This is a genomic window from Curtobacterium sp. 260 (assembly GCF_030803485.1).
Taxonomy (GTDB): Bacteria; Actinomycetota; Actinomycetes; order Actinomycetales; family Microbacteriaceae; genus Curtobacterium.
In genome coordinates this window covers 1-57,671 of sequence record NZ_JAURUY010000015.1, presented here as the reverse complement: position 1 = coordinate 57,671, position 57,671 = coordinate 1, and the positions used below count along the sequence as shown (strand labels likewise).

The 57,671-nt window shown below is 71.5% G+C and carries 54 protein-coding genes and 1 tRNA gene (1 of these 55 running past the window's edge); 47 read left to right on the top strand and 8 right to left on the bottom strand.

Translation table 11 applies throughout. The features are described from left to right. From J2X59_RS14155 to dapF, 13 genes are all read left to right on the top strand, one after another. On the top strand, window positions 1–539 hold the 3' portion of the coding sequence (locus J2X59_RS14155; protein ID WP_326497099.1) for an efflux RND transporter periplasmic adaptor subunit. Its footprint begins 481 nt before the window's first position; the window shows 539 of its 1,020 coding nt (coding positions 482–1,020); its start codon lies off the left edge, out of view; its stop codon occupies window positions 537–539. Beyond that, window positions 536–1,279 carry an ABC transporter ATP-binding protein gene (locus J2X59_RS14150; RefSeq protein ID WP_326497098.1) on the top strand — a complete coding sequence of 248 codons (744 nt, stop codon included), beginning with the start codon at window positions 536–538 and terminating at the stop codon, window positions 1,277–1,279. Before J2X59_RS14155 ends, J2X59_RS14150 begins: the two co-directional genes overlap by 4 nt. Then, the gene (locus tag J2X59_RS14145; RefSeq protein ID WP_066653280.1) at window positions 1,276–2,523 is read left to right on the top strand and encodes an ABC transporter permease; all 1,248 of its coding nucleotides are present in this window, start codon (window positions 1,276–1,278) and stop codon (window positions 2,521–2,523) included. The genes J2X59_RS14150 and J2X59_RS14145 overlap by 4 nt, the downstream gene beginning before the upstream one ends. A gap of 68 nt (window positions 2,524–2,591) precedes the next feature. After that, window positions 2,592–5,666, top strand: a complete 3,075-nt coding sequence (locus J2X59_RS14140) for an FtsK/SpoIIIE family DNA translocase (RefSeq protein ID WP_326497097.1) — start codon at window positions 2,592–2,594, stop codon at window positions 5,664–5,666. Between the two features lie 4 nt (window positions 5,667–5,670). After that, window positions 5,671–6,306 carry a CDP-diacylglycerol--glycerol-3-phosphate 3-phosphatidyltransferase gene (pgsA, locus tag J2X59_RS14135; RefSeq protein WP_326497096.1) on the top strand — a complete coding sequence of 212 codons (636 nt, stop codon included), beginning with the start codon at window positions 5,671–5,673 and terminating at the stop codon, window positions 6,304–6,306. An 80-nt stretch (window positions 6,307–6,386) separates the two neighbouring features. Beyond that, window positions 6,387–6,890, top strand: coding sequence for a CinA family protein (locus tag J2X59_RS14130; RefSeq protein WP_326497095.1), 504 nt, complete (start codon window positions 6,387–6,389; stop codon window positions 6,888–6,890). A gap of 155 nt (window positions 6,891–7,045) precedes the next feature. Continuing rightward, window positions 7,046–7,354, top strand: a complete 309-nt coding sequence (locus J2X59_RS14125) for a helix-turn-helix domain-containing protein (protein WP_058742950.1) — start codon at window positions 7,046–7,048, stop codon at window positions 7,352–7,354. Window positions 7,355–7,419: 65 nt separating this feature from the next. Next, complete coding sequence (locus J2X59_RS14120; RefSeq protein WP_209686053.1) at window positions 7,420–7,644, top strand: DUF3046 domain-containing protein; 225 nt, start codon at window positions 7,420–7,422, stop codon at window positions 7,642–7,644. 257 nt (window positions 7,645–7,901) lie between these two features. Further along, window positions 7,902–8,960, top strand: a complete 1,059-nt coding sequence (gene recA / locus J2X59_RS14115; protein WP_066653287.1) for a recombinase RecA — start codon at window positions 7,902–7,904, stop codon at window positions 8,958–8,960. Continuing rightward, window positions 8,957–10,075: a regulatory protein RecX gene (locus tag J2X59_RS14110; protein ID WP_326497094.1), complete on the top strand. Its 1,119-nt coding sequence runs from the start codon at window positions 8,957–8,959 to the stop codon at window positions 10,073–10,075. Before recA ends, J2X59_RS14110 begins: the two co-directional genes overlap by 4 nt. Window positions 10,076–10,136: 61 nt before the next feature. After that, complete coding sequence (gene miaB / locus J2X59_RS14105) at window positions 10,137–11,630, top strand: tRNA (N6-isopentenyl adenosine(37)-C2)-methylthiotransferase MiaB (RefSeq protein ID WP_326497093.1); 1,494 nt, start codon at window positions 10,137–10,139, stop codon at window positions 11,628–11,630. Next, a complete protein-coding gene (gene miaA / locus J2X59_RS14100; RefSeq protein WP_326497092.1) occupies window positions 11,617–12,585 on the top strand; it encodes a tRNA (adenosine(37)-N6)-dimethylallyltransferase MiaA in 969 nt (322 codons plus the stop codon). Before miaB ends, miaA begins: the two co-directional genes overlap by 14 nt. Further along, on the top strand, window positions 12,582–13,472 hold the full coding sequence (gene dapF, locus J2X59_RS14095) for a diaminopimelate epimerase (protein ID WP_066653297.1): 891 nt from the start codon (window positions 12,582–12,584) through the stop codon (window positions 13,470–13,472). Before miaA ends, dapF begins: the two co-directional genes overlap by 4 nt. A gap of 375 nt (window positions 13,473–13,847) precedes the next feature. On the opposite strand, the gene J2X59_RS14090 is transcribed toward dapF, so the two are convergent. Then, window positions 13,848–14,462 (bottom strand): class I SAM-dependent methyltransferase, encoded by a 615-nt coding sequence (locus J2X59_RS14090; protein WP_326497091.1) that lies wholly within the window; start codon window positions 14,460–14,462, stop codon window positions 13,848–13,850. Between the two features lie 61 nt (window positions 14,463–14,523). Here J2X59_RS14090 and hflX point away from each other — a divergent pair, with 61 nt between their 5' ends. Further along, window positions 14,524–16,062 (top strand): GTPase HflX, encoded by a 1,539-nt coding sequence (gene hflX, locus J2X59_RS14085; protein ID WP_066657961.1) that lies wholly within the window; start codon window positions 14,524–14,526, stop codon window positions 16,060–16,062. A gap of 195 nt (window positions 16,063–16,257) precedes the next feature. Here hflX and lexA read toward each other — a convergent pair whose 3' ends face one another. Then, window positions 16,258–16,902 carry a transcriptional repressor LexA gene (lexA, locus tag J2X59_RS14080; protein ID WP_066653301.1) on the bottom strand — a complete coding sequence of 215 codons (645 nt, stop codon included), beginning with the start codon at window positions 16,900–16,902 and terminating at the stop codon, window positions 16,258–16,260. 235 nt (window positions 16,903–17,137) lie between these two features. Between lexA and J2X59_RS14075 the strand changes: the two genes are divergently transcribed. From J2X59_RS14075 to J2X59_RS13955, 25 genes are all read left to right on the top strand, one after another. Next, window positions 17,138–17,512: a LysM peptidoglycan-binding domain-containing protein gene (locus J2X59_RS14075; protein ID WP_066653310.1), complete on the top strand. Its 375-nt coding sequence runs from the start codon at window positions 17,138–17,140 to the stop codon at window positions 17,510–17,512. Window positions 17,513–17,584: 72 nt separating this feature from the next. After that, window positions 17,585–18,709 (top strand): histidinol-phosphate transaminase, encoded by a 1,125-nt coding sequence (locus tag J2X59_RS14070; RefSeq protein WP_066653311.1) that lies wholly within the window; start codon window positions 17,585–17,587, stop codon window positions 18,707–18,709. Next, window positions 18,706–19,308, top strand: coding sequence for an imidazoleglycerol-phosphate dehydratase HisB (hisB, locus tag J2X59_RS14065; RefSeq protein ID WP_066653318.1), 603 nt, complete (start codon window positions 18,706–18,708; stop codon window positions 19,306–19,308). Before J2X59_RS14070 ends, hisB begins: the two co-directional genes overlap by 4 nt. Continuing rightward, window positions 19,305–19,940 carry an imidazole glycerol phosphate synthase subunit HisH gene (hisH, locus tag J2X59_RS14060; RefSeq protein WP_066653320.1) on the top strand — a complete coding sequence of 212 codons (636 nt, stop codon included), beginning with the start codon at window positions 19,305–19,307 and terminating at the stop codon, window positions 19,938–19,940. Before hisB ends, hisH begins: the two co-directional genes overlap by 4 nt. 109 nt (window positions 19,941–20,049) lie before the next feature. Continuing rightward, window positions 20,050–20,796, top strand: coding sequence for a bifunctional 1-(5-phosphoribosyl)-5-((5-phosphoribosylamino)methylideneamino)imidazole-4-carboxamide isomerase/phosphoribosylanthranilate isomerase PriA (gene priA / locus J2X59_RS14055; protein WP_066653322.1), 747 nt, complete (start codon window positions 20,050–20,052; stop codon window positions 20,794–20,796). Window positions 20,797–20,801: 5 nt separating this feature from the next. Continuing rightward, window positions 20,802–21,635 (top strand): SseB family protein, encoded by an 834-nt coding sequence (locus tag J2X59_RS14050; protein WP_081984754.1) that lies wholly within the window; start codon window positions 20,802–20,804, stop codon window positions 21,633–21,635. Window positions 21,636–21,745: 110 nt separating this feature from the next. Then, window positions 21,746–22,624: a ParA family protein gene (locus J2X59_RS14045; RefSeq protein WP_066653324.1), complete on the top strand. Its 879-nt coding sequence runs from the start codon at window positions 21,746–21,748 to the stop codon at window positions 22,622–22,624. A 28-nt stretch (window positions 22,625–22,652) separates the two neighbouring features. After that, entirely contained in the window at window positions 22,653–23,504 is an 852-nt protein-coding gene (locus J2X59_RS14040) for a segregation and condensation protein A (RefSeq protein WP_326497090.1), read from the top strand. After that, window positions 23,494–24,180 (top strand): SMC-Scp complex subunit ScpB, encoded by a 687-nt coding sequence (scpB, locus tag J2X59_RS14035; protein ID WP_326497089.1) that lies wholly within the window; start codon window positions 23,494–23,496, stop codon window positions 24,178–24,180. Before J2X59_RS14040 ends, scpB begins: the two co-directional genes overlap by 11 nt. 1,126 nt (window positions 24,181–25,306) lie before the next feature. Further along, a complete protein-coding gene (locus J2X59_RS14030; protein WP_326497100.1) occupies window positions 25,307–26,062 on the top strand; it encodes a pseudouridine synthase in 756 nt (251 codons plus the stop codon). A gap of 11 nt (window positions 26,063–26,073) precedes the next feature. Further along, a complete protein-coding gene (locus J2X59_RS14025) occupies window positions 26,074–27,207 on the top strand; it encodes a prephenate dehydrogenase (RefSeq protein WP_374109571.1) in 1,134 nt (377 codons plus the stop codon). A gap of 200 nt (window positions 27,208–27,407) precedes the next feature. Further along, window positions 27,408–28,091, top strand: a complete 684-nt coding sequence (cmk, locus tag J2X59_RS14020; RefSeq protein WP_285841182.1) for a (d)CMP kinase — start codon at window positions 27,408–27,410, stop codon at window positions 28,089–28,091. Between the two features lie 122 nt (window positions 28,092–28,213). Continuing rightward, window positions 28,214–29,737, top strand: a complete 1,524-nt coding sequence (der, locus tag J2X59_RS14015) for a ribosome biogenesis GTPase Der (RefSeq protein WP_326497088.1) — start codon at window positions 28,214–28,216, stop codon at window positions 29,735–29,737. A gap of 15 nt (window positions 29,738–29,752) precedes the next feature. Beyond that, a complete protein-coding gene (locus J2X59_RS14010) occupies window positions 29,753–30,352 on the top strand; it encodes a hypothetical protein (RefSeq protein WP_326497087.1) in 600 nt (199 codons plus the stop codon). A 70-nt stretch (window positions 30,353–30,422) separates the two neighbouring features. Continuing rightward, the gene (locus J2X59_RS14005; protein WP_066653332.1) at window positions 30,423–30,953 is read left to right on the top strand and encodes a hypothetical protein; all 531 of its coding nucleotides are present in this window, start codon (window positions 30,423–30,425) and stop codon (window positions 30,951–30,953) included. Between the two features lie 58 nt (window positions 30,954–31,011). Then, window positions 31,012–35,475: an FtsK/SpoIIIE domain-containing protein gene (locus J2X59_RS14000; RefSeq protein ID WP_326497086.1), complete on the top strand. Its 4,464-nt coding sequence runs from the start codon at window positions 31,012–31,014 to the stop codon at window positions 35,473–35,475. Between the two features lie 129 nt (window positions 35,476–35,604). Beyond that, window positions 35,605–35,901: a WXG100 family type VII secretion target gene (locus J2X59_RS13995; protein ID WP_058728075.1), complete on the top strand. Its 297-nt coding sequence runs from the start codon at window positions 35,605–35,607 to the stop codon at window positions 35,899–35,901. Between the two features lie 72 nt (window positions 35,902–35,973). Continuing rightward, window positions 35,974–36,261: a hypothetical protein gene (locus tag J2X59_RS13990; protein WP_326497085.1), complete on the top strand. Its 288-nt coding sequence runs from the start codon at window positions 35,974–35,976 to the stop codon at window positions 36,259–36,261. Next, the gene (locus J2X59_RS13985) at window positions 36,258–38,030 is read left to right on the top strand and encodes a WXG100 family type VII secretion target (RefSeq protein WP_326497084.1); all 1,773 of its coding nucleotides are present in this window, start codon (window positions 36,258–36,260) and stop codon (window positions 38,028–38,030) included. The genes J2X59_RS13990 and J2X59_RS13985 overlap by 4 nt, the downstream gene beginning before the upstream one ends. A gap of 56 nt (window positions 38,031–38,086) precedes the next feature. After that, window positions 38,087–38,515 carry a hypothetical protein gene (locus J2X59_RS13980; protein ID WP_326497083.1) on the top strand — a complete coding sequence of 143 codons (429 nt, stop codon included), beginning with the start codon at window positions 38,087–38,089 and terminating at the stop codon, window positions 38,513–38,515. Between the two features lie 225 nt (window positions 38,516–38,740). Beyond that, a complete protein-coding gene (locus tag J2X59_RS13975; RefSeq protein WP_326497082.1) occupies window positions 38,741–39,241 on the top strand; it encodes a hypothetical protein in 501 nt (166 codons plus the stop codon). Between the two features lie 279 nt (window positions 39,242–39,520). Beyond that, on the top strand, window positions 39,521–40,009 hold the full coding sequence (locus J2X59_RS13970; protein ID WP_326497081.1) for a hypothetical protein: 489 nt from the start codon (window positions 39,521–39,523) through the stop codon (window positions 40,007–40,009). A gap of 381 nt (window positions 40,010–40,390) precedes the next feature. After that, window positions 40,391–40,819, top strand: a complete 429-nt coding sequence (locus J2X59_RS13965) for a hypothetical protein (protein WP_326497080.1) — start codon at window positions 40,391–40,393, stop codon at window positions 40,817–40,819. 112 nt (window positions 40,820–40,931) lie between these two features. Then, on the top strand, window positions 40,932–41,498 hold the full coding sequence (locus J2X59_RS13960) for a hypothetical protein (RefSeq protein ID WP_326497079.1): 567 nt from the start codon (window positions 40,932–40,934) through the stop codon (window positions 41,496–41,498). Window positions 41,499–41,517: 19 nt separating this feature from the next. Next, on the top strand, window positions 41,518–42,387 hold the full coding sequence (locus tag J2X59_RS13955) for an oxidoreductase (protein WP_326497078.1): 870 nt from the start codon (window positions 41,518–41,520) through the stop codon (window positions 42,385–42,387). Window positions 42,388–42,411: 24 nt separating this feature from the next. Here the strand turns inward: J2X59_RS13955 and J2X59_RS13950 are convergent, their stop codons facing one another. The 3 genes from J2X59_RS13950 to J2X59_RS13940 all read right to left on the bottom strand — a co-directional run bounded on the left by J2X59_RS13950 (window position 42,412) and on the right by J2X59_RS13940 (window position 46,759). Beyond that, a complete protein-coding gene (locus tag J2X59_RS13950; RefSeq protein ID WP_326497077.1) occupies window positions 42,412–42,939 on the bottom strand; it encodes a hypothetical protein in 528 nt (175 codons plus the stop codon). 46 nt (window positions 42,940–42,985) lie between these two features. Beyond that, window positions 42,986–45,154 carry a RecQ family ATP-dependent DNA helicase gene (locus J2X59_RS13945; RefSeq protein ID WP_326497076.1) on the bottom strand — a complete coding sequence of 723 codons (2,169 nt, stop codon included), beginning with the start codon at window positions 45,152–45,154 and terminating at the stop codon, window positions 42,986–42,988. Between the two features lie 90 nt (window positions 45,155–45,244). Next, window positions 45,245–46,759, bottom strand: a complete 1,515-nt coding sequence (locus J2X59_RS13940; protein ID WP_326497075.1) for a hypothetical protein — start codon at window positions 46,757–46,759, stop codon at window positions 45,245–45,247. Between the two features lie 71 nt (window positions 46,760–46,830). Between J2X59_RS13940 and J2X59_RS13935 the strand changes: the two genes are divergently transcribed. The 7 genes from J2X59_RS13935 (at window position 46,831) to J2X59_RS13905 (ending at window position 52,558) form a co-directional block, all read left to right on the top strand. Then, window positions 46,831–47,661, top strand: a complete 831-nt coding sequence (locus tag J2X59_RS13935) for an endonuclease/exonuclease/phosphatase family protein (protein ID WP_066653384.1) — start codon at window positions 46,831–46,833, stop codon at window positions 47,659–47,661. Beyond that, window positions 47,649–48,257: a hypothetical protein gene (locus J2X59_RS13930; RefSeq protein ID WP_326497074.1), complete on the top strand. Its 609-nt coding sequence runs from the start codon at window positions 47,649–47,651 to the stop codon at window positions 48,255–48,257. The genes J2X59_RS13935 and J2X59_RS13930 overlap by 13 nt, the downstream gene beginning before the upstream one ends. A gap of 170 nt (window positions 48,258–48,427) precedes the next feature. Then, window positions 48,428–48,501: transfer RNA gene (locus J2X59_RS13925), tRNA-Pro, on the top strand. Window positions 48,502–48,623: 122 nt separating this feature from the next. Beyond that, complete coding sequence (locus tag J2X59_RS13920) at window positions 48,624–49,604, top strand: GNAT family N-acetyltransferase (protein ID WP_326497073.1); 981 nt, start codon at window positions 48,624–48,626, stop codon at window positions 49,602–49,604. Window positions 49,605–49,692: 88 nt separating this feature from the next. Then, window positions 49,693–51,180: a hypothetical protein gene (locus tag J2X59_RS13915; protein WP_326497072.1), complete on the top strand. Its 1,488-nt coding sequence runs from the start codon at window positions 49,693–49,695 to the stop codon at window positions 51,178–51,180. 80 nt (window positions 51,181–51,260) lie between these two features. Beyond that, the gene (locus tag J2X59_RS13910) at window positions 51,261–51,890 is read left to right on the top strand and encodes an SRPBCC family protein (RefSeq protein WP_326497071.1); all 630 of its coding nucleotides are present in this window, start codon (window positions 51,261–51,263) and stop codon (window positions 51,888–51,890) included. Then, on the top strand, window positions 51,887–52,558 hold the full coding sequence (locus J2X59_RS13905) for a DUF4166 domain-containing protein (RefSeq protein ID WP_251160833.1): 672 nt from the start codon (window positions 51,887–51,889) through the stop codon (window positions 52,556–52,558). Before J2X59_RS13910 ends, J2X59_RS13905 begins: the two co-directional genes overlap by 4 nt. Window positions 52,559–52,570: 12 nt before the next feature. Here J2X59_RS13905 and J2X59_RS13900 read toward each other — a convergent pair whose 3' ends face one another. From J2X59_RS13900 to J2X59_RS13890, 3 genes are all read right to left on the bottom strand, one after another. Next, complete coding sequence (locus J2X59_RS13900; RefSeq protein ID WP_326497070.1) at window positions 52,571–52,819, bottom strand: hypothetical protein; 249 nt, start codon at window positions 52,817–52,819, stop codon at window positions 52,571–52,573. 144 nt (window positions 52,820–52,963) lie between these two features. Further along, window positions 52,964–55,099 carry an Ig-like domain repeat protein gene (locus tag J2X59_RS13895; RefSeq protein ID WP_326497069.1) on the bottom strand — a complete coding sequence of 712 codons (2,136 nt, stop codon included), beginning with the start codon at window positions 55,097–55,099 and terminating at the stop codon, window positions 52,964–52,966. A gap of 115 nt (window positions 55,100–55,214) precedes the next feature. Continuing rightward, a complete protein-coding gene (locus tag J2X59_RS13890; protein ID WP_326497068.1) occupies window positions 55,215–56,537 on the bottom strand; it encodes a HupE/UreJ family protein in 1,323 nt (440 codons plus the stop codon). A 168-nt stretch (window positions 56,538–56,705) separates the two neighbouring features. On the opposite strand from J2X59_RS13890, the gene J2X59_RS13885 reads away from it, so the two are divergent. After that, window positions 56,706–57,422 carry a hypothetical protein gene (locus tag J2X59_RS13885; RefSeq protein WP_326497067.1) on the top strand — a complete coding sequence of 239 codons (717 nt, stop codon included), beginning with the start codon at window positions 56,706–56,708 and terminating at the stop codon, window positions 57,420–57,422. Window positions 57,423–57,671: the final 249 nt, after the last annotated feature.

Below are 57,671 nucleotides of genomic sequence, written 5' to 3'. Positions count from 1 at the left end.
TCCGTGTGACCGCGACGCTCGAGGCCGCGCAGCTCTACCGACTCACCTCGCGCCCCTCCGAGGCGACCGTGACGATCACGGACGGGCCGGCGCCCTTCACCTGCACGAACCTCGCGCTCAGCTCCGCGTCCGCCTCGGCGGCGGGCGACCCGTCGGACGCGGGTGCCGACGGTGCGGACGGTGGCGGGGGCTCCTCGGGTGCCGACGGTGCGACGCAGCTGCGGTGCGACGTCCCCGGGGACGTCACCGTGTTCCCGGGGCTCGAGGTCACGGTCGCCGTGTCCGCGGGATCGGCCGAGGGCGTGCTGACGCTCCCGACGACCGCCGTGCAGGGGACCGCGCAGCGCGGCGTCGTCACCGTCGTCGACGACGACGGGAAGCGCTCCGAGCGCGAGGTCGCCCTCGGCCTCAACGACGGCGAGACGGTCGAGGTGCGTGACGGGCTGACCGAGGGCGAGACCGTCCTGCAGTTCGTCCCCGGCAAGGAGGCGCAGCCCGAGGACGAGTTCGCCGAGGACGGCGCGGTGGTGACCGGATGAGCCTCGTGCACGTCCGCGACCTCCGGAAGTCCGTCCCGCTCCCCGACGGCACCACGCTGGAGATCCTGCGCGGTGTCGACCTCGACGTCGAGGCGGACAGCCGCGTCGCCATCGTCGGCCGCTCGGGTTCGGGCAAGTCGACGCTGCTCAACGTCCTCGGCCTGCTCGACACCCCGACCGAGGGGCTGCACGAGTTCGACGGGCGGGACGTCGGCCGTGCCGGCTCGGTCCGACGCGACCGGGTGCGCGGCGCGGACGTCGGCTTCGTCTTCCAGCAGTTCAACCTGCTGCAGGGTCGCACCGCGGTCGAGAACGTCGAGGTCCCGTTGCTCTACGCGACCGGCCGGGCGTTCTGGTCCCGTCGTCGCCTGGCACTGGAGATGCTCGACCGGGTGGGCCTCGCCGACCGTGCCGACACGCAGCCGCACCGGCTCTCCGGCGGGGAGCAGCAGCGCGTCGCCATCGCCCGGGCACTCGTCCGGTCGCCGCGGCTCATCCTGGCCGACGAGCCGACCGGTGCACTCGACGTCGACACCGGCCGCGTGGTCATGGAGCTGCTCGAGACCGTCGCGGCCGAGACCGGCGCGGCGCTCGTCACCATCACCCACGACACCGCGGTCGCAGCACGGGCGGACGTCGTCCACCGGATCGACCACGGGCTCGTCGTCGACACGGCAGCGTCCGCTACCGGGTCCGCGTCCGCGTCCGCTTCCGTCGAGGGGCCGGGGGTGGCGGCGTGAACCGGCTCCTCACCACCGTCGTCGGGACGTTCGTCGAGTCCTGGCAGGAGCTCCGCGTGCACCGCGGCCGGGTCGTGCTCAGCCTGATCGGGGTCACGATCGCGGTGGCGTCGCTCGCGGTCGTCGTCGGGTTCGGGTCGCTCGCCGAGCGGGTGACCGCCGCCTTCAACGAGCAGTACGGCGGACGGCCGGCGACCTACCAGGTCACCGGCTCGTCCTCGGCCACGGGGGACGGCACGGGTGCCGCTGCCGCGGCCGACGCCGCGGCGCTCGACCGGGAGCTCCGCGCCGGCGCCGAGCGCTACCACGTCCGGTTCTCGACCGAGGCGTCGTGGACGCAGCGCCCCGTGCAGTTCCCCGACGGGGTCACCCTGGCCCAGGGCGTCACCGTCGACCCCGCGTACGCCGAGATGCACCGCGTCCGCGTCGACGACGGCGCGTGGTTCACCGAGGACGACCGGGACCGACTCGCGCCGGCGCTCGTCGTCAACCAGGCGTTCCTCGACCGTCTCGGCAGCCCGGACGTCGTCACGCACCCGGTCGTGCGCCTGCCAGGGACGCCCGACGTCACCGCGGTCGTGATCGGCCGGTACGTGTCCTCGGAGTACGACACCGAGCCGATGTTCTACCAGCTGGCGCGGTCGGTCGCGACGTCGAGCGCGGAGGCCGCACCCGACGACGGTTCGCAGCGGCTGTTCGAGGTGTGGGTACCGGAGAGCGACGGGAAGGCGGTCGCCGGACGGATCGCATCGGACGCCGAGCGGGCGCTCGGCCCCGGGTGGACCGTCGACGCGAACCGCTCCGACGCGGCTGGCTCGGTCGACGGCGACCCGCTCGGTGCGCTGCGCTGGGTGATCGCCGGGGTCGCCGTCCTCGTCCTGGTGCTCGGCGGGCTCGGGCTGCTCAACGTGTCGCTGGTGAGCGTCCGGCAGCGGATCCGCGAGATCGGCATCCGACGCGGGGTCGGTGCGACCGCCGGACGCATCTTCGTTGCCGTGCTGCTCGAGAACGTGCTGGGGACGCTGGTCGCCGGCGGGATCGGCGTCATGGTCGGCGCGGCGGTGCTCGGGAACGAGACCGTCCGGGGGCTCATCACGAGCGGGGTCGACGTCGGGGGAGCGCCGTTCCCGGTCGAGGCGGCGCTGATCGGTGTCGGCTCGGCGCTGCTCGTCGGGGCGCTCGCCGGGTTCCTGCCCGCGATCGTGGCGGTCCGGGTCAAGGTCATCGACGCGATCCGGTACTGAGCGCGGAGGGCGTCCGGTCGCGGCGGGGCATCCACGGAATGTCCCGAGCGGGGATTAGGCTCCGTCGCATGGCCGGAGGCACCAAGTCGACCACGCGCTCGCGCGCGTCCACGTCGTCCCGCGGGAGCGGGTCGCGCGGTACGTCGCGCACGCAGGCCACGACGAAGAAGCTGCCGCAGGCGGCACCCACCCCGGTGTTCCGCGAGCAGAACCCCGTCGTGACCGCATGGCTCGCGATGGCGCACGGCGTCGGAGCACTGTTCCGGCTGCTCGGCAAGGAGACCCTCGCCAAGGACGAACGACGTGACGGTTTCCCGTTCCTCCTGTTCGTGCTCGCGCTCGCGGGCGGTGTCGTCGAGTGGCTCAACCCCACGAACCCGGTGTCCGTCACGCTCGACGCCTACACGTTCGGCGGGCTCTTCGGGCGACTGGCGGTCGCACTGCCCGTCATCATGATCGTCTTCGCCGGATGGCTCTTCCGCCACCCGGCGTCGGTGCACGACAACACCCGGATCGGCATCGGTCTCGGGCTGATGCTCGTCTCCATCGCGTCGCTCTGCCACGTGTTCGGCGGGCAGCCGAGCGCGTCCGACGGCATGGTCGCCCTGGCCGCCGCCGGTGGTGTCCTCGGCTGGGTGGTGATCAGCTGGCTCGTCGCGGTCGCCACCGTGTGGGTCGCGGTGCCGGTCGCGGTGGTGCTGCTCGTGCTGTCGCTGTTCATCATCACGAAGACCCCGCCGAACAAGACCGGTCGCCGGCTCCACGAGCTGTACGCGTACCTGTTCGGTGCGCCGGCCCCCGTGGCCGAGGACGAACCCGCCACCGAGGCGGACGCCGCTCCGGCCGCGCCCCGAGCACGGACGTCGAAGCGCCGCACGAAGGACCAGACCGACTTCCCGCTGTTCGAGGACCTCGGATTCGAGGACGAGCAGGCTGCCGGCAGCGAGGACGCCGAGAGCACCGTCCCGTGGTGGCGCCGGAACAAGTCCGGGCGCGAGGAGGACCCGGCGTACGACAGTCCCGTGCTGCCCGCGTCGGCGACGCAGGCCGTGCCCGACCGCGGAACCGGTGCCGGTGGTGCCGGTACGGCTGCCGGTACGGCTGCCGGTGCCGCTGCCGGTGCCGCTGCTCCGGCAGCGGCAGCGGGCGCGGCCGCCGGACTCGTGGACCACACGCCCGCGGTGCCCGCCTCGGTGAACCTCAACGACTCGGTCGAGCACGACGACGTGCACGGCGCACAGGAGGTCGAGCAGGACCTCGCCGTCGCCGAGCAGGCCCTCCGCGACTTCGGCACCCCGGTGCCCGAGCAGCCCGCGGTGGTCGCCCGGCCCGACGCCGGAGTCTCCCCGGTGGTCTCGCCGACGGCGCCCGAGCCCGAGGCCGCCGACGACGGCCTGCCCGCCGCGACCGCCGCCGACGAGGACCCGGCAGCCCCGTACCGCCTGCCCGCAGCCACCACCCTCAGCGCCGGCACCCCCTCGGTCGCCCGCAGCCAGGCGAACGACGACATCGTGGCGGCGATCACCGGCGTGCTCACCGAGTTCAAGGTGGACGCGAAGGTCACGGGGTTCTCGCGCGGACCGACGGTCACGCGCTACGAGATCGAGCTCGGTCCCGGTGTGAAGGTCGAGCGCGTCACGGCGCTGTCGAAGAACCTGTCGTACGCCGTCGCGTCGAACGAGGTCCGCATCCTGTCGCCGATCCCGGGCAAGAGCGCGATCGGCGTCGAGATCCCGAACACGGACCGCGAGATCGTCTCGCTCGGTGACGTCCTGCGCTCCGGCGCGGCCACGAAGTCGAAGCACCCGATGACGATCGGCGTCGGTAAGGACGTCGAGGGCGGCTTCGTCGTCGCGAACCTGGCGAAGATGCCGCACCTGCTCGTCGCCGGCTCCACGGGCTCCGGCAAGTCGGTGTTCATCAACTCGATGATCACCTCGCTGCTGATGCGCGCGAAGCCGTCCGAGGTCCGCATGGTCCTCGTCGACCCGAAGCGCGTCGAGCTCTCGATCTACGCCGGGGTCCCACACCTCATCACCCCCATCATCACGAACCCCAAGAAGGCCGCCGAGGCGCTCCAGTGGGTCGTGAAGGAGATGGACATGCGGTACGACGACCTGGCGTCGTTCGGGTTCCGGCACGTCGACGACTTCAACAAGGCCGTGCAGAACGACGAGATCGTCCTGCCCGCCGGCAGCGAGCGGAAGCTCAAGCCGTACCCGTACCTGCTCGTCGTGGTCGACGAGCTCGCGGACCTCATGCTCGTCGCCCCTCGGGACGTCGAGGAGTCGATCGTCCGGATCACCCAGCTCGCCCGTGCCGCCGGCATCCACCTGGTGCTCGCGACGCAGCGGCCCTCGGTCGACGTCATCACCGGTCTCATCAAGGCGAACGTCCCGTCGCGCGTGGCCTTCGCGGTCACGAGCGTCACCGACTCGCGGGTCATCCTCGACCAACCGGGCGCCGACAAGCTCATCGGGCAGGGTGACGGGCTCTTCCTGCCGATGGGCTCGTCGAAGGCCGTCCGTGTGCAGGGTGCCTGGGTGCAGGAGAGCGAGGTCGCCGAGGTCGTCGCGCACGTCACGCGCCAGGCACGGCCCGAGTACCGGCAGGACGTCCAGGCCGTGGTGGAGCGCAAGGAGATCGACGCCGACATCGGCGACGACCTCGAGCTCCTGCTCGCCGCGGTCGAACAGGTCGTCTCGACCCAGTTCGGCTCGACCTCGATGCTGCAGCGCAAGCTCCGCGTCGGCTTCGCGAAGGCGGGCCGACTGATGGACCTCATGGAGTCGCGCGACATCGTGGGGCCGTCCGAGGGGTCGAAGGCCCGCGACGTGCTCGTCACGCCCGACCAGCTCCCGGGCGTGCTCGCGAAGCTCCGGGGCGAGGAGCCGCCGGCTGCTCCGGCTGCCGACGGACCGCCGTCGGTCCGGCCGGGAGGCACGACCTCCGTCGACGGAACCGGCTCGGCTCCGGCCGCGGCCGGCTCCGGGGCTCCTGCCGGACCCGCAGGGGCGGGTGCCGGTGGTCAGGACGACGACCGGTACGGCTCGGACCCGGTGGCGGACATGACCCGCGGGTACCCTGAGGTCGAGGACGACGGACCGGACGAGGACGCATGGGGACTGACGGGCAGGGAGTGAGCACGTGACCAGCTCGGAGACCACACACGGGGCTCGGTTCCCCTGGCGCGGACGGTTGCTCCGCAAGGGGGACGGCCCGGCGTCGACCGCGAACGTCGCCAACATCATCACCGTGGTGCGCATCCTCATGGCGCCGCTCTTCTTCGTGATGCTGCTCTCCGACGGCGGCCAGGACACGTCGTTGCGCGTGTGGGCGGCTGTCGTGTTCGTCGTCGCGATCGTCACGGACAGTGCGGACGGCATCATCGCCCGACGCCAGAACCTGGTCACGGACTTCGGCAAGCTCGTCGACCCGATCGCCGACAAGGTCCTGATCGGCGGTGCCCTCGTCGCGCTGTCGGTCCTGGGTGAGCTGCCGTGGATCGTCACGGTGCTGATCATGCTCCGCGAGATCGGCATCACCGTGTTCCGCTTCGCCGTGCTGTCCGACCGGGTCATCCCGGCGAGCCGCGGCGGCAAGATCAAGACCGTGCTGCAGGCCGTCGCGATCACGCTCGCACTGTTCCCGTGGTGGAACGTCGTCGGTGACCTGGCGCACTGGGTGAACGGCATCCTCATGACGGCGGCGCTCCTCGCGACGGTGCTCAGCGGGGCGGACTACCTGTGGCAGGCCTGGAAGCACAACCGCCGGGCAGCATGACGCCGACCGGTACCGGGGCCGCCGGTCCGACGGGCCGGTCGTCGGTGCCGGTGCCGGGGTCGGGGTCTGGGTCGGGGTCGGTGTCGGCGTCGGTCGAGGAACTGGCGCGGAGGCTCGTCGGTGTCCTGACCGCCCGGGGCGAGACCGTCGCGGTCGCCGAGTCCCTCACGGGCGGACTGGTCGTCGCGACGCTCGTGGGCGTCCCCGGGGCCAGCGCCGTCGTCCGCGGCGGGGTGGTCGCCTACGCCACGCCGGTGAAGGCGACGGTGCTCGGGGTCGACGCCGACCTGCTCGCGTCGAACGGCGCGGTCGACCCGGAGGTTGCACGGCAGATGGCCTCGGGCGTCCGGACGGCCCTGGCGGTGGACGGCGTCCCCGCCACGTGGGGGATCAGCACGACCGGCGTCGCCGGACCGGACCCGCAGGACGGCAAGCCGGTGGGCACCGTCTTCGTCGGCATCGCATCCGCGGAACGCAGTGTCGCGACGGAGATGCACCTCGAGGGGGACCGGGCAGCAATCCGCTCCGCCACCGTCTCCGAACTCCTGGCACGGATGACGACCGAGGTCGACAGCGGGGAATAGGTCCTGTTGCCACTGGGTTACATCCCACGCAATCTCCAGCAGGACGGCAGCCGGCGTGGTTAGCATGCTGCGAACGGCAACGCTACTGTTGCTGAACCCGACCCCAGGTCACCCGGACCGGGCGGGCGCGGAGACGACAGGAAGGAGGAGTCCACATGGTTCTCGTTCGTCAGGAGATCGGCGACGTGCTTCGGGACTTCCGCTTGCAGAAGGGCCGGACCCTCCGTCAGGTCGCATCCAAGGCCAGTGTCGCGCTCGGGTACCTCAGTGAGGTCGAGCGTGGTCAGAAGGAGGCCAGCTCCGAGATCCTCGCCTCGGTCGCGGATGCCCTCGACACCCCGATCTCGACCATCATGCGCGAGGTGGGCGACCGTCTCGCAGTCGTCGAGGGGCTCACCCCGGTCCCCGACACGCTGCCCGACGACCTCGTCGCCGAGTTCGACAACGACCTCGCGGTGCGCTGACGCACCACCCCATCGAACGCCCTCGCCGGTCCGCCGGCGGGGGCGTTCGTCGTTACGCTGGACCGATGCGCGTGAGTGAGTTCTGGCGAGCCGTCGACCAGGTGTTCGGGGAGGCCTACGGCGCCGTGGTGTCCCGCGACGTCGTGCTCGAGGAGCTCGGTGGACGTTCGGCGGCGGACGCGCTCGACGCGGGCATCGACGCCAGGCGGGTGTGGGAAGCACTCTGTGACTCGCAGGACGTCCCGCTGGACAAGCGGCACGGCAAGGGCCTGGCGGAGCCGCGCGACTGACGCCGGCGTCCGAAACTGTGTTCGGCGTGTTGCTCGAACGCGTGTTCGATCGGTGCTAGGTTCCTGCACATCGGCGCTGTCCCGGACCATCGTCCACAGGTCGCGCGGCCGCAGGCAGTGATGTCGGTGGCCCGCCCTAGGTTCGAGGTCATCGGGAACAGCCCGAAGCCTTGTCGCCGAACACCAGCCCTGCACCACCGGCTGGGGTGGACGCGACAGCCTACAGGCGGCCGACACCGAGCACGAAGGAGCACCCCATGCCATCACCCGCAGACCGCGAGAAGGCCCTCGAGACCGCACTCGCCCAGATCGACCGGCAGTTCGGCAAGGGGACGGTCATGCGTCTCGGCTCGGACGAGCGCGCGCCGGTCGCCACCATCCCGACCGGCTCCGTCGCGCTCGACGTCGCACTCGGCATCGGCGGCCTCCCGCGCGGCCGCATCATCGAGATCTACGGCCCGGAGTCGTCGGGTAAGACGACCCTGACACTGCACGCCATCGCGAACGCGCAGCGCGCGGGTGGCATCGCAGCCTTCATCGACGCGGAGCACGCGCTCGACCCCGAGTACGCGAAGAAGCTCGGTGTCGACATCGACGCCCTCCTCGTGTCGCAGCCCGACACCGGTGAGCAGGCGCTCGAGATCGCCGACATGCTCGTCCGCTCGGGGTCGATCGACCTGATCGTCGTCGACTCGGTCGCCGCCCTGGTGCCGCGTGCCGAGATCGAGGGCGAGATGGGCGACTCGCACGTGGGTCTCCAGGCGCGCCTCATGTCCCAGGCACTGCGCAAGCTCGCCGGTGGCCTGAACCAGACGCAGACCACGATGATCTTCATCAACCAGCTGCGCGAGAAGATCGGCGTGTTCTTCGGCAGCCCCGAGACCACCGCCGGCGGCAAGGCGCTCAAGTTCTACGCGTCGGTCCGACTCGACATCCGTCGCATCGAGACGCTGAAGAGCGGGACCGACGCCGTCGGCAACCGCACCCGTGTCAAGGTCGTGAAGAACAAGATGGCTCCGCCCTTCAAGCAGGCCGAGTTCGACATCCTGTACGGCACGGGCATCTCGCGCGAGGGCTCGCTGCTCGACTTCGGTGTCGACCACGGCATCGTGAAGAAGTCGGGTGCCTGGTACACCTACGACGGCGACCAGCTCGGGCAGGGCAAGGAGAACTCGCGCTCGTTCCTGATCCAGAACGCGGACATCGCGGCGGAGATCGAGGGCAAGATCCTCGCGAAGCTCGGCGTCGGTGGCGCCAAGGCCGATGCTCCGGTCGAGTCGATCGCGCCGAAGCTGGCGGAGCGCAAGGGCGCGTGACCGGCGCAGACGACCACGACGAGGGCCTCGCACCGGTCACCGACCTGTTCGGTGCGCGGGCCCGTCGTGGTCGACGCACCCCGCCGGCGGAGCCGGAACCTGTCCGATCGAGTCCGTTCGAGCCGGGCACGGCCGAGCCGGGCACGGTCAAGCCGGGGACGGTCGGGCCGGGCACGGTCGAGCCGAACCCCATCGAGCCGAGCCTGAGCCCGGTCGATCTGGCTCCGCGCGCGGAGCGTGGCGTTCCCGGCGGCACCGGGTCGTCCGACGACGGCTGGGCGCCTGAGTCGATGGTGCTCGGTGACGACGAACGGCGGTTCGGCCGGGCACCGACCACCGCGGTGAACGACGAGTCCGCCAGCTCGGGGTCGGCGACGGGGACGCCCGTCGAGGACGACCCGCCGGTGCCGGCCGCGATCCCGTTCCGCGGACAGCAGTCCGAGGCGGAGTGGGTGTCGCCGGTCGTCGGCGACGGCTCCGGTCGGAGTGCACGCGCCGAGCAGCACGGGTACGACGACGACACCGCGGACGCCGCGAGCGCATCGGTGTTCGCCATCGCCAGCGGTGACGAGATCGACCCGGCGGACGCCCCACGACCGCTCGACGAGCAGCGCGCCGATGCCGAGCGCGTGAGCATGCGGGCGCTCGGGCGCAAGGGGGTCAGCGAGTCGGAGATGCGGCAGCTGCTGACGAAGCAGGACCTCGACGACGACGTCGTCGAGCACGAGGTCGCCCGACTGGTGCGCGTGGGTCTGCTCGACGACGTGGCCCTCGCCACCGACCTGGTGGACCGGCTGCACGAGCGCAAGGGCCTCGGCCGCCAGGGCGTGGTCGCCGAGCTGCGACGCCGTGGCATCGACCAGGCGGCGATCGACGCGGCGCTCGAGGCCGCGGAGGACGACGCCGACGACGAGTTCGTCCGCGCGATCGAGCTCGCTGAGAAGCGTGCACGCCAACTCCGTGGGCTCGACCGAGCGACTGCCGAGCGGCGCCTGAGCGGCTTCCTGATGCGCAAGGGGTACGGCTCGGGAGTCGTCCGGATCGCGGTGGAGCGGGCGCTCGACGGTCCGCCGCGACGCTCGCCCTCGGTTGGGGGCACCGTCCGCTTCGAGTAGCGCGGCGGCGGGCTCGACGGCCGTTCTGCGGACGCCGCGGTCGACCTACACTGGGACGATCATGGCCACCGTCGAAGCCCGCCCCAGAACCTACGAGGTCCGCACCCACGGGTGCCAGATGAACGTCCACGACTCGGAGCGCCTGAGCGGGTCGCTGCAGGCGGCCGGGTACGTGGCGTCGGACGGCGAGCAGGCTGACGTGGTCGTCATCAACACCTGCGCCGTGCGCGAGAACGCGGACAACCGTCTCTACGGCAACCTCGGGCAGCTCGCGGGCATCAAGCGCACGCACCCCGGCATGCAGATCGCCGTCGGCGGGTGCCTGGCGCAGAAGGACAAGAACGTCATCCTCGAGAAGGCGCCCTGGGTCGACGTCGTCTTCGGCACGCACAACATGGGGTCGCTGCCGACCCTGCTCGAGCGGGCTCGGCACAACGACGAGGCGCAGATCGAGATCCTCGAAGCGCTCGACGTGTTCCCGTCGACGCTGCCGACCAAGCGCGACTCCACGCACAGCGGCTGGGTGTCGATCTCCGTCGGCTGCAACAACACCTGCACCTTCTGCATCGTCCCGTCGCTCCGTGGCAAGGAGAAGGACCGTCGTCCGGGCGACGTGCTCGCCGAGATCCAGGCGCTCGTCGACGACGGAGCCATCGAGGTGACGCTGCTCGGGCAGAACGTCAACTCCTACGGCGTGGAGTTCGGCGACCGTCAAGCGTTCGGCAAGCTGCTCCGGGCCGCCGGTCAGATCGACGGCCTCGAGCGCGTGCGGTTCACGAGCCCGCACCCGGCCGCGTTCACCGACGACGTGATCGACGCGATGGCCGAGACCCCGAACGTCATGCCCCAGCTGCACATGCCGCTGCAGTCCGGATCGGACCGGGTGCTCAAGGCCATGCGTCGGAGCTACCGGAGTGAACGGTTCCTCGGCATCCTCGACCGCGTGCGGGCGAAGATCCCGGACGCAGCGATCTCCACCGACATCATCGTGGGGTTCCCCGGTGAGACCGACGAGGACTTCGAGGACACCCTGCGCGTCGTGGAGCAGTCGAGGTTCGCCTCGGCCTTCACGTTCCAGTACTCGATCCGTCCGGGCACGCCGGCGGCGACGATGCCGGACCAGCTGCCGAAGGAGGTCGTGCAGGAACGCTACGACCGGCTCATCGCGCTGCAGGACCGCATCACCGCCGAGGAGCACGCGAAGCAGGTCGGTCGGAGCGTCGAGGTGCTCGTCGCCACCGGCGAGGGCAAGAAGGACGAGACCACGCACCGCCTGTCCGGCCGTGCCGAGGACTCCCGCCTCGTGCACTTCGCCGTGCCGCAGGGCTCCGCCGTCCCGCGTCCCGGCGACGTCGTCACCGTCGAGATCACGCGCGCAGCCCCGCACTTCCTGATCGCCGACAACGAGGGCCCCCTGCGGATCCGTCGGACCCGTGCCGGTGACGCCTGGGACCGTGCGCAGGCCGAGAGCTGCGGTGTGCCGACCCCGTCCGCCCCGGGCGCCGGGCCCCGTCCGGTCTCGCTCGGGCTGCCGAGCCTCCGTGTCGGACGCTGACCGGCCGCTCGCGGCGGTCGGACCGCGCCACGACGGTACCCCCGACCTGATCGCGGTCGTCGGTGCGACCGGCACCGGCAAGTCCGAGGTCGCCCTCGCCGTCGCGGAACGGCTGCGGGCGAGCGGCCGTCCCGCGGAGGTCGTGAACGCCGACGCCATGCAGCTCTACCGCGGCATGGACGTCGGCACCGCCAAGCTGTCGGTCGCGGAGCGGCGGGGCATCCCGCACCACCAGCTCGACGTGCTCGCGGTGACCGACGAGGCGAGCGTCGCGGCCTACCAACGCGGCGCCCGTGCGGACGTCGAACGGATCACGGCGGACGGCGGCACCGCGGTGCTCGTCGGCGGCAGCGGGCTCTACGTGTCGGCGGTGCTGTTCGACCTCGCCTTCCCCGGCACCGACCCGGAGCTCCGCGCCGAGCTCGAGCGCGAGCACGCCGAGCACGGGCCGAACGCCCTCCTCGCGCGCCTGCGCGCCCTGGACCCGGCCGCGGCAGCCGACGTCGACTCCCGCAACCCTCGGCGGCTCATCCGGGCTGTGGAGATCGCGAGCCGGTCCGAGGTCGTGACCCCGCGCCTCCCGGCCGCGCCCCGCGCATGGCGACCGGCTCGGGTGCTGCACCTGCACCGCGAGCGCAGCGGGCTCGTCGCGTCCCTGCACGCGAGGGCCGAGCGGATGTTCGACGACGGCCTCGTCGACGAGGTGGAGACGCTCCGCGCGGAGGGGTTGGAGCAGGGACGCACGGCGCGCGCGGCGATCGGGTACTCCCAGGCGCTCGACGTCCTGCACGGCCGAGCGACGACGGCCGAGGCGGTGGAGGCGACGGCCGTCGCGACCCGCAAGTACGCCAGGCGACAGGTGTCCTGGTTCAAGCGGTACGACGCCGAGGTGGTCGACGTCAGCGGCGCCGACGTCGCGGGGCTGCAGGCGGTGGCCCGTAGGATCGTGCCGTGACCGAGCTGCACTTCACGAAGGGCCAGGGGACGGGCAACGACTTCGTCCTGTTCGCCGACCCCGACGCAACGGTCGACCTGACCCCCGAGCGCATCCGGGCCATCGCCGACCGCCGCTTCGGCGTGGGCGCCGACGGTGTCATCCGGGCGGTCCGGTCGGAGGCGATCCCCGAGGGGCGCACGCTCGTCGCCGTCGAACCCGCCGCCACCTGGTTCATGGACTACCACAACGCCGACGGCTCGGTCGCCGAGATGTGCGGGAACGGCATCCGCGTCTTCGCGCGGTACCTGACCGAGTCCGGGCTCGTCGACCTCGCGCCGGGGGAGACGCTCACGGTCGGCAGCCGCAAGGGGCTCGTCGACGTCCAGCGCACCACGAACGGCTTCTCGGCCGACCTCGGGCGCTGGGGCCTCGGCATCGAGGGCGGCGGGGCGAACGACGTCACCGTGCGAGCGAAGGAGCTCGACGGTGCACGACCCGGACTCGGCATCGACGTCGGCAACCCGCACGTCGTCGTGGCCGTGGCGACCGAGGACGAGCTCGCCGAGGTCGACCTGACGTACGTCCCCGTCCTCGACCCGGCGCCCGCAGCGGGCGCGAACGTCGAGTTCGTGCTGCCCGGTGACCCCCTCGTCAAGGACGGCGTGGGGGAGATCACCATGCGCGTGCACGAACGGGGGAGCGGCGAGACGCTGTCCTGCGGCACCGGTGCGGTCGCGGCCGCCCTCGCGACGCGGTACTGGGCGGGGCCCTCCGCGCCGGACACCTGGCGGGTGCGGGTGCCGGGCGGGGTCGTCACCGTGCGGATGTTCGCGGCGGAGGACGGCGAGCACGTCGCGCTGGCCGGTCCGGCAGAGCTCGTGTTCTCCGGGGACCTGACCGTCTGACGCTGCCGCGGTGCCGCGGTGCCGCGGTGCCGCGGTGCCGCGCTGCCCGCGCGAGCGGGATGCCGACGTGCCAGTGGGACGGCGAGGTGGAGACGACGCGCAGGTGTGCTCGTGAGACGCCGGCGTGTTCTCGAGACGCCGGCATGCGTACGAGACGCCGTCGATCTTGGCGGCGTCTCGGCTGTCCGGGGGCGTCTCGCGTCGACGCCGGCGTCTCGCGCGGGTACCGGCGCCGAGCCGTGCAGCCCGTCGTAGCCCGCAGCCTAGCCCGCCGCCCGCGCCCTGCCCAGCCCATCCCAGCCCAGCCCGGTGCAGGCCGGCCCGGCCCAGCGCAGCCCAGCCCAGCCCAGCCCGCCGCCCGCGCCCTGCCCCGGGCTACTCGGCGGTGCGGTGAACCCGGATCACGCGGAAGCCCTTGTCCGTCGTGGCCCGCGACACCGCGAACCCGTCCCCGAGTGCGTCCCCGAGCCACCGCTGCAGGGAGTCCCCGCCGAGGTCCTTCGACACCACCAGCCAGGCGTCCCCGCCGACCTCGAGCCGGGGCAGCCACGTCAGCAGGATGGCGTGCAGTTCGTCCTTGCCCACCCGGATCGGCGGGTTGGACCAGATCGTGCGGAAGCGCAGGTCCGCCGGGAGCTCGTCCGGCAGCCCGACGGTGACGTTCGATACCCCGGCTGCGACGGCGTTGCGCTGCGCGAGACCGAGGACCCGCTCGTTGACGTCCACGCCCCAGACCCGGGCGTCCGGCGACTCGAGCGCCATCGTGATCGCGATCGGCCCCCACCCGCAGCCGATGTCGAGCAGGTCGCCCTCGGGCGCGGGCGGCGGCACGGAGCCGAGCAGCACCCTGGTGCCGCGGTCGACACCGTCCGGGCTGAACACGCCCGCGGCGGTGGACAGCGTGAGCGACCGTCCGGCGAGCGTGACGTGCACCTGTCGCTCACGGGCCTCCGACGAGGGGTTCGCGGAGAAGTAGTGCTCGTTCGCCATGGAAGAACCGTACCGGCGAGCCCGTGTGTCCCGGGCGTGGCGGCGGTACCCTGTGCAGAAGATGACGGAAACCACCATGAACGACGGACGATCCGACGACAGCGCCGAGGGTGTCGTGGAACGCGTTCTCCGCAATGCCGAGACCCGGGCCACGTCGGCGATCTTCGCTCCGGCCCAGGCCATCCAGACACGATCGGTCGACGAGCACGGCTGGTCCGGCGACGGCGACCAGTACGAGCGCGAGGACCGCGCCGCCCTGCGCCGCGTCACCGGGCTCTCCACCGAGCTCGAGGACGTCACCGAGGTCGAGTACCGGCAGCTCCGGCTCGAGCGGGTCGTCCTCATCGGCGTGTACCCCCAGGGTGACGCCCAGGACGCCGAGAACTCCCTCCGCGAGCTCGCCGCCCTGGCCGAGACCGCCGGTGCGGTGGTCCTCGACGGGCTCCTGCAGCGCCGGCCCAACCCCGACCCCGCGACCTACCTCGGCAAGGGCAAGGCCGAGGAGCTCGCCATGGTCGTCAAGGCGACCGGCGCCGACACGGTCGTCGCGGACACGGAGCTCGCCCCCTCCCAGCGCCGAGCGCTCGAGGACGTCGTGAAGGTGAAGGTGATCGACCGGACCGCCGTGATCCTCGACATCTTCAGCCAGCACGCCACCACGCGCGAAGGCAAGGCCCAGGTCGAGCTGGCCCAGCTGCAGTACCTGCTGCCGCGTCTGCGCGGCTGGGGTGAGTCGATGTCCCGCCAGGCCGGTGGCCAGGTCTCCGGCGGTGCCGGCATGGGCTCACGTGGTCCGGGTGAGACGAAGATCGAGCTCGACCGCCGGCGCATCAACACGCGCATGTCGAAGCTCCGCCGTCAGATCGCAGGATTCCGACCGGCCCGGGAGGCCAAGCGCGCCGACCGGCACCGCAACGAGGTGCCGAGCGTCGCGATCGCCGGGTACACCAACGCCGGCAAGTCCTCGCTCCTGAACCGCCTGACGAGCGCGGGCGTCCTGGTGCAGAACCAGCTGTTCGCGACCCTCGACGCCACGGTGCGCCGGACCGAGAGCAGCGCCGGCCGCGAGTTCACGTTCGTCGACACGGTGGGCTTCGTGCGGAACCTGCCGCACCAGCTGGTCGAGGCCTTCCGCTCCACGCTCGAGGAGGTCGGCGAGGCCGACGTCATCGTGCACGTGGTCGACGGGTCGCACCCCGACCCCGCCGCGCAGCTCGCGACGGTCCGCGACGTGATGGGTGACGTCGGAGCGCGGGACATCCCCGAGGTGGTCGCGTTCAACAAGGCGGACCTCATCGACGAGGCGCAGCGACTCGTGCTGGTCGGACTCGTGCCGGACGCGGTGTTCGTCTCCGCCCGCACGGGCGAGGGCGTGCCCGAGCTCCTCGCCGCGATCGAGGCACGGCTGCCCGAACCGGACGTCGAGTTGACGGTGGTGATCCCGTACGACCGTGGCGACCTGGTGTCGTCGCTGCACGACGCGGGAGCAGTCGAGACGACCGACTACGTCGAGGACGGCACCCGCCTGCGGGTGCGCGTCTTCCAGCGCCAGGTCGCGGAGCTCGACCCGTACGTGGTCACGCCGGTCGCGACGGCGTAGTCCCGCAGACGGTCGCGCCACACCCCCGGCCGGGAGGCACGGGTCGGGTCCGGCGCGCCGGTCCGGCCCCTGGGCGGTACGGTGCGGTCGCCTGCTCACGTCGCGCCGTCGGACGGTGCGGCGTGACTTCGCACAACGCGGAGCAGCCCGCGCCACGGAATTCCGTGGCGCGGGCTGCTCCGCGTTGTTCCGGCGTCAGATCGAGCGCAAGACCGCCACGACCTTGCCGAGGACGGTGGCCGCGTCGCCGAGGATCGGTTCGAACGCGGAGTTGCGCGGGAGCAGCCACGTGTGGCCGTCGCGCTGGCGGAAGACCTTGACGGTCGCTTCCTCGTCGAGCATCGCGGCGACGATGTCCCCGTTGTCCGCGGTCTGCTGCGACCGGACGACCACCCAGTCGCCGTCGCAGATCGCTGCGTCGATCATCGACTCGCCGACGACCTTGAGCATGAAGAGGTCACCCGTGCCGACCAGCTGCCGGGGGAGCGGGACGATCTCGTCGACGTGCTGCTCGGCCGTGATCGGCACACCGGCGGCGATCCGGCCGACGAGCGGGACCAGGGTCGTGGCGTCGACGTCGGGCGTCTCGACGTCGGGGGTCGGCTCGTCGACCAGGACCTCGAGCGCGCGCGGACGGTTCGGGTCACGACGGATCCAGCCGCCGAGCTCGAGCTGGCCGAGCTGGTGGGAGACGCTCGAGAGCGAGGAGAGGCCGGCGGCGTCGCCGATCTCCCGCATGCTCGGCGGGTAGCCCCGGCTGGCGATCGACGCGCGGATCGCGTCGAGGATCGCCTGCTGCTTCGCCGTCAACGGCTTCTGGACCCGCAGTTCGTCCGCCACGTCGTCTCGCCCTTCGTCGGTGCCGGGCGGTCGGGCAGGAATGTCAGTGGTCCCCGCTTGACTCGTCCCAGTCGATCGAAACAGTATCCGACCGCTCCGGGCCGGACAAACACCTGTTCGAGCGTGTCGGCAGAAAATCCCGCACAAACCTCTTCCTGGGACTTGTGCGAGGTTGCATTCGAAACTATGTTCGGTACACGACTTCGGTTCCTCCGAACGGGAAGGCAAGAACGACATGAGCACCATCGCCATCGCTGACCAGCGCACCGCGACGCCCGCCGTCCGTACCCGCCTGCGCATCACGCGCCGCGGCCGCATCGTCCTGACGACCGTCGCGGCCCTCCCGGTCTTCCTCGTCGTCGCCCTCTCCGTGCTGAACGGTGGACAGGCCTCTGCCGGCGACTCCTCGCGTGCCGGTGCTCCCGTGCACTTCGAGACGGTCACCGTGCAGCCGGGTGAGACCCTGTGGCAGCTGGCAGAGGAGACCGCCCCGCAGGCCGACCCCCGCGACTTCGTGCAGGACGTCGTGAGCCTCAACGCCCTCGACGGTTCGACGCTGCAGGCCGGCGAGCAGATCGCGATCCCGGTCAAGTACACCGCGGGCAACTGATCCGGTCGGCGCTCGCCTGACCACCGTCCGGACGGCCGGTCGCCGTCGGGGGTCCCGGCCTACGATGGGTCGGTGGACACCACGCTCGAAGACCTCCCGATCCGTGACGACCTCCGTGGGCAGAGCCCGTACGGAGCTCCGCAGAAGCACGTGCGCGTCCAGCTCAACGTCAACGAGAACACGCATCCCGTACCAGAGGCCGTCGCTGAGGACATCGTCGCCTCGATCCGGCAGGCCCTGACGACCGTGAACCGCTACCCCGACCGCGAGTTCACCGAGCTCCGCGAGTCCCTCGCGGGCTACCTGAACGGTGGACTCTCCGCCGGGCAGCAGCTCACCCCTGCGCACCTGTGGGCGGCGAACGGGTCGAACGAGGTCCTGCAGCAGCTCCTGCAGGCGTTCGGTGGCCCGGGCCGTTCGGTGCTCGGGTTCCCGCCCACGTACTCGATGCACTCGATCCTCGCGTCCGGCACCGGCACGCGCTGGATCCCCGCGCAGCGCGACGACGAGTTCCGCATCGCGCCGGAGACGGTCGTCGCGGCCATCCGGGAGCACCGACCCGACATCGTGTTCCTGTGCGGCCCGAACAACCCGACGGGCACCCCGCTCGACATCGAGACGATCCGCGCGGCCTACGACGCGACGGACGGCATCGTGATGGTGGACGAGGCCTACGCCGAGTTCATGCCCTCGGACGCCCCGAGCGCCGTCACGCTGCTGCCCGGCCGTCCGCGGCTCGTGGTCTCCCGCACGATGAGCAAGGCCTTCGCCTTCGCCGGAGCCCGCGTGGGGTACCTGGCGGCCGATCCCGCCGTGGTCGACGCGCTCCGCCTGGTGCGGCTGCCGTACCACCTGTCCGCGCTGACGCAGGCGGCGGCGGTGGCGGCGCTCCGGCACGCCCCGGCGATGCTGGCGATGGTCGACGACATCAAGCAGCAGCGTGACCGGATGGTCACGGAGCTGCGGGCGATGGGGTACCGCACGTACGAGACCTGGTCGAACTTCGTCCTGTTCGGCGGGGTCGCCGACCCGAACGCGGCGTTCGAGGCCCTGCTCGACCAGGACGTCATCGTGCGCGACCTCGGCATCCCGAACCACCTGCGCGTGAGTGCGGGGACGGAGGAGGAGACCACCGCGTTCCTCGAAGCCATGCGCCGCGTGGCCGCCGTCCAGCCGCCGGTTAGGGTTGACGCATGACCGCCCGCACCGCCTCGATCAGCCGGAGCACGAGCGAGTCGAGCATCGAGCTCTCGCTCGACCTGGACGGCACCGGTTCGTCCGACGTCTCGACGAGCGTGCCCTTCTTCGACCACATGCTGACGGCGTTCAGCAAGCACTCGCTCATCGACCTCCGCGTGCGCTCGACGGGCGACACCGACATCGACGTGCACCACACGGTCGAGGACACGGGCATCGTGCTCGGGCAGGCCCTGAAGCAGGCCCTCGGCGACCGTGCCGGCATCGGCCGCTACGGCGACGCGCTCGTCCCGCTCGACGAAGCCCTGGCCCAGGCCGTGGTGGACGTCTCCGGTCGTCCCTTCCTCGTGCACTCCGGTGAGCCCGAGGGGTTCGAGTTCCACCGGATCGGTGGGCACTTCACCGGTTCGATGGTGCGCCACGTGTTCGAGGCGATCACGTTCAACGCCGGCATCACGGTGCACGTCCGTGTGCTCGGTGGCCGCGACCCGCACCACATCGCCGAGGCCGAGTTCAAGGCCTTCGCGCGCGCGCTGCGCCGCGCCGTCGAGCTCGATCCGCGGGTCGACGGCATCCCGTCCACGAAGGGGAAGCTGTGACCGCGAAGCCGAACGTCGTCGTCCTCGACTACGGATCGGGCAACGTCCACTCGGCTGCCAAGGCGCTCGAGCGCGCCGGCGCCGACGTCACCCTGACCGCCGACAAGCAGGCCGCGCTCCGCGCCGACGGTCTGCTCGTGCCGGGTGTCGGCGCGTTCGCCGCCGTCGTCGACCAGCTCGAGGGCGTCCGCGGCGGCGAGATCGTCGACCACCGTCTGGCCGGCGGGCGACCTGTGCTCGGCATCTGCGTCGGCATGCAGGTCATGTTCGCCCGCGGGGTCGAGCGCGGTGCGGACGTCGAGGGGCTCGGCCAGTGGCCGGGCACGGTCGAGGAGATCCGTGCCGAGGTCCTGCCGCACATGGGCTGGAACACGGTCGAGGCCCCCGAGGACTCCGTGCTCTTCGACGGCCTGCACGACGAACGGTTCTACTTCGTCCACTCGTACGGCGTGACGGACTTCCCGCTCGACGCCTACGGCCCGTTCCGTGCGCCGCGTCTGACCTGGGCCGAGCACGGGCAGCGGTTCGTCGCCGCGGTGGAGAACGGCCCACTGACGGCCACGCAGTTCCACCCGGAGAAGTCGGGGGAGCCGGGCATCCGGCTGCTCCGCAACTGGGTCGACTCGCTCTGACCCGGCCGTCCACCGGGCGCACGACCGCTCGACGGACGCACGCCGCGCCTCCCGGCCGTGGCATCCACCGGGGCGGCCGCGCCACACCCCACCGAGAATCGACAGGACCATGACCGACCTCACCTCGACCCCGCCCCTCGTCCTGCTGCCCGCCGTCGACGTCGTCGACGGCCAGGCCGTCCGCCTCACGCAGGGCGAGGCCGGCAGCGAGACCTCGTACGGCGACCCCGTCGCCGCGGCCCGCACCTGGCGCGACCAGGGTGCGGAGTGGATCCACCTCGTCGACCTCGACGCGGCGTTCGGGCGCGGTGACAACCGGGCGGTCATCGCGAAGGCGATCCGCGAGGTCGAGGGCGTCTCGGTCGAGCTCTCCGGCGGGATCCGCGACGACGCCTCGCTCGAGGCGGCGCTCGCGACCGGTGCTGCGCGCGTCAACCTCGGCACCGCGGCGCTCGAGAAGCCCGAGTGGGCTGCGCGCGTCATCGGCGAGTACGGCGAGCAGATCGCCGTCGGCCTCGACGTCCGTGGCACCACGCTGGCGAGCCGCGGCTGGACCGAGGACGCCGGGGACCTGTGGGAGGTGCTCGACCGGCTCGAGGCCGCCGGGTGCGCCCGCTACGTGGTGACCGACGTCACGAAGGACGGCACGCTGCAGGGGCCGAACGTCGAGCTCCTGCGCGAGGTCTGCGACCGCACCGACCAGCCCGTGGTGGCCTCGGGCGGCATCTCGACGCTCGAGGACCTCCGAGCGCTGCGCGAGCTGGTGCCGCACGGCCTCGAGGGCGCCATCATCGGCAAGGCGCTGTACTCCGGCGCCTTCACGCTGCCGGCCGCCCTCGACATCGCCTCGGAGTAGGCACCGTGGCGGGCATCTCGAACGGTCGCGGCACCGGGCCCGAGGCACCGGCGTCGGGGGCGCACGACGACGCCCACACCCCGGGCGGTGCCGCGGACTCGGCGGGGAACCCGTGGGCGGGACGGACCTTCGACGCCCACGACGACGTCTACGCCGACGACGACGGCCTGGCGGACCCGGCGCTCGTCGCCGCGATCACCGCCCTGCAGCAGGGCGGGTCGCAGCGAGAGGTCGTCGAGGCCCTGCGTGGCGCACGACTGCTCATCCCGCTCGTGGCCGAGGCCGGTGACGTCGGGCACACTCCCGACGGGAAGCTCGTCGACAAGACCCAGGAGCTGTCGATCGTCACCGTCGCCGGCCCGGACGGGCGCAGCGTCATGCCGGCGTTCACGTCCGCCGAGGCGATGCGGTCCTGGGACGCCACCGCCCGACCGGTCCCCGCGGACGCACGCCGGGTGGCGATGGCTGCGGCGAGCGAGGAGACGCAGCTCGTGGTGCTGGACCCGACCGCGCCGACCGAGTTCGTGCTCCGTCGACCCGCCGTGTGGGCGATCGGGCAGGACCTGCCGTGGACGCCGTGCTTCGAGGACGCCGAGGTCGGGCAGGCCTTCGCCGCCTCCGTCGTCGACGAGTCCGCCGTCGCACGCGTCGAGCTGTCGCCGGGCGACCCCCTCGGACGCTTCGCCGGTGCCGAGCTGACGGTCGGGCTGGCGCTGCACCCGGGGCTCGACCAGGCTGCCGTCCAGGCGCTCGTCGGCCGGCTGCAGCAGCGGTGGACGGCGGACGCCGTGATCGCGGACCGGGTGGACAGCATGCGCGTGGCGCTGCGACCCGCCTGACGCAGGACCGACCGTGCGGACGGGAGGCACGGCCCGGCGCCGTCCCGCCCGCTGCGGCCCGTGCGGCGGTGCGACCGGGGCCGCTGGCGCCACGCCGGTACGATGACCGGGTGAGCACGAACCCGACGACCACCCCCGGCTCCGAGCAGACCCCGGTCGGCCCCACCGGTCGGCCCGTCCGGCAGTTCCCGGTGCCCGCGCCGCTCGACGGCCACGGCCCGGCTCGCATCATCGCGCTCTGCAACCAGAAGGGCGGCGTCGGCAAGACCACGACGTCGATCAACCTCGGCGCCGCGCTCGCCGAGTACGGCCGCCGGGTCCTCGCCGTCGACTTCGACCCGCAGGGCGCCCTGTCCGCCGGCCTCGGGGTCCGCACCCACGACGTGCCCACGGTCTACGACCTGCTGATGGGTTCCGTGAAGGACCCGCGCGAGGTCATCCGCCAGACGAACGTGCCGATGCTCGACGTCATCCCCGCGAACATCGACCTGTCCGCCGCCGAGGTCCACCTCGTCAACGAGGTCGCCCGCGAGCAGATCCTGGCGAGCGTCCTCCGCAAGGTGTCGAACGACTACGACCTGATCCTGGTCGACTGCCAGCCGTCCCTCGGCCTGCTGACGGTCAACGCCCTGACGGCAGCACACGGTGTGCTCATCCCGCTCGAGTGCGAGTTCTTCGCGCTGCGTGGCGTGGCGCTGCTCATCGAGACGATCGACAAGGTGCGTGACCGGCTCAACCCGGCGCTGCGGCTCGACGGCATCCTCGCGACCATGTACGACTCGCGGACGCTGCACTCGCGCGAGGTCATGGAGCGCGTGGTCGAGACCTTCGACGACCACGTGCTCGACACGGTCATCAGCCGGACGGTGAAGTTCCCGGACGCGACGGTCTCGGCGCGCCCGATCACGCAGACGGCGCCGGAGCACGCCGCGGCGCACGCGTACCGGGCGCTCGCCAGGGAGCTCGTCGAGCGTGGCGCCGTCGCCTGACCCACCGAGGTCGTCGGCCGACCCGACGATGCCGGCCGACCGCAGCGCCGACGGCGGCGCCGTCGACGGCGCACCCGTGGGCACCACGACCGCCCCGGGGTTCCGGGTCCGACTGCGCAACTTCGACGGCCCCTTCGACCTGCTGCTCTCGCTGATCACGAAGCACGAGCTCGACATCACCGAGGTCTCCCTCGGCGCCGTCACCGGCGAGTTCATCCAGTACGTCCGCCAGGCCGAGTCCGCCGACGAGCTCGACGAGGCCAGTGAGTTCCTCGTGGTCGCGGCCACCCTGCTCGACCTGAAGATCGCCGGGCTGCTCCCGCAGGGTGAGCTCGTCGACGCCGAGGACGTGGCGTTGCTGGAGGCCCGCGACCTGCTCTTCGCACGTCTCCTGCAGTACCGGGCGTTCAAGCAGGCCGCGGAGTGGTTCGGGGCACGGTGGCAGCAGGAGTCCCGCCGGCACGTCCGCAAGGTCCGCCTCGAGGAACGGTTCCGCGCCCGCACGCCGGAGCTCGTCTGGACGCTGTCGGTGCAGGACTTCGCCGCGATCGCGACGCTGGCCTTCGCACCGCGGGAGATCCCGACCGTGGGGTTGGACCACCTGCACGCCCCGCTCGTGAGCATCCGGGAGCAGGCCGCGATCGTCGTGTCGATCCTCCGGACCCGCGGCGACGAGGACGTGTCGTTCCGTGAGCTGGTGGCCGGCGTCTCGGAGACGGGTATCGTTGTGGCTCGCTTCCTGGCGATCCTGGAGCTGTACCGGAACGCGTCGATCTCGTTCGAGCAGTTCGAACCGCTGGGGGAGCTGACACTCCGCTGGACCGCCGAGGACTGGTCCGACGAGAGCCTCGCGAACCTGGGAGCCGACTATGACGGATGACACACGTGCCGCCGCGTCGAGTGCCGAGCCCGGGGGAGCGGACGAGGTCGCCGAGGCCCGCGCGGTCGCGCAGGAACTGCACGCCCAGCACACCCCGCACCCGGACCTGCCGGTCGACCGGCAGCTCGAGGCCATCCTGATGATCGCCGACGAGCCCCAGTCGCTCGTGTCGCTCGGTGCCGCGGTGGGCGCGCCGGTGCCCGCCGTCCGACAGGCGATCGAGCGGCTCGTCGCCGACTTCGACGGTGTCGACGGCACCGTCCGTCGCGGCTTCGAGCTCCGCGAGGTCGGCGGCGGCTGGCGCTTCTACGTGCGGCGCGAGCTCGACGACGTCGTCGAGCAGTTCGTCGAGGCCGAGCGGCCGGCACGACTGTCGCAGGCCGCGCTCGAGACCCTCGCGGTCGTCGCCTACAAGCAGCCGATCACCCGGTCGCAGATCGCCTCGATCCGAGCGGTGAACGTCGACGGTGTCGTCCGCACGCTCGTCGCCCGGGGGCTCATCGAGGAGTCGTTCACCGACGCCGAGACCGGGGCCGTCAACTACGTCACGTCCGACCTGCTGCTCCAGCAGCTCGGCATCAACTCGCTCGACGAACTGCCGCTGATCTCGCCTCTGCTGGAGGACGGCGCGGACGGTTTCGGGCACAACGAAGGGATCCCCGATGGCCGCGTTTGAGGACGAACGACGAGGTGGGTCCCGAGGGGGATCCGACGGACGCTCCGGCGGGTACGGTCGCGGTTCCGACCGCTCCGGCTCGGGTCGGTCTGGAGGCGCGGGGCGCGACCGCGCCGCTGGTCCCGGCCGTGCGGACGGCCGGTCCGGTGAGGACCGTGGCGGGTACCGCGGACGCGAGGAGCGTCCGACGGGTGGCGACCGCAGCGGCCACCGCGGGCGCGACGACCGGGCCGGTGGTGACCGTGGCGGGTACCGCGGGCGTGACGACCGTTCGGGTGGCGAGCGTGGTGGGTACCGCGGCGGCTCGGACCAGGGTGGGTACCGCGGGCGTGACGACCGGCAGGGTGGTGAGCGTGGTGGGTACCGCGGCGGCTCGGACCAGGGCGGGTACCGCGGGCGCGATGACCGTTCGGGTGGCGAGCGTGGCGGGTACCGCGGGCGCGACGACCGTTCCGGTGCGGACCGTGGCGGGTACCGCGGCAGGGACGAGCGATCCGGTGGTGACCGCGGGCGGTTCGTGAGCCGCGACACCGACCAGCGCAGCAACGACCGCGGCGGGTTCGTCCGTCGCGAAGACGACCGCTCCGGCGGGTACCGCGGGCGTGACGACCGGTCCGGTGGCGAGCGCGGTGGGTACCGCGGCCGTGACGACCGGTCCGGTGGCGAGCGCGGTGGGTACCGTGGGCGTGACGACCGGTCCGGTGGCGAGCGTGGTGGGTACCGCGGGCGCGAGGACGACCGCCGCGGCGCAGACCGTCGCGACGCCGGTCACCGACCGGACCGCAGCGCCGACCGCCGGGACGACCGCCGTGACGACCGCCGTGACCCAGCGCGCGAGGACCGCCGAACCCCCGACGGCCGACCGAGCACCGTCTGGCACAACGGCCGTCGCTACGTCGGCGGCACGACCACCGCACGCAACGGTGACCGGCCGGGCGCGGGCGCGCGGGGACGCGTGCCGAGCAGCGCGGAGCGCGGGACGACGCCGCGCCCGGAGGGCGCTCGTGACGAGCGCGGCGTCCCGGTGGAGGGCACGCCCGAACGTCCGATCATCCCCGACTGGGACGCGACCGAGGCGGGGTCGTCCGCCGGGGGTGCCCCGAGCCTCCAGGCCGACGGCGAGCGTCTGCAGAAGGTGATCGCCGCTGCGGGCATCGCGTCCCGGCGGGTCGCGGAGAACCTGATCGTCGAGGGTCGCGTCACCGTCAACGGTGAGGTCGTCGACGCCCTCGGACGCCGCGTCGACCCCGAGACGGACGCGATCGCGGTGGACGGCGTGCCGGTGCAGGTCGACAGCTCCCGGCGGTACGTGCTGCTCAACAAGCCGGTCGGGATCGTGTCGAGCCTGCAGGACGAGCGCGGTCGACGCGACCTGTCGGAGTTCGTCGACCGCTACGAGGAGCGCCTGTTCAACGTCGGTCGGCTCGACACCGAGACGTCCGGGCTGCTCCTGCTGACGAACGACGGCGACCTGGCACACGTGCTGGCCCACCCGTCGTTCGGCGTGACGAAGACCTACATCGCGAAGGTCGCGGGCAACGTGAACCCGGCGACCGTGCAGCGACTGCTCGACGGGGTCGAGCTCGAGGACGGACCGATCGCCGCGGACAAGGTCCGGCTGCTGGAGTCCGCTCGCGGTGAGTCCCTGGTCGAGATCACCCTGCACTCGGGGCGCAACCGGATCGTGCGACGCATGCTCGACGCGGTCGACCACCCGGTGCTCGAGCTCGTGCGCCGGTCGTTCGGCCCGCTGCAGCTCGGATCGCTGCCGATCGGCAGGGTGCGCGAGCTGTCCACGGTCGAGCTCGGGGCGCTCCTCCGCATCGCCCGCGACGCGAAGGGTGCTGCACCGGGCGACGCCGACGAGGAGGCTGCCGACTGACGCTCGGTAGGCTGAGGCCCGTGACCGACGCCCCCGCCCCGCTCGCCGAACCGGACATCGACCGGCGGCTGCGCGGACCCGTGCGGGTCGTCGGCGCCGGGCTGCTCGGCGCCTCGATCGGGCTCGCCCTGCGCGAGAAGGGCGTCGACGTCGTGCTCGACGACGTCTCACCGGCCGCGCTGGCGCTCGCCGTCGACTACGGCGCGGGTCGTCGACCGGCCGACGGCGACGAGCCGGAGCTCATCGTGGTCGCGGTCCCGCCGGACGTGGTGGCAGCGGTGGTCGAGCGTGAGCTCGTCGCGTTCCCGCGCGCGGTCGTGACCGACGTCGCGAGCGTGAAGACCGGGCCGCTCGAACGCCTGCGGGCATCGGGCGCCGACGTCAGCCGGTACATCGGGTCGCACCCGATGGCGGGCCGGGAGCGCAGCGGACCGACGGCGGCGCGGGCCGACCTGTTCGTCGGACGCCCGTGGGTGATCGCCGGCCACGACGCCATCTCCTACCAGCGTGCCGCGGTGGTCGAGGACCTCGCCCTCGACGTGGGAGCAACGGTCGTCCCGATGGAGCCGGACTCCCACGACCTCGCCGTCGCGTACGTCTCGCACGCGCCGCAGCTCGTCTCGACCCTGATGGCCGCGCGGCTGCAGGAAGCCCCCGACGGGTCGCTCGACCTGGCGGGCGGCGGTGTCCGCGACGTCACGCGGATCGCCGCCAGCGACCCCGGCCTGTGGGTGCAGATCATCGGGGCGAACGCCGCGAACATCCGGCCGGTGCTGACGGACCTGCGTGACGACCTCGACCGGGTCCTCCGCGCGCTCGACGACCCGGACGGCCAGGGATCCCCCCGGACGATCGCCGAGACCATCGCCGCCGGCAACCGCGGGGTCGAGCGGCTCCCCGGCAAGCACGGTACGACCAAGCGCTTCGCCCAGGTGGTCGTCCTCGTCGACGACACCCCGGGGCAGATCGCCGCACTCCTGCAGTTCATCGGGGAGATCGGCATCAACCTCGAGGACATGCGCCTCGAGCACTCACCGGGCGCACCGATCGGCATCGTCGAGGTGTCGGTCGTGCCCGAGCAGGAACAGCGACTCGTCGAGGAACTCGAGGGGCGCGGATGGAGGATCGCAGCAGCATGGGCATGAACGACGACACGCAGGTCACCGTGAACGAGTCCGGTGTCACCGGGGGACCCGAGGGCCCCGACGCCGGCCTGCCCACCCCGACGCCGCCGGGCGGCGGAGCGGCCGGCGGAGCCGACGGCGGCGCGCTCGGCGGGCCGGCCGGCGGCCTGGGCACCCCCGGCGGCGAGCCGGGTTCGACCAGCGCCCCGGTCCCGTCCGGTCTGCCGCAGGGCGCCTTCGTGGCGAAGACCGTCATCGCGGTCGACGGCCCCGCGGGCAGCGGCAAGTCGAGCGTCTCGCGCGCCGCGGCCCGTGCGCTGGGCTTCGGGTACCAGGACACCGGTGCCGCCTACCGCGCCCTGGCGTGGCACGCACTGCAGCAGGGCATCGACCTCGACGACCCCGCGGCCGTCGTGGCGAGCTGGGACACCTTCGACTACGCGATCGGCACCGACCCCGACGAGTACTTCGTGCGCGTCGGCGACACCGACGTGACCGACGCGATCCGCACGCCGGAGGTCACCGCAGCGGTCGCGCACATCGCGAAGCTGCCCGAGGTCCGCGAGAAGCTCGTGCAGCTCTTCCGGCAGGTCATGCGGAAGGCCGACGCGCAGGGCATCATCACCGAGGGGCGCGACATCACCACGGTCGTCGCACCCGATGCCGAGGTCCGCATCCTGCTGACCGCCGACGAGTCGGTTAGGATGGCTCGGCGCTCGGCAGAGGTCACCACGCAGTCAGCAGCCGAGACCTCCGCCGCACTCGCCCGTCGAGACGCGGCGGACGCGAAGGTCGTCGACTTCATGAACGCCGCCGACGGCGTCACGACGCTCGACTCCACCGACCTCGACTTCGACCAGACCGTCCAGGCGGTCGTCGACCTGGCCCGAGCGGCCACGCACTGACGCACGACCGGGCGCCGCCCGGTCACCACGACCGGGCTGCCCGGTCACCACGGCCGGGGAACCGGCCCGGCCGGCACCGGCCACCGACACCGCGGCTCCGGTCGCACACGAGGAAACCCACCATGGCCCAGCAGGACAGCCACGACAACGACGACTTCCCGGAGTACGACGACGCGCTCGGTGAACGGCTCGCCGGACTCGACGACGCCGAGGCGGACCAGCGTGCGAACGCGCTCCGCGTCGGGCTCGACGAGTACGAGCTCGACGACGAGGACGTCGCGCTCCTCGACGCCGGCGAACTCGGCGAGGACGGCGTCCACTACCTGCCCGCGTACCCGGTGCTCGCGATCGTCGGGCGGCCGAACGTCGGCAAGTCGGCGCTCGTCAACCGCATCATCGGTCGACGCGAGGCCGTCGTGCAGGACGTCCCCGGCGTCACCCGCGACCGCGTGAGCTACAAGGCCGAGTGGAACGACAAGCGCTTCACGCTCGTCGACACCGGCGGGTGGGAGCCCGACGCCCGCGGCATCAACGCCTCGGTCGCCGCCCAGGCCGAGGTCGCGGTCGACCTGGCCGACGCCGTGCTCTTCGTCGTCGACGTCACGGTCGGCATCACCGCCGCCGACGAGCACGTCGTGAAGATGCTCCGTGGGACCGACCGTCCGGTCATCGTCGTGGCGAACAAGGCCGACGACGACCGCCGTGACCTCGACGCCTTCGAGCTCTGGAACCTCGGGCTCGGCGAGCCGCACCCCGTCTCGGCGCTGCACGGCCGCGGTGTCGCGGACCTGATGGACCTCATCATCACGACGCTCCCCGACACGTCGGCCGTCGCCAAGCAGGAGGTCGGCGGCCCCCGTCGCGTCGCGATCCTCGGGCGCCCGAACGTCGGCAAGAGCTCGCTGCTGAACAAGGCGGCGGGCGAGGAGCGCGTCGTCGTCAACGACCTCGCGGGCACCACGCGCGACCCGGTGGACGAGCAGATCGAGCTCGGCGGGCGCGTCTGGCGCTTCGTCGACACCGCCGGCATCCGGAAGCGCGTGCACCTGCAGCAGGGCGCGGACTTCTACGCGTCGCTCCGCACGACCGCGGCGCTCGAGAAGGCCGAGGTCGCCGTCGTCGTGCTCGACGTGACCGAGCCGATCTCGACGCAGGACCTGCGCATCATCGACCTGGTCCTCGAGTCCGGTCGGGCACTCGTCCTGGCCTACAACAAGTGGGACCTGCTCGACGACGACCGGCGTCGCTACCTCGAGCGCGAGATCGAGCAGGACCTGGCGCACGTGGCCTGGGCGCCGCGCGTGAACATCTCCGCCCGGACGGGTCGTCACCTCGAGAAGCTCGTCCCGGCGCTCGAGACCGCACTCGAGTCGTGGGACACCCGCATCCCGACCGGCAAGGTCAACGCCTTCATCGCCGAGCTCGTGCAGGAGCACCCGCACCCGGTCCGCGGCGGCAAGCAGCCCCGCATCCTGTTCGGGACGCAGGCGTCGAGCCAGCCGCCGACGTTCGTGCTCTTCACCTCGGCGTTCCTCGACCCGCAGTACCGCCGCTTCATCACGCGTCGTCTGCGCGAAGTGTGGGGCTTCGAGGGGACGCCGATCAACGTCAACATGCGGGTGCGCGAGCGCCGCAAGCGCACGTAGCGGTCGGACGACGACGTGGCACGGCGAGCACGGCGAGGCCCCCTGGCGGGCCTGCTGGCGCTCGCCGTCGTCGTGTCCGGGCTCGGTGCCGCCTGGCTCGTCACCGGTGACGACGACGTCGTGCGGACCGCACGTGCCACCGACCGAGCGTCGACGGCACCGGACGGAGCCGGACCGCTCGGGGTGTCGAACGCCCTCGGCGCTCCGATCCCCGGTGCCGACCGACGACCGGACGTCCCGCGCAGCGTCGAGGACTGGGTCGGCCGGGTCCTGCCCGTCTCCGGCACCGTGGTGCCCCTGGTCGACGGGGTCGCCGCGACCGTCCGGATCGAGCGCATCGACGAGTCGTCCGTGGCGGTCCGGATCGACGACCTGTCCTCGCCGCCGGGGACGCGCGCGGTCCGACTCGTCCTGTCGCCGGACGCGATGCCCGACCGCAGCACCCTCGCGCACGCCCCCGGCGTCGTGACGGCCCCCGTCGACGAACACACGTCGGGGGGCTTCTCGCTCATCACCGACGGCTCGTCGCTCCAGGCGGACACCCGTTCCGCGGCCCTGGTGGACGACGAGACCGACGAGGTGCTCGGCGTCGCACTGCTCGTCCCCGCCGACTGAGGGGACCCGCGTCGACCGACGAGGACCGGCGCGCACCTCGGACACGTCCAGGATGCGGCACCATTGACGTGTGCGTCTCCCCGTCCTCGCCGACCGTCTCTGGTGCCGGCTGCACCTGGACCGTCTCGCCGGTGGGCGGCAGGCCGACTACGTGATCCGCGAGGACATGCTCGCTCACCCGGACACGGTCCGTTCGTTCCGGTGGATCCGCTGGTTGCTCGTCGCCGAGACCGCGGTCGGACTCGCGGCGATCGTCGTCGCCGTGCTGCTCACCCGTGCGGGGGAGACCGTGGCCTGGGCCGTCTGGTTCCGGGCGACCGTGGTGCTCCTCATCACCCTGACGCTCTACGTGTTCGCGTGGCGGGCGCAGCTCGGCTACTACTGGGCGTACCAGCGCCTCCGGCTCTTCAGCAGGATCTTCCCGGTCGTGACCCTGGTCGTCGCTGCGATCCCCGGGCTCTACCCGTTCTGGATGGTCATCGAGCAGATCCTCTTCTCACTCCTGATGATCGGCATCGGCGACGTGCTGACGAGCGACCACATGCGCGCGACGTTCCCGAAGCCGGTCCGCACGCCGCGGGAGGACCACTCCACGGACTGACCGACGGCGGTCCCCAGGTCGGCGTGCACCCGTACGATGGTCGGCACGGGGGTGGTGTGTGAAACTCAAGGTGACCATCGCGGGGCCACGAGCAGACCGCGACGTCGTGGTGACGGCGGACGTGACGGCGACCATCGGTTCGCTCGCCGACCGGCTGTCCCGTGGGCGGACGGCGGCCGACGGCGTCCCGCTGACGCTGCGCGTGTGGTTCCCCGACCGACCGCAGCCCCGCCTGCTCAACCCGTCCGCGACGGTGCACGAGTCGTCGCTCCGTTCCGGCTGCCGGGTCGAGGTCGTCGCCGCGACCGACCGCCGCCGGGGCGACGACGTCGAGGACGCCCCCGCGGCCGTGGCGCACGTCGTCTCGGGGCCGGATGCCGGCAACGAGTACACCCTGTCCGAAGGGGTGAACCTGATCGGCCGCGACGCGATGGCCCAGGTCTGGCTCGCCGGGGACGACCTGGTCTCCCGTCGTCACGCCACGGTCACGATCGGCGACACGGTCGAGGTCGTCGACCTGAACTCCGCGAACGGGGTCGAGGTCGACGGACGGCTCGTCGCGCGGGCGTTCGTCGACCCGGAGACGACGGTCTCGGTCGGTGACACCACGCTGCGCATCCGACCGCTGCCCGCCGCACCGTCCGTGCCGGGCACGGGTACCCCGGCGTCCGCGGTCCCCGAGGTGGACTTCAGCCGCTCGCCCCGCGTCGAGCCAGCGCACCGCGGCCGGCAGTTCACGCTGCCCGAGATCCCGGTCCCGGGGGAGAAGCCCCGGTTGCCGATGATCGCGATCATCGCGCCGATCATCCTCGGCGCGGTCCTGTTCCTCGTCACGAAGCAGCCGTACACGCTGATCTTCATCGCGCTCTCGCCGGTCATCATGATCGGGACGTGGATCGACCAGCGTGTCCAGGCCCGGCGGCGCCGCCGCGACGAACGCCAGCGGTTCGAGGAGTCGCTCGCCGACTCGCGCGAGCGGCTGGCGGCGGCCCGGACGACGGAGATCGAGGCGCGGACGGCCGAGTCGCCGGCCCCGGCCGTCGTGACGGCCGCGATGCGCGACCGCTCGGCGCTGCTGTGGACCCGGAAGCCCGAGCACACCACCTTCCTCGAGGTCCGCTTCGGTGCCGGCACGCAGCCGTCGCGGTCGACCGTCACGCTGCCCTCCAGGAACTCCGGCAGCGTCGACGACTGGAACCGCGCCGAAGCACTCGCCGACGAGTACGCCACGGTCGGACCGGTGCCCGTGGTGGAGACGTTCGAACGTGCCGGCGCGATCGGTGTCGCCGGCACCGGGCTGGCGGCGGACGACGTCGCACGGTCGCTCGTGGTGCAGCTCGCGGGGCTGCACAGCCCGGCGGACCTCGTGCTCACCGCCTTCGCCGGCGGCACCACCACCGACCAGTGGTCCTGGCTGAAGTGGCTCCCGCACGTCGACTCGCCGTACAGCCCACTGCGGTCCACGGGACTCGTGCACGACTTCGCCGGCGCCTCGACGCTGCTGGCCGAGCTCGAGGGACTCGTGGCGACCCGCCGTGCAGCCGGCTCGGGCCGCGGTGAGCAGGTCCGGTCGCGCATCGACGAGTCCCGCGCCCTCGACGAGGACCACGGCGAGTCCGTCGACCGCCTGCCCGCGACGCCGGCCGTCGTCGTGCTCGTCACCGCCGAGGCTCCCGCCGACCGTGCCCGTCTCGTCGCCCTGGCCGAGGAGGGCCCGGACCTCGGCGTCCACGTCCTCTGGCTCGCGCCCACGCTGCAGGCACTGCCCGTCGTCTGCCGGACGCACATCGTGCTCGACCGAACGAGCGGGTCTGCCACGGTCGGCTTCGTCCGATCCGGGCAGTCCGTGGTGCTCGACGAGCTCGACCGTGTGGACAGCATCGAGGCAGCGACCGTCGCCCGTGCGATCGCCCCGATCCAGGACTCCGGCGCGCGGGTCCTCGACGAGACCGACCTGCCGCACAGCGTGGCGTTCGTCGACCTGTACGAGGGCGACGTCGCCGGTGACCCGTCCGCGATCGTCCAACGGTGGTCGAAGAACGACAGCCTGACTGCCGCGTGGTCACCGGGATCCGGGCGCGAGAGCGGCGGCGTCCGTGCCGTCGTCGGTCAGGGACCGAGCGAGCCGCTCGCCCTCGACCTGCGCGCCCACGGCCCGCACGCGCTCGTCGGCGGGACCACGGGCGCCGGCAAGAGCGAGTTCCTGCAGACGTGGATCATGGGCATGGCGACCGAGTACGCGCCGGATCGACTCACGTTCCTGCTCGTCGACTACAAGGGTGGCGCGGCGTTCGCCGAGTGCGTCGGCCTGCCCCACACCGTCGGGCTCGTCACCGACCTCAACCCCCACCTCGTCCGCCGCGCCCTCACCTCGCTGCGGGCCGAGCTCCGGTACCGCGAGCACCTGCTCAACGACCGTGGCGCGAAGGACCTCGTCACGCTCGAGCAGCGCGGTGACCCGGCGGCACCGCCCGTGCTCGTCATCGTGATCGACGAGTTCGCCGCACTCGCCACCGAGATCCCGGAGTTCATCGACGGCGTCATCGACGTCGCGCAGCGCGGTCGGTCCCTCGGCCTGCACCTCGTGATGGCGACCCAGCGCCCGAGCGGGGTCATCAAGGACTCCCTCCGGGCGAACACGAACCTCCGCATCGCCCTCCGCGTCGCCGACCCGGTCGACAGCGAGGACGTCCTCGGCGTGGCCGACGCCGCCTTCTTCGACCCGGGCACCCCCGGTCGCGCGGCCGCCAAGATCGGCCCGGGACGCGTGCTGGACTTCCAGACCGCCTACCTCGGTGGTCGTTCCGACGACGTCGTGCACGAGCCGGACGTCGACGTGCAGGACTTCCCCTTCGGCCCCGGCAGCACCTGGCCGAGTCCACCGCGGGCACCGCGCGACTCGACGCGGGCGCGTGACATCGAGCGGCTCGCCGCCACGATCGTCCACGCGGCGGACCGGCAGGGCCTCGAGGTCCCACGGAAGCCGTGGCTGGACCAGCTGCCCGATGCCGTCGGCCTGGAGGCACTGCCCGCCTCCGACGGGTCGGCACTGGTGATCGGGACGGTCGACCTGCCCGAGTCCCAGCGGCAGACCCCGTTCCGTCTCGACCTCGACGCGGCCGGCAACGTGGCCGTGCTCGGCGCGGGCGGGGCCGGGAAGTCCGCGGCGCTCCGCGCCGTGGCGGTGGCGGCCTCCGCCGCAGCGGACCGGTTCCCGGTCCGGATCACCGGACTGGACTTCGGCGGTGGTGGCCTGCGCATGCTCGAGGCGCTGCCGACGGTGGGCACCGTGATCAGCGGGCCGGACGACGAACGGATCACGCGCCTCCTGGCCGACCTCGAGTCGACCGTCGCCGACCGCTCCGGGCGGTTCGCGGCCGCCCGGGCCGCGAACCTCAGCGAGTACCGCGACGTGACCGGCATCGCCGAACCGCGCATCCTCGTCCTGGTCGACGGCATGGGGGCGTTCCGCAACGAGTACGAGTTCCGCCTCGGCACCCAGCCGGTCTTCGACCAGCTCGTCGCGATCGCGGCGACCGGTCGCGCGCTGGGCGTGCACCTGGTGATGAGTGCGGACCGCACCGCGGCCTTCCCGTCGAACCTGCAGGCCGCGATCGGCGAGCGCATCGTGCTCCGCCTGGCGACCGAGATGGAGTACCACGCGGCCGACGTGCCGGCGGACGTGCTCGAGGACGCCGTGCCCGGCAGGGGACTCATCGACGAGCACGAGGTCCAGGTGGCGGTGCCCGGTGGCAGCGCCGACCTCGTCGCGCAGGCAGCGGCGGTCGAGGATCTCGCCGCCGACCTGCTGCGCCGTGGGGTCGCGGAGGCCCCGCCGATCCGCCGACTGCCCGAGGACGTCGATCGAGCCGCGCTGCCGGTCGCCGTGGCCGGGCGACCGACGATCGGCCTCGCGGACGACACCCTCGGCCCGGTGGGCATCCCGACCGACGGCCTCTTCGTGGTCACGGGACCCTTCGGCTCCGGACGCTCGACCACCATGCGGACCGTCCTGCGGTCCGTGCGCGCGACGTGGCCGGACCGACCCGCGCACCTGGTCGTCGGCAGGCGGTCCACGCTGCGCGACGCCACCGACTGGGCGTCGGCGGCGCAGGACGCGACGGACGCCGAGGCCATCGCCTCGCAGCTCGCGACCGCGCTCGAGAGCGGTGCGTCGAGCGGGCCGGACCCGGTGATCGTGATCGAGAACGTCGGTGACTTCGAGGGGCTGCCCGCGGAGAGCCAGGTCGCGCGGCTCATCAAGGCCGCCCGCCGTGCCGGGGTGTTCGTGCTCGCCGAGGCCGACACGGTCACGGCCCCGAACGCGTGGCAACTCTTCGCCGAGCTGAAGACCGCGCGTGCCGGGATCGCCCTGCAACCGGAGGAGACCGACGGGCTCACGCTCTTCCGGACGGCGTTCCCGCGGGTGACCCGGACCGACTTCCCCGTCGGGCGCGGCATCATGGTCGACTCCGGGCGGATCACCCGCGTGCAGGTCGCTCGGGACCCCGAGTCCTCCTGATCGGGGACCCGCTCGTCCCCCTCGAACGGGGGTGTGGACATCGCATGGGTGATTTGTTCCGGACCGGTGTTACCGTTGTCGCGGTCGCCGGAGGGGCTGGCGATCCAGTCCACCGTGAAGGGGTGCAACGTGGCCAACATCAACGTCTCCTACCAGGAGCTCAACAGCAACGCCGACCGTCTGCTCGCAGGGCGTGACGAGATCAACGCGACCCTGTCGAAGCTGCAGGCGCAGATCGCGTCGCTGACCCAGGCCGGGTTCCAGACGGACCGTTCCTCCGGTGCCTACAACGAGGCGTACAACCGCTTCACGAGCGGCGCGCAGAACACCATCGGCGGGCTCAACGACCTCGCGCAGTTCCTCCGCACGACCGCGCAGACGCTGGGCGACGTCGACCAGCAGCTCGCATCGCGACTCGGGCGCTGATCGGACGGACATCGTGATCGTGGGTCGGCCAGCACAGCTCGTGCGGGCCGACCCAGTTCTTGGGGGATGTAGATGAGTGGAAAGCTCGAGATTTCCTACACGGCGCTGGAGTCGCTGTCGTCGCGTATCAAGGGGGCGGCGACCAAGGTGGAGCCGGGCAACGAGATCTTCGCGGGGCAAGGAGCGACTGATCTTGCGAGTGACGTCGTCACGCAGGCGCTGAGCCGAGCGACGAGGCAGCAGGTGCAGCGGGCCGAACTCACCGCTGACGCACTCCGCACTGTCGGAGACTTCCCGCTGGCGGTCCGTCAGGCGTACACCGACGCGGATTCGCGAGCAGCGGGAGCGCTGGCCAAGTGACCTGGACCGATGAAGACCCTGGTCAGGGTGATCCTGCGGCAATCCTCGGGCTGGCCAAGCTCCGGACGGCTCGTGCCGAGGAGATCCGCAGGGCTCAGGACACTCTCACGACCGCGAGCGGAGACGCCGGCGTCGGGTGGCGGGCACAGAGCCAGACTGCCTTCGCCGCCGAGGTGCAGAAGACGGCAGGAGACGTCGAGCTCCTGGCTGGTGGTATGGAGAAGCAGGCGACGGTGCTCACGCAGTACGCAGGGCAGCTCTCGCAGTTGAAGGATCGGCAGCGGATCCTCGAACAGCGCCGGGAGAGCGCGAAGAGCTCGCTGGTCAGGGCGAACGCGATGATGCCCGGTGGCCTCTTCGCAGAGCCGACGCCTGCCCCGTTCATGCTCACAGGAGAAGCGGACAGCACCGCCGAGGCCAAGGCTGAGGCAGAGGGTCGCCAACGGGCTGTAGCTGAGTCGAAGATCGCTGCTGCGCAGGGCGACCTTCGCGCGATCGACGCTGAGTGGGACGCCCTCGTTGCTGATCGACGTCGTGTCGATCAGAGTTGCTCGACGGCCCTGGAAGGGGCGGACATCCTCGGAGCCGTTTCTTCGTTCTCCGGTGCCGCTGTGAACGCGGCCTCTCCCGGAGACCTGCTCGACCGACTGTCAGCATTGAGCGCAATCGACCTCCAGGTGCTCCTCGCCGCGCATCCGGAACTCGCCGCGAAGTTGCAGGGAGCGTCGACGGAGGACGTGGCGACGTGGTGGAACACCCTCGGCGCGGAGCATCAACAGACGCTCATCGTGGGCTTACCGAGCATCATCGGATCGCTCAACGGCGTATCGGCGCTCGGGCGAGTGGCTGCGAACCGGATCAATGCCGCGAATCGTCTGGAAGCGATCGAACGGACTCTCGCGGATTGGAAGCGGCAAGCGGCGCAGCCTGGCAGCTTCACCAACGCCACCAGTCAGATCTCAGCCCTCGAGGACGAGATCAAGTACCTGCGCGGCGCGGTCAGTGAACCACCCACGGTCCAGCTCTACCTCTACGACAAGGACGCCGATCGGATCATCGAAATGATCGGCACGCCGTCGCCGGAGACGAAGCGCGTCGTCACCTACACGCCAGGGACGCTGGCGAATCTCGACGGCTTCTACAGCGGAGACACGCAGCGGATCGCGAAGTGGTTGCACGACCGAGATGAAGAGGGCTTGGTGGCGTTCGTTGCGAAGGACGGGCGGTATCCGCAAAATCCCTTGTCCGAGGCGAACGACCAGGAGTACGCACGAGGTATAGCAAAGAACCTGGCGGACTTTGAAGCCGCGGCGTTCTCAGACCCGCTACTGAAGGGCAAAGAGTCGATTGCCATTGGACACAGCTGGGGAGCGGCGAACATCACGGTGTCCGAAGCTCTCGGAGCGCATTACGACAAGGTCGTGTCTCTGTCGGGAGCAGGTGCGCCTGAGGACTGGCGCCCATCGCCGTCTACCGCCTACGCGGACTTCTCGTACGACGACATCCTCCAGTTCGCGCAGCACCTCCGCGTCGGAGACGACGGAGTCGTGTGGAGCGGTCGCAACCCGCGCGAAATCGGTTTCGACCATAGTGCATACTACGATGCGCCGCTCACATGGAAGAGTTTCCCGGGAAACGGGCTCGTGAGTCCGCTTCTCGCTGCTGCTGGCGGTGTCGAGTCACACAATCTCGCTGCTAGCGACTCACCCGGCAACTCCAAGCTTCTCAATGAAATGAAGGCGTTCATCTACGCGTCGGGGAATGAATGATGCTCGTGAAGGTCCTGCCTCTGATCTGTGTGGTCGTCCTACTGAGTGGATGTGCAATGAATAACAACTTGCCGAATGCTCCGGAAGAGCGTCTTGCGTCGGTGAAGGCGATGACTCAGGGGGCGGAGAACAAGATCGTGAAACTTCTTCCTGAGTCCGATGTTGATGATGTTCGTCAACTCAAGGAAGGGACGATACTCCGTTGTGGGAATGATTACCAATGGACCGGGAACGTACGCGTTGAGCTGTCAGCCGACGTTGACGCGGGCGCCGTGAGGGATGACATCGCCACAGACGCAGCGGATCAGGGCTTCACGGTGACTGCGGACGAGACGATCACCGGGGGAAAGCGTTTCGAACTCATTGATGCTCAAGGCGTCCAGCTGTTGCTTACGCGATGGGTCGAGGGCAACGCCATCGACATCGACTCTGGCTCGCCCTGCTTCTCTCTTCCGCGTGACTTCGATGTTCCCGGAGAGTATTGATCTCGAGCGCTACTCCGCGTCGCGTGCGATGCCGCCACTGCCCATCTCCGGCCATGGCGCATGCAGCAGGGCTGCGCGCGCCAAAAGCCCGCATGATTCCTGGTTCTGCCGTTGCGTTCAGTCGCAAATACGCAGCGCTGAGGTTTGCGGGACATTCGAAGAGCACGAAATCGCGAGCGTGATGGATCGCCAGGTGCAGTGGGCGTCGGAGCGACAGGCGGAAGGGTGCGGACGGGGATCGTCGTCACGGCGATGGCGGTCCTGGCCCTGTCCGGTTGCAGTGCATTCCGCACGACTCCATCCAGCACATCGTCCGCTGCGCTGCAGGATTTCACGGGTGGGCATTCGATCGAACAAGCGCGGAACCAGCTCTCCTCGATCGAGGGGCTGTCCGATGTCTCCATCGAAGAAACGAAGACCGTGTCCGGGCTCAACGAACACCATGAAGTCTCGATAGCTGCGACGGTCGAGGACGCCTCGGCGGCCCCCGCCTTCGTCGACCAACTCGCACAGCTCGGCTGGTCCGTGAACGAAGCAGAACCCGACACGGGAGTATTCATCCGTCTGAGGACGAGTCCGCAGCTCGTCATCGGAGATGTGGCAAAGGAACGGGGCTGGTCAGAAGCCGCCTACACGACTTCGACCGCCGAGTTGAAGCAGCTCGTCCTGCTGTCTCCAGACGAACTCAAGGAACGCTTCGGTCCCTGGCCGGGTGAAGCGCCCTGACAGCTTACTCCTACGACGACTTCCTGCAGTTTGCGCAGAAGCTGCCGCTCGGCGAGGGGGCGGTGTGGAGTGGCCGCAATCCTCGTGACATAGGCTTCGCCCACGGGCCCTACTACGATGCGCCCCTGACCTGGAAGAGCTTCCCGGGCAACGGCTTGGTCAGTCCTTGGCTCGCAGCTGCGGGAGGCATAGAGTCGCACAACCTCGCTGCGTCGACGGACGAAGGAAACCAGAAGTTGCTCTCCGATGTCAGCAACTTCATCTACAGAAATTGATCGAATGAAGAAGATCGGCACCTTGATCGCAATCATGGCCGCCTTGCTGTTGACTGGATGTGCTATGAACCCTGAAGCCCAAGATACGCCCGAGCGTCGCTTGCTCTCCGCAAAGCAAGCGACGCAAGCGGCAGAGCGTTCTCTGCTCGATCTCGTCCCCGCGAACGAGGTCGAAAGTGTGCGACAGCCCAAGGACGGCGCCGTTCTGCAGTGCGGAAGCAAGTACCAGTGGTCCGGCAATGTGCGGATCAAACTCGCACCCGGCACGAAAGGCATCGAGGCCCGTGATGCGCTTGCGCGCGTTGCGTCGGACCACGGATTCTCGGTTTCAAAGGACAAGATGTTGTCCGGCGACGTCCGTTATGAGATGTACGACGACAACCGCGTTCAACTGATTGTCACGGTTTGGAATGATGGAAACGATCTCAATGTTGACTCGGGATCGCCCTGTTTCGACCTGCCAAGCGACTTCGATGTGCCGCTGAACTACTGACTCCTTCAAGGAGGTGGTAGTAGCTCCTCGGAAGGTGCTCGAGCGTCACTCGGCCGATGGCCCGGAGCGGTACCGTCTTCTTGACCTGACGAGACCGCCGGGGCGCCCGTCCGAACGGTGCGATTTCCGAAGTCCCAGCGACGAGGTACGGAGACTCTACAGCGCTGACTCAAGCAGTGCGATCGACGCTCGACGTTGTTCCGGAGAGCCGTTACGGCCACGCTCCGGTGAGGCTCACTGGCTTCGCCCTCGGCGGTGCACCGCAGGCGCCGTCGCCGATCAACTGGTTCCTGGGGGGCGGAACCTCGACAGCGAAGGACTACCATGTCGCGCGTGGGAGATGGGGGAGCGACCAGCAGGTTCGTTGCATGCCTCCTCTTGATGGGCCTGATCCTGACGGGATGTGCTGCCACGCGCGGTGGAGCTGATGCGGACGAAGTGGCGACCGCGGTCGAGCGTCATGTGAAGATCACTGATGTGAAGGTGTCTCATCGCGAAATTTCGCAGTCATTCGGCTCAACCACGATCGTCGTCCTCACGGCCGATCGGCCGCGGGACACTGTCGCGAATGTGTCTGGGTTCACCGAGGAATTGCTCAAGGCCGCGTACTCGGTACGCAATTGGAAGCCGAGCGGCGGTGTCCGGGTTGTCCTGCGCGATCACGATGGTGCGCCGCTCGGGAGCGCACTCGAGCAGTCCGGATGGAAAGTCGTCGGTTGGGACGAAAGCGACACGGGCACGGTGTTCGTCTCTTTCTCCGAGCCGCAGGAGAGATACGGAAAGTGGCCGTCAAGGATCGGCCCCGCATGATGATCCTCGCTTCACCGCAACTCCGAGGGCGGCACAGCCCGCTCGGATGGGGGCGATGGCGGGCTGCTGGCTGCCCAGCTCGCCCTGAGGCTGCTGCACCGACGGCGGTGCAGTGCAGGACGAGCTCGTGCGGAGGCTGATCACGGCGGGCGTGCTGCTGTCGCTCATCCCTGCGCTCAGTGGGTGCTCGACGCCCGACCCCGACGCTGACGGGGCTGCATCGCGAGAAGCGGTCGCAGCCAGAATGAGAGCCCTCCCGCGGGTGTCGACTGCGACAGTCGACGAGGAGAAGTCCACGGACGGCCTCTCCGCGCGCTACCGGATCGCCGTCGACATATCGGCACCCGACGCGGGGCGCTCGGAGGCGGACGTCGCCGAGCTGATCGACGAGGTCCTTCCCCTGGCCTGGTCCACGCGGGGGCACGAACCCGACGCAGGCGTCGTCCTGCGGATCAGGACAGAGCCGCAACTCGAGATCGGAAGGATCGCACGGGACGCTGGCTGGCGCGACGTCGGCTTCCCGTCGGACCCGCAGCTCATCGAGAAGATCGGCTACCAGGCGAGCTTCGGACGCCGCTCCCCCGACGAACAGATCGGGCCTTGGCCCGTCGGTGCGGTAGGCACATCGACCGGAGGCCCGCTAACCAGGGGACAACCAGGGCCAGGCACACCGCAGTGATCGGGAGCATGGTCGAACCATGACGACGAACAGCCTGCCCGGCGGCACCTACGACCTCGGCGACCTCGAGGTCACCCGCTTCGGCTACGGGGCGATGCAGCTCGCCGGCCCGCACGTCTTCGGCCCGCCGGCCGACCGCGACGAGGCCGTCCGAGTACTGCGCACGGCGGTCGAGCTCGGCATCACCCACATCGACACAGCGGACTTCTACGGCCCGCACGTCACGAACGAGATCATCCGCGAAGCCCTGCACCCCTACCCCGAGCAGGTGCACATCGTCACGAAGGTCGGGTCGCGGCGGAACGACAAAGGGCAGTGGCCGCCAGCGCGGAAGCCCGAGCAGCTCGTCGAGGACGTCCACGCCAACCTCGACCGGCTCGGTCTCGAACAACTCGACGTCGTGAACCTCCGCGTCGGTGGGTTCGACGCACCGGAACCGGGCAGCATCGCCCCGCAGTTCGAGGCGCTCGCCGAACTGCAGCAGCAGGGGAAGATCCGTCACCTCGGACTGTCGACGGTCACCGGTGCGCAACTCGTCGAGGCGCTGCAGATCGCGCCGGTGGTGTGCGTGCAGAACATGTACAACGTGGCGCAACGCGGGGACGACGACCTGGTCGACCTCACGGCAGCGGAGGGCATCGCGTACGTGCCGTACTTCCCGCTCGGCGGCTTCTCGCCGATCCAGTCGGACGCGCTCGACACCGTCGCCGAGCGGTTGGGGGAGTCCCGTCTGTCGGTCGCCCTCGCCTGGCTGCTCCAGCGTTCGGACAACATCCTGCTCATCCCAGGCACCTCGTCCGTCGAGCACCTGCGGCAGAACGTCGCCGGCGCGGGCATCACGCTGCCGGCCGACGCGGTCCGCGAGCTGGACGCCATCGGCGCAGCCTGACCCGGACCGGATCCGGCACCCGGGTCAGGACGAGAAGTCCGACGAGATGTGCACTCCGGGGTGGTACCAGAAGGACACGGCGACCCAGAGCCCGAGGAGGGTCGCGGCGTTCAACAACGACGGCGCGAGCCACCACCACGACCGGGGCTGACGGCACACACCCACCACGAGCAGGACGACGGAGGCCACGACGAAGGGCGCCGTCGCGACGGTGCCCCAGAACGCGAACCCGGCCATCGCCGGCTGCGTGACGTCGAGGGGCCCGCCGAACATCGTGATGAAGCCGACGCAGAAGACGCCGATCGCCGTGCCGAGGATGCCTACCCCGATCGCGATGATGGCCAGGGCGAGGGACAATCCGCCGAGCGGTCCCGCGTCGCGCTGATGGCCGTCGAGACGGTCACGGACGAGAGCGGTCGGCCCCTGCCCTGCTGCGGACCAGGCCGGAGCAGCGTTCGGACCACGCGGTGCTTCGACCCCTGCCAGACCGCCCGTGATGCGTGGAGTGGCGGACCAGCCCTCGTCGATCGTCGACCCCCGTCGTTCCGTCACCCGCCCATCCTGACACGAGCCGGCGGCACGCACGGTGCCGGTGGACTCACGCCACGGTCGCGAGCGCGAACGGCAGCACGGCCGAGGCGCCGGCACGCCGGAGCTCCCGCCCGGCGACGGTGACCGTCCACCGGCTGTCGACCAGGTCGTCGACGAGCAGCACCGGCCCCTGGTGCGACGCCAACGCCGCAGCCAGCTCCGGGTCCACCACGAAGGTGTCCCACACCCCGGCCAGCCGGTAGGCGCTGTTCGTCGCACCGTCTCCGCGGGGCTCCCCGCCGCTCCGTCCGAGGGTCCCGAGGAACTGCAGCCGCCCGATGGACGACAGCGCCTGCGCCAACGACCCGACGAGCTCCGGCCGCGACCGCGACGACATCGCCACGACACCGGTCGGCCGCTCGGCCCAGGGCCAGTCCTTCAGGGCGCGGATGCACCCGTCGACCAGCTCGCGGGACACGGGTCCGTCCGGAGTGGTGGCCGAGAACAGCGCGCGGAGCGGCCCGCCCCAGCCGAGATCGGTGAGCCGGGCGACGGCGCGGCCCGGTTCGACGAGCTCGCCGGCCGGGATCTTGCCCTTCACGGGCACGCCGAGCGAGGCCATGCCGGACGGCCACTGCGCGCGCGGCGCGATCTCGACGCCGACCCGGTCGAGCGCGGCAGCCGCACCGGAGGTGTCCGACTCCGAGATCGACGTCGGGTACCAGACACCGGCACAGTTGTCGCACCGCCCGCAGGGTTCGGCGGAGGGGTCGTCCAGGTCCTGCTGCAACAGCTGCATGCGGCACGCCGAGGTGGACTCGTACGCGAGCATCGACGCGGCCTCGGCCTCGCGGGCGGCGGCGACCCGCTCGTACCGGGCGGCGTCGTACTGCCACGGCTGCCCGGTCGAGACCCAGCCGCCGGCGACACGGTGCACGGCGCCGTCGACGTCGAGCACCTTCAGCAGGAGCTCGAGTGTCGATCGCTTGATGTCGACGAGGCCCTCGAGCGCGACGGTCGACATCGCCGTGTCGGTGGAGAGCGCACCCAGGACGGCGGAGGCGCGGGCCTCGGTCGGCATCGACGCACTCGCGAAGTACTGCCAGATCTCGCGGTCCTCGCGTCCGGGCAGGAGCAGCACGTCGGCGTTGTCGGTCGCACGCCCGGCGCGGCCGATCTGCTGGTAGTAGGCGACGGGCGACGAGGGAGCGCCGACGTGCACGACGAACCCGAGGTCCGGCTTGTCGAAGCCCATCCCGAGCGCACTCGTCGCGACGAGCGCCTTGAGCTCGTTGCCCTTGAGCTGCTGCTCGAGCTGCTCGCGTTCCTCGGTGTCGGTCCGCCCGGTGTAGGCGCGGACGGCGTACCCGTTCTCGCGCAGGAGTCGGGCGATGTCCTCGGCCCCGGACACGGTCAGCGTGTAGATGATGCCGCTGCCGGGCAGGTCGCCGAGGTGCGCGAGCAGCCACCCGAGGCGCTGTCGGGCGTCCGGCAGCGTCAGGACGCCGAGCCGGAGCGACGCCCGCGCCAGGGAACCGCGGATCGTGAAGACGGGAGCGTCCGGGCCCGCGGTGAGCTGCTCGGCGACGTCCTCGACCACGCGCTCGTTCGCGGTCGCCGTCGTCGCGAGCACGGGGACACCCTGGGGGAGGGAGCGGATGAGCTCGGCGAGCCGGCGGTAGTCGGGGCGGAAGTCGTGTCCCCAGTCGGAGATGCAGTGCGCTTCGTCGACGACGAGCATGCCCATCCGGGCGATCAGCGTCGGCAGCTGCTCGTCGCGGAAGCGCGGGTTGTTGAGCCGTTCGGGGGAGACGAGGAGCACGTCGACCTCGTCACGCGCGAGGGCCGCCTGCGTGTCCGCCCACTCGTGCGCGTTCGCCGAGTTGATCGACACCGCGCGGACGCCGGCCCGCGCGGCCGCGGCGACCTGGTCGCGCATGAGGGCGAGCAGCGGCGAGACGAGCACGGTCGGGCCGCCGCCACGTCGCCGCAGCAGCAGGGTCGCGAGGAAGTAGACGGCCGACTTGCCCCACCCGGTGCGCTGCACCACGAGGGCACGCTGCCGGTGTTCGACGAGCGCCGAGATGGCCTCGAGCTGCCCGGGGTGGAAGACCGCGTCCGGTCGCCCGGTCAGGGCGGCGAGGGCCGCCTGCGCTTCCGCAGCGATCTCGGCGGACGGCGTTGCCGCCGCAGGAGCAGGTGAGCCGACGGACGAACCGACACCGAGACCAGACATGACCCCATGCTGTCAGCACCCGCCGACGCACCGTGCCCCGGCCCTCCAGGCTGTGGACACCACGACAGGACGCGACGCGACGCGACCCCGCTACTGGTACGTGATGAGCGACGGCGTCGGCTGCACGTCGGCCATCGTCTGCTGCGGCGACAGCATCGGCGTGTCCTCGTCGTAGAAGTTCTTCCAGCCCCAGTGCACGCCTTCCGGTGCGTCCTGGTGCAGCGCCTTCCAGGTCGCCTGCTTGTCGGGCTGCGAGCCCTGCCCGTCCACGTGGATGAGGACGTCGAGCTCCGGGTGCGACGCGAGCGACGACCGGTCCTGGATCATCGACAGCCGGAACTGGTGCAGGACGAACGCCTTCGGCGGTAGCCCCTTCGACCGCACCAGGTCGGCGAGCCACGACGAGACCTCGTTCACCTCGGACGCCGACACGCTGCCGATCTGCTGCAGGGGCACCTGGTCGGCGGTCAGTCGCCACTCCGGGTCGAGTGCGAGCCAGACGTTCGGCTTCGCGAGCAGCGACTCGTACCGCTTCGCCTGCGACAGGAAGTCGGACCGCCCCGGCTGCAGGTCGAGGATGACCGGCATCCCGGCGTCGCTCGCCGCGTCGACGTAGGGCTCCAGCGTCGACGCCGGCAGCTCGGTCGAGTAGTCGCCGTCGGCCCCGGCGTCCCCGGCGGCGACGGTCGCGATGACCTCCATCGCAGGCGTCACCGGCTCGTCGCCGAGCCCGTCGTACTCCTTCGCCGTCCCCTCGGCGCGGCGCACGGTCGCCGCGGGGTCCTGCTCGCCCAGCACCCCGAGCACCGGCGCGCCGGGAGCGCCGTACAGCGCCACGTAGCGGTGTCCGTCGAAGGGCCGCTGCCCGCCGTGCGGCAGCTGCCAACCGCTCTCCGCCGCCCGGACCGTCCACTGCGGGTCCGGCAGGTCGCCGAACGCCGAGCCGACCAGCACGGTCGGGTGCTCCGCGCGGTCGTGGAGGGCCGACACGACGTCCGGGGCGGCAGCCGGGTCGGTCACGCCGTCCGGCATCGCGACCACACGGGCGCCGGCAGCCTCCGCCGTCGCCACGGCTGCGGCCTCCGACCGACGGTCGGACACGACCACGGTCGCCGGACGGGAGGCATCGCTCGCCTCGGGCACGTCGCCCCGCTCCGGCGCGTCCTGCTCCGGGACGTCGGTCTCGACCGCCACGTTGCCCTCGGCCTGGTACCAGTCGGCCCCGAGCCGGCGGAGCTCGGCTGCCACCCGGTCACCGTCGCCACCCGCGTCGGCGGACGGTGTCGACGAGGGCGTGCCGCCGTCGGACGTCAGCAGCAGTGGGACGTGCGCCGCACGCGCGGCGCTCGCCGCGTCGCGCACCGCACCCGCGTCGGAGGCCGACGCCACGACCGCGCCGGGAGCCGACGCGAACAGCGCTCGGCTCGCGGCGACGGAGCGCGCCGACGGGTCCTGCTGGGCCACGACGTCCACCGAGTCGGCGGAGGACCGTGCCAGCTGCGCGACCGTCGGCGCGTCGTCGTGGGAGGTGCAGCCGGCGGCGCCGAGCAGGAGCCCGGCGACCGACAGTGCGAGCAGGGTACGGGTGGGACGAGCGCAACGCATCCGAGCCACCCTACGAGGGACCGTCACGACACCCTGTGAGCGCAACAGGTGTCGTCTCGTAGACAGGGTGCATGCCATCCGCGCCGGACGACCACCCGACGATCGGGGCGGTGGTGGCCCCCGAGGTGCACTGCGCCACCCTCAACGTCAGACGTCGGGTGCCGCACGCGCCCGGTCACGCCGACGCGTGGGAACGTCGCCGCGACGCCGTCGTCGCGCTCGTCGCCAGCGAGCAGCCGACGGTGCTGGCCGTCCAGGAGGCACTGCCCGCCCAGACCGCGGACCTCACGGCCCGTCTCGGCTCGCGATGGGAGCCCGTGGTCGTCGGTCGCGGTGCGCGCGGCGGTGGCGAGGCGGTCGGCCTGTTCCTCGACCGGGAGCGCCTCGACGTCGTCGAGCGGCGCACGTGGGCGCTGTCCCGGACGCCGTCGCGCCCGGGCTCACGGTCCTGGGCGACGGCATTCCCGCGGCACGCCGTCGGTGCCGTCGTCGCGGACCGCACCACCGGGCAGGAGTTCACCGCGATCGCGACGCACCTCGACGTCGCCTCGTCCTGGGCGCGGCTGCGCGGTGCGCAGCTGCTCGGACGCATCGTCCGCGAGCGCGGACTGCCGGCCGTCGTGATGGCCGACTGGAACTGCCCGGCCGGATCGGCGCCCTGGCGAGCACTGGCCGAAGCGGGGGTCGTCGACAGCTGGGGACGAGCCTCCCGGCAGGTGGGGGAGGCCTACGGGACGTACCCGCACTACCGGGAGCCGCGTGTCGGCGGCCGGCGGATCGACGGGGTGCTCGTGACCGAGGACGCCGTCGTCGACCGGGTCGCGGTGAACGTGCGCCGACCGGGCGGTGTCTGGCCGTCCGACCACGCGGCCGTGCACGCCGTCGTGCGGTGGACCTCGTGATGCGGTCGCTCGGGCTGACCTTCCTGCGCCGGCGGTTCCTGCCGGCCGACGTGGTGCGGGTCCTGACGCTCCTCAGCATCCCCGTGGCCACGATCGGCTGGGGGAGCACGTCGTTCGCGGTGATGTCGCTCGCGTTGTTCGGGGTGGTCCTGCCGCGGATGCTCGGACTCCGACCGGCGTTCGACCTGGCGGTCTGCGTGCTGGTGCTCGTCGCCGGGTGGTCGAGCGCGCTCGAGTGGTACACGTCGGTGTTCCTCTGGGACAAGCTGATCCACGTCGTCCTGACCGGACTGCTCGCGGCGCTGCTCGCGGTGATCGCCGCGGACCTCCGGCTCGTGCCGCACGCCCCGGACGCCGGGCGCGTGACGGTGTCGCTCCTGGTGTTCACCCTCGGACTCGCGATCGGGTCCGTGTGGGAGATGTGCGAGTGGCTCGGGCACAACTACGTCGACTCGGCGATCTACGTCGGGTACGACGACACGATCGGCGACCTGGCCGCGGACGGGCTCGGCGGGCTGCTCGTGGGGCTCGCGCTGCCGTGGTTGGCGGCCGAGCGGGACGTGGTGCAGCAGCCAGCGCGCTCGCCGCGGGGCTGACGGCCCGGCCCGGCCGATCGCTCCCGTGGAGGCGGCGACGCGCCGTGGCACGAGCAGGGTCCGGCGTCCGCTATGCTTGACGGGCTGCTCGCGCTCCGGTCGGACGCGGGCGGTGGAACGCCGGAGACGGAGTTCCGAGCCTCTCGGGGCTCAGAGCTCGTGAGAGCTCACGGGCTGTGGCGCAGCTTGGTAGCGCACTTGACTGGGGGTCAAGGGGTCGCAGGTTCAAATCCTGTCAGCCCGACCGAAACCGATGAAGCCCCCGGCGAGACACGTTCTCGCCGGGGGCTTCTCCGCGTTCCGCACGGGGGAGCGGTGCCAGCCGCTCTTGCGCTGCCGCTGCTCGGACTCTTAGCGTCGACCGGGATGGACGACGACGATCTGTTCACCGCCCTCGTGCCGTGGGCGCCGGAGCACCTGGCCCGCTGGAACGAGCACTGGCGATCGGACCTGCTGCGGACGGTCGGACCCGACCTCGCACTGGTGGGGGACACCTCGTGGGGAGCGGCGGTCCGCGACGCCGTCGGACTCGCCGTCCCGGACCCGCTCGACTGGGCGAACCGGGTCGTCGAGCTGCCCTCCGGCGGATGGGCCCTCACCGGGATCCGCTTCCGTGGCCGCGACGTGTCGAAGCCGTTCGTCGACGTGATCGCGACCAGCGTGCGCCCCGACGCAGCCGGTCTGGCGGAGCTCGGCTCCGTGCTCGAGGACGCCCGTGCCTTCTCACCGCTCTGCTTCCGCGTCCGACTCCCCGGAGACCTCCTGCGCGTCCGCGCTCTGGCCGGACACGGGTCCTCGGTGGCACCCGACCAACTCGTGGTCGCGGGGCCGGTGTCGGTGATCGCCGGTCGTGAGCAGACGCCGGGAGCCTCCGCGGTCGAACTCGTCCCGACCACGCCCGAGGCTGCGGCGCCGAGGGTCGCCGCGGTCTACGAGACCGTCCGTCGCGTCACGCCCGACCTGGACGAGTGGGCGGCGCCCGCCGACGAGGACGGGCTCGGCGACGCCGACGAACAGGGACTGCTGTTCGAGGTCGTGGTCGACGGACGGGCCGCCGGTGTCGTCGCCGCCGCTCGGGACGACGCGTACGGGTTCACCGGGTTCGTCGTCGAGGAGATCGCGCTCGACGACGACCACCGCGGACAGGGACTCGGGCCGGCGGTCCTCCGGGCCTTGGCACGGCGGCTCCCGGCGACGGAGGCCGACGTGCTCTGGGGACACGTCCACGCCGACAACACTCCCTCGTTGCGTGGCGCCCTCGCCAGCGGTCGGGCGGTCTGCGCCACGTTGGCCTGGGTGACGCCGGACGGCTGGCCCGGGATGCCGGGGTCGCGGCCCGTCAGGTGACCGAGGACCGACCCGGTCGCTGGAGCCGCTGCTGATGCCGGACGGAGGGCGACAGGGCCGGCGCAGACCGCTGCGGTACGCTCCCGCCATGCTCTGGGGGAGACGACGCACGGGGTCCGCCGCGCTCTTGGCCGCCACGCTGACCGGGGTCCTGCTGCTCACCGGGTGCTCCGGCAACGTCAACGCGGGGAGTGCGGGTGCCGAGAAGGCCGAGCGCGAGCTGTCGGCACTCGACGGTGTGCGGTCCGTGCGCGGTTCGGGCACGAACAACCTGCCGTTCGCCGGCGAAGCGTCCGTCACCGTGACCACCGAGGACGACCTGTCCGACGCCGACCTCCGACGCGTGACCCACGAGGTCGGACGCTGGATCCGCGATGCCTCCGGCCCGGGTACGACGTACCGCGGCTCGATGGAGGCCGACGGGTTCGGGTTCTTCCTGGAGGGACGCGCCTCCGAGAACGACCGACTGCTCGCCGTCGTCGATCGGCTCCGCGGCGACGACCGCTGGCTCGGTGGCGACGTCGACGCTCCGTCCGCCTCCGGCACCGGCGGAGGTCGCATCGCACTCACCGTCCGCGATGCCGATGACCTGGTGGCCGGCTGGGAGTCGGTCCGGCGGATCGCCATGTCGTCCGACTGGGACACGGCGTCGACGTCGGCGTCCTGGTCGTCGGCGCAGCAGGACGTCATCCGCTCCGACGACGTGCCGGACCTGCGGATCGCGAACGACATCGCCGGGACGGACGACACCGTCGGTGACCCGACGCCCGAGATCACCGCGTACGAGCGTGTGCGTGCCGCGCACGAGGTGACCCGCGCCTCCGTCACGCCGGGTCGTCTCCTGATGCACCTCGCGGACCTCGACGACGTCGGGGACGCGACGGCGCTCGCACAGCAGGCCGCACCGGACGCGCAGGTCATCGTGGACGGCGGCATCGTCACGAAGGACCAGCCCCGAGGCGACGACGACCTGCCCGACGCCGCCGACTACGCCGAGGCGGACCGGCTCGCTGCGATCGCGGCGCGGCCGGGGGTCGCTGCCGTCGAGCTCACCCCGTCCTGGGTGCGGGTGACGGTCGACGACCCGGACGAGGTCCTCGCGACGGCGACGGCGCTCGCCGCCGCTGCTCCGGCCGATCCGGTGGAGTCGATCCGCGTCGGTCCGCAGGCCGATCCCGCTGACGGCAACGAGGACGCTGCTGACCGGGACGCTGCGGACGACACGGACCGTCTGTCCGTGAGCGGCTCCCCGGCGATGTTGGGCCGGTCGATCGACGTCGGCACGGAGCTGCGGGGCTTCCTCCCGGCGTCGACGGAGCAGTTCGACTCGAACCAGTCGGTCGCGGCCACGCTGTCCGATGCGGGTCAGGTGCCGGCGTTCGTCGCCGCCCTGCGACCGGTGCTGCCGGACGGCACCGGGCTGCACGTGAGCCTCGTCGACGGCGGCACCGACAGCACGACGGAGTTGACGCTCCGCGACGGGGAGCTGACGGCCGAACCGCTCCGTGACGGGGAAGAGCGGGGATCGGACCGCACCGACCTGGAACGCGCGCTGCGGGACGCCTGGAACGGCTGATCCACGACCGACGGCACCGCCGCGACGACCCGTCCCCGGCGTGACGTCGGTCTCCGCCACGCAGGCGCTACTGTCAGCACGTGGGGACCAGGGGCATCTACGTCGAGACCGTCATCGATGCGGACCTCGACCGCGTGTGGGCCGCGACGCAGGACCCCGAGCAGCACGTGCGCTGGGACGTCCGGTTCTCGGAGATCGTGCCCGAGGGCGCGGAGGACGGGGCCCCGACGCACTTCCGCTACGTCCGACGCTCGCCGCTGCACGACGTGCACGGCACCGGTGTGAGCATCGGGGAACGCCGCCGCCCGGACGGTTCGCGCACGTCGGCGCTGCGCTTCGGGACCGGCGACCGCCTCTCGCCGATCCGCGCGGGCCGGGGCTACTGGCGCTACGTCCCGACCGACGACGGGCGCACGCGGTTCATCACCGGCTACGACTACGACGGCGGTTGGGGGCCGCTGGACCTGGTCGTCCGGCCGCTCCTCGGCTGGGCGACCGCGTGGAGCTTCGACCGCCTCCGGATCTGGCTCGAGGGCGGACCCGCACCGGAGGCGTGGCCGCTCACCTCGGTCCTGCAGCCCTGGCGCCGGGACCGGCCACGAGCCTCCAGGACGCTGCGGGCACCCGCAGGCAGCGCCCGACGCACCGACCACCTGCACGATGCGCCGGCGACGCTGGCGACGCTGCCCGACCCGAGGGACGACCGATGACGTCCGTGTTCGAGGAGGCGCTCGGCGCCGACTTCCAGCGACTCCACCCGATGATGCGACGACGCTTCGGAGTCGGCCTCGACGCCGGCGAGGCCTGCACCGGACGTGGCGTCATGTCGTCGATCCGACGCGGCCCGTGGTGGACCGTCCCCTTCCTGCAGATCGGTCGGCTCCGGAACATCCTGGTCCCCGACGTCGGGGAGGACGTGCCGTTCACGATCGAGAACCACCCCTACCGCGACGAGCTCGGCCGCGAGACGGTGACGTTCGTGCGGACGTACGAGACCAGGCCCGGTCGCACGGCGCGCTTCGACGCGACGATGGTGCTCGTCGACGGCAGGGTGCTCGACTACCTCGGCACGCACCAGCACCTGGCGGTCGACCTCGACCTGGCGGTGGACGAGCGGGGCGGGCTCGTGCTGACGTCCGACGCGCAGCGGTTCCACGAGGGGCCGGTGTCGTTCCGGTTCCCGATGCTCCTGAGCGGTCGTGCCACCCTGCACGAGTGGTGGTCGGAGGACGACCAGGCGTTCCACGTCGACCTCGAGGTGCACAACCGCGTGTTCGGCTTCCTGTTCGGGTACCGCGGGACGTTCACGTGCGAGTGGACCCCCGCCACCGACGCGCCGGACCGGTTGAAGCCGGTCCGCACCGAAGCGCGGACCTGAGACCGCCGGGCGTCAGTCCGTCGCCGTTCGCCCGGAACGGACGGCCCGCACGACCTGGACGACCGCGATCGCGACGACCACGACGGCGACCGCACCGGCGGCCCACGACCCGGTGACCCCGAGCACGGGTCCGCTCGTGCATCGACTCGTGCCCGCACCCGGCGCCGCATCGGCACACGAGCTCACCTGCGTGACGGCGAGGAGCAGTGCCGGCACGGCCGTGACGAGTGCCAGCACGACACACGCGATCGCTCGGTCCACAGCCTGCTCCGTCCGCTCCGTGGTCAGGTGCAGACCAGGCTCCCACGGCGCACACCGTCCGACGGTCTCGATCGAGCAACGGACACGGCGGGACGACGGAGGGCCCCGCGAACGGGGTCGCGGGGCCCTCGTCGTGGCCGAGGCCTACTTGACGGTGAACTTCACCTTCGGGCTGGTGCTCGTCGCGAGCTCCGACGTCCCGGCGAAGACGGCGTGCAGCGTGTGCCCGCCCTTCTTCAGCTTGATGGTCGTCTTCGCGAGCCCGTGCTTGACCTGCACCGTGGCGAGCCGCTTCGAACCCTGGTAGATCCGCACCGTCCCGTCGACCTTGGCGCCCACGGTCGAGACGCGCACCGTCGCGACGCCGCGGCTGTAGGACAGCTTGGTGCTCGTCGTCGCCTTCTCGACGGTGAAGGCGGTGGCCTTCGCGGTCGTCGAGTCGGTGCCCGAGAACGTCGGGTCGGCGTTCACGAACGACGCGCTGATCGCGTGCTTCCCGAGCCCGAGCGTGCGCGGCAGGGTGAGCGTGGCCGTGCCGTCGGTCACCTTCGCGGTGCCCAGGGCCTTGCCGCGGTCCGAGAACGTCACCGTGCCCTGCTGGGCGCCGATGCCGCCGGTGACGGTCGCGGTGATCGTCGCCGGCTCCGCGGTCCGGAAGGTCTGCGACGACGCGGAGGTGCTGAGCGTCGTCGTCGTCTCCGGCAGCGTGGCGTGCAGCGAGAACGCGTCGACCGTCGATCCGACCGGTGCCGGGTCCGCGGTGGCGGTCGGTTGGAGGGTCACGCCGCAGGTGTCGACCTTGCCGTGCTGGACGGCCGCGTTGGCGGTGAGGCAGTCACCGGCGCGGATGTCCTCGACCGACAGCTTCTCGTCGGTCACCGAGACCTTGACGAACGAGCGGACGTGCTCCTGGTTCTCGACCGAGTTGGCCCAGTGGCGCTGGCCGGTCGGGTCGAGTGGGTCGGCGCCGTAGCCGCTCTGCGTGGCGTCCGGCGTGGTGAGGTCGTAGTACTTCGACCCCGACGCCGAGTTCGCCGTCATGTAGATGACGCCGCCGGGGCCCGCGAAGACCTCGGGAGCAGCCGGCTGCTCGTCCGGGTTCGCCTTCTTGCCGTTCTTGATGGCGTAGCTGCGCGAGTACGAGTGGTCGTGGCCCTGGAGGACGAGGTCGACGCCGAGGTCCGAGAACGCCCGGGTGAAGTCGAACCGGCGCTGCTGGTTGTCACGGTCGTTCGCGTGGTCGGCCGGCGAGTAGATCGAGTGGTGGTAGACCAGCGTGATCCACTCGGCATCGTCGCCGTGGCGGTTGATCACGTCGCGCACGTAGTTCACGTGCGAGGCGTCGGACCCACCGGTGTAGGCGTTCGAGTTGATGTCGATGAACAGGACGCCCTTGTAGGTGTACCAGTAGTCGCCACCCGAGTTCGCGGTGGTGTTGCCGCTCGGGTAGAAGTCGGGCACCTTGAGCGAGTTCGGCACCTGGTTGTGCTGCTCGTACGCCTTGCCGCCCACGTCGTGGTTGCCGATGGTCGACGCCCACGGGTAGCGCTTGAGGACGTCGCTGCTGTCGGCGAAGGCACCCCACTCGTACTCGTTGTTGGCGTGCTCGACCTGGTCGCCGCCGGACACGAGGAGCTCGGCGTCGGGCTGGGTCTTCGTCGCGTAGTCGAGCGTCGCGGCCCAGCCCGCGCCGTCCTCGTCGACGTACCCCGACGAACCGATCTGCGGGTCGCCGAAGAACAGGAAGTCGAAGTCGCCGGACGCGCTCCCCGTGGTGAACGTGTACGCGGTCGACCAGGCGGAGCCGTCGGCCGCACCGACGCGGTACGTGTACGAGGTGTTCGGCTCGAGGTCCGAGATCGTCGCGTGGGCGTTGATGTAGCCCGACTGTGCGGAGATGCCGGCGATGTTCTTCGTGTTCGAGTCCGTCGTGCTCGTGTCGACCGCGGTGTTCGCGGACTCCGTGGCGTCGATCGTCTGCTTGGCGTCGGTGAAGGCGCCGTCGGTCATCGACGCCGTCTCCTGGATCTCGAGCGACTGCGCGGTGTTCGTGGGGGAGTACCACGACGCGATGCGCTGGCGCTCGGTCGCGCCGACACCCAGCAGGATGTGGAGGGGGCCGCCGGTGGAGACGTTGCTGGTGGGGGTGTCGGTCGCCGCCGTGGCGGCGCCCGTACCGACCGTCGTGGCACCCGCGATGAGCGCGGCCCCGAGGACGGCTCCGCAGACGCGGAGGGTCGTGGTTCTGCGCCGTGTGGTGGCGCCGGACAGGAAGGACATGTGGGCCCGTTTCTCGAACGTGGTGGGGAACAGCACACGTGACTCTGCACGGGCTGTGGAACGACTTCGTGAACGCTGAGTGACCATCGAGCCTGCGTCCTGGTCAGCGCGGACGTCAGCCCTCGACGAGCCGCTGGACGAACCAGACGAGCCCCGTCACGAAGACGCCGGCCGTCACCAGGCCGGTCACCCAGAGCGCGGCGCGGTGCGCCTTGCGGCGCAGCAGCACGAGCACCGGGAACACGACGAGGATGATCCCGAGCTGCACGGCCTCGATGCCGACGTTGAAGACGAGGAGTGACGCGAGCAGTTGCCACGAGAACGCCTCGTGGATCCCGAGGGCCCCTGCGAAGCCCAGACCGTGGATGAGCCCGAAGGCGAACACCACCGCCAGGCGGGACCACCCCGACCGGTCGAGCGCGAACCGACCTCGCGCCCCGACCTCGAGGTCGTCGGCGTGTGAACGGCGCCGCCAGAGCCGCCAGAGGTACCAGCCCGCCACCGCCGCGATCGAGAGTGCGATGAGCGGTTCGACGACGACGGACGGCGGACTGACCACCCCCAGCGCGGCCAGGATGAACGTGATCGAGTGCGCGACGGTGAACGCCGAAGCGGTGTAGACGACCTCGCGCAGTCGTCGCGATCCGGCGATGAGCGCGACGAGGAACAGGATGTGGTCGATGCCCGACAGCAGGTGCTCGGCACCGAGGACGAAGAACTCGCGGAAGCGCTCGCCGGCTGACTGCTCGGTCGAGAACGTCGGTTGCGCTGCGTCGAGCGTCGCCGAGCCCTGCCGATCGTCGACGTCGTAGGTGACGATCGTCTTCGTGTCGCGCACGAAGGACTCGTCGTCCGGGAAGAGCGTCGACCGCACCACGTGTCCGGGCCGCGTCCCGGACGGTGTCGGACAGGCGGAGTCGACCGTCAGGTGCAGGTACGGCACCTCGTCCTGCAGGTCGACCGTCATCCGGCGTCCGACGTCCGCCGTGCACGCCCGCCCACCGGCGGCCTCGACCGAGAAGCGGTCGGTCACGTACGCGGCGATGCTCTCGCGGTGCGCCTCGGCAGCGGCGGCCATGCCCGGGAAGTCGCCGTCGTCCCACGCCCGCTGCCCCCGCTCGTGCAGCGCGTCGTCGTGCTCGCTCGTGGCGACGGACACGAGCAGCAGGTCGTACTCGAGCGCGAGGTCGGTGCGCACCGTCTCGGGGCGGTCCGACGAGACGTCCGCGTGGACGACCGAACTGAAGCCGTGGGCGGACGCCGGCGCGGCACCGGCGATCACCGCGACCGCGACGGAGACGAGCAGGACGGCTCCCGCGAGGATCCGCGCTGGTCCGACGGGGGACCGGTGCACGGTCGGGTGGGGCAGGGAGCGGTGGAGGACGGTCCGGCGGAGGCCGTGGCGGCGGTCCGGACGGACGGTGGAGCGGGAGGTCACGCGCAGACGATCCGGCCCCGGGGCGACCACCGGGTGAACAGCAGGTGACGAGCACCGGACCGGACGCTGGACAGGGCCTCGCACGCCTCCGGCGGCACGGTCGGACGTGTTTCGATGGTCGCCTCCGGGCACGACCGCCCGCACCCCGTCACGACCAGAGGAGACCCCGTGGCCCGCCATGCCGCCCGGCCCACCGTCCTGCTCGCCGCCGCCGCCGTCCTGGCCGCCGGAGCCGTGGCGCTCGCCGCGTGCTCCACGGGCGCGGGCGGCACCGCGGGTGGTCCCGGTGCCGGAGCGTCAGCAGCGTCGACCTCCGCGGGAGCGCTCGGAGCGGGCTTCGCCGACCCCGACGAGCCCCCGGCGCCCGAGGCGACCATCCACCCCGAGCCCGGCTCGTGGGCCGGTGTGCACCCGCCGGAGGGGTACGAGGTCGTGCTGCTCGCCGACGCCGGCGACACCGCCGACGACGCGCCGACCCGGACGCTCGTCCGGACGGTCGAGTCGTGGGCCGCGGACGAGCACGTCGACGTCACCCGCGTGACGGCCGCGGACCCGGATGACCGGATCGGCGCGGTCCTCCGCGCGGTCGACGCCCGGCCGGACCTGGTGATCAGCGTCGGTGACCACATGGTCGACCCGCTCGCGGCGGTCTCGCCCTCGGCACTCCACCAGCAGTTCCTGGTCGTGGGCGCCGAGATCGCCGAACCGACGTCGAACGTGACCGCGGCCGACTGGACGGGCGCCGGCTTCCGTGGCGAGGGCCTCGGGGCGTCGAGCCACCACGACCCGTCGACGTTCACCGAGGACCGCGCGGGCCGGGCACTGCGCGCCGGCGCAGCGGCCGTGCTGCACGACCTCCGCGGCATCGTCGTCTGGGTGCGCTGAGCGGTCCCACCGAACCGTGCGGCGGACGGGAGGCGCGGGACCGGCCCGCCCCGCGCCTCCCGTCCGCCACGGGTTGCGTTTCCCGGACGTGCGCGCGCCGTCCAGGCGTTCTCCCGGTTCCGTGACCTACTGTCGCCGGAAGCGCGGATGCGTGAACTCTCCGGATCGGTCGAAGGATCGCTCACCACAGAAGGTCGGTCCTCGATGACGACCACCCCGCTCGCTCCCGGTTTCACCCGGACCCGACCC

What these genes read in the sequence shown, in the direction of transcription:
- hisB (WP_066653318.1), top strand. Translation starts at nt 18,706, where the DNA reads ATGACCGCCCGCACCGCCTCGATCAGCCGGAGCACGAGCGAGTCGAGC.
- J2X59_RS13920 (WP_326497073.1), top strand. Translation starts at nt 48,624, where the DNA reads ATGGACGACGACGATCTGTTCACCGCCCTCGTGCCGTGGGCGCCGGAG.
- J2X59_RS13935 (WP_066653384.1), top strand. Translation starts at nt 46,831, where the DNA reads ATGCCATCCGCGCCGGACGACCACCCGACGATCGGGGCGGTGGTGGCC.
- J2X59_RS14090 (WP_326497091.1), bottom strand. Translation starts at nt 14,462, where the DNA reads ATGGCGAACGAGCACTACTTCTCCGCGAACCCCTCGTCGGAGGCCCGT.
- J2X59_RS13945 (WP_326497076.1), bottom strand. Translation starts at nt 45,154, where the DNA reads ATGTCTGGTCTCGGTGTCGGTTCGTCCGTCGGCTCACCTGCTCCTGCG.
- recA (WP_066653287.1), top strand. Translation starts at nt 7,902, where the DNA reads ATGCCATCACCCGCAGACCGCGAGAAGGCCCTCGAGACCGCACTCGCC.
- J2X59_RS13905 (WP_251160833.1), top strand. Translation starts at nt 51,887, where the DNA reads ATGACGTCCGTGTTCGAGGAGGCGCTCGGCGCCGACTTCCAGCGACTC.
- J2X59_RS13940 (WP_326497075.1), bottom strand. Translation starts at nt 46,759, where the DNA reads ATGCGTTGCGCTCGTCCCACCCGTACCCTGCTCGCACTGTCGGTCGCC.
- scpB (WP_326497089.1), top strand. Translation starts at nt 23,494, where the DNA reads ATGACGGATGACACACGTGCCGCCGCGTCGAGTGCCGAGCCCGGGGGA.
- J2X59_RS13965 (WP_326497080.1), top strand. Translation starts at nt 40,391, where the DNA reads ATGGGCCTGATCCTGACGGGATGTGCTGCCACGCGCGGTGGAGCTGAT.
- J2X59_RS14140 (WP_326497097.1), top strand. Translation starts at nt 2,592, where the DNA reads ATGGCCGGAGGCACCAAGTCGACCACGCGCTCGCGCGCGTCCACGTCG.
- J2X59_RS13970 (WP_326497081.1), top strand. Translation starts at nt 39,521, where the DNA reads ATGAAGAAGATCGGCACCTTGATCGCAATCATGGCCGCCTTGCTGTTG.
- J2X59_RS13980 (WP_326497083.1), top strand. Translation starts at nt 38,087, where the DNA reads ATGAATAACAACTTGCCGAATGCTCCGGAAGAGCGTCTTGCGTCGGTG.
- J2X59_RS13895 (WP_326497069.1), bottom strand. Translation starts at nt 55,099, where the DNA reads ATGTCCTTCCTGTCCGGCGCCACCACACGGCGCAGAACCACGACCCTC.
- der (WP_326497088.1), top strand. Translation starts at nt 28,214, where the DNA reads ATGGCCCAGCAGGACAGCCACGACAACGACGACTTCCCGGAGTACGAC.
- miaB (WP_326497093.1), top strand. Translation starts at nt 10,137, where the DNA reads ATGGCCACCGTCGAAGCCCGCCCCAGAACCTACGAGGTCCGCACCCAC.
- J2X59_RS13955 (WP_326497078.1), top strand. Translation starts at nt 41,518, where the DNA reads ATGACGACGAACAGCCTGCCCGGCGGCACCTACGACCTCGGCGACCTC.
- J2X59_RS14075 (WP_066653310.1), top strand. Translation starts at nt 17,138, where the DNA reads ATGAGCACCATCGCCATCGCTGACCAGCGCACCGCGACGCCCGCCGTC.
- J2X59_RS13915 (WP_326497072.1), top strand. Translation starts at nt 49,693, where the DNA reads ATGCTCTGGGGGAGACGACGCACGGGGTCCGCCGCGCTCTTGGCCGCC.
- J2X59_RS14125 (WP_058742950.1), top strand. Translation starts at nt 7,046, where the DNA reads ATGGTTCTCGTTCGTCAGGAGATCGGCGACGTGCTTCGGGACTTCCGC.
- hflX (WP_066657961.1), top strand. Translation starts at nt 14,524, where the DNA reads ATGACGGAAACCACCATGAACGACGGACGATCCGACGACAGCGCCGAG.
- J2X59_RS14120 (WP_209686053.1), top strand. Translation starts at nt 7,420, where the DNA reads ATGCGCGTGAGTGAGTTCTGGCGAGCCGTCGACCAGGTGTTCGGGGAG.
- J2X59_RS14040 (WP_326497090.1), top strand. Translation starts at nt 22,653, where the DNA reads ATGCCGGCCGACCGCAGCGCCGACGGCGGCGCCGTCGACGGCGCACCC.
- J2X59_RS13990 (WP_326497085.1), top strand. Translation starts at nt 35,974, where the DNA reads ATGAGTGGAAAGCTCGAGATTTCCTACACGGCGCTGGAGTCGCTGTCG.
- J2X59_RS14150 (WP_326497098.1), top strand. Translation starts at nt 536, where the DNA reads ATGAGCCTCGTGCACGTCCGCGACCTCCGGAAGTCCGTCCCGCTCCCC.
- priA (WP_066653322.1), top strand. Translation starts at nt 20,050, where the DNA reads ATGACCGACCTCACCTCGACCCCGCCCCTCGTCCTGCTGCCCGCCGTC.